Raw genomic sequence first — 57671 nt, forward strand, 5'->3', positions numbered from 1 at the left:
TACCAAGACCTAATTACCCTAGGTGGAAGACCGAACTTAAAAATGTGGTCTACTCCCGTTTTTTCTTGTTTTTGTGCACCCAGGTTTTTGTATCCTTCATTAGTTACTTGAAATTATAGAACTTATCGCGCCCAAACCTCCACCCATATCTTTGAACACCAGTATACTTTTCTGATTCTTTTGCACCAGCAATCAATTTTATTTTTTAACTTTCCCATCACATACTGATCAAGATATTCCTTTAGAGACTTGGCGGTCCCTAGAACATGAAGACCTCCTGTTTCCTTATCAATTATAAACGGACCACTTCCAGCCAGTTGAGCCGAAAAGTTTCCTATCTCTAAGTACTCTTTAGATTGATAGCAAAAGAATCACCCCTCAGAAAACTCTCCCTCATGCGTTAACTGCAGAGGAATATCTGCATTTTTTAAATATGCGTTCGCTCGTTCCAGCGCGCGCTCATAGGTAATCATTAATTAACTCTCAGCAACTGCGAAAAAAAGGGGATAAAAAAGGGAACAGATTTGTTTTTCAGATCATCCATGAGTTAGCGCTGATATCCTCCGCACCAGCGAACACTACCTGGCGATCATGGCCTCGCTGCACAACGTGATGCGGATAGTTTGGTAAAACAATACATCCCATTCTCGGCATTGCTGACTCCTCCTTCCATGGAGGCCTTCAGCGTAGCAGAAGTAAAAAAATAAAATCTGTCCTCTTTTTCATCCATCAGATGGGCAACAAAAATAAATCTGCTCTCTTTTTTCCTATCCCGCCCGCCGAATCAAATATCTTGCTAGCATCTTCTAGTGCTCTGTACCACCACATGCGGTCATATTTTTAGCGATTCAATCGTAGTCTTTCCTTAAAACTGCTTCCCCCTACATCAAGTAACCAGCATTTTTCAACATAAACAACAACTCAGAGTTTAGTGACTCATCACTTATCCCTTCAGCTTTTCCCGGCCCCCGCCAGCGCCATATTAGCTGCAGGGCCAGACTATCCACCTCGATAAACTCCTCATGAAAAATCTCACTAAGACGTATATTACCGATGGTAGGATCAAGTTTTATCAACTTTCTAAAAACCTCGCAAGGCAACTCACCCTCACTAATCCCCTCAAGCATAGCTCCTCCATTAATAAAACAGCCATCTATGGCCGCTTAAAAATAACTGTAGTCGTATCGCTAAACATTTCCTTCTTCGGAGCCTGAACACTTGTAAATCCATACTTCGCAGCAATACGTCCGGTCCATGTATTTGCAGCAGCCTCAGTAGGAGACATACCCTTTGCCAAATTAGCCGTGTATTCCGTGGTATTAACGCTTTTTACGCCCTCAACCCAAGCACCACGAATTGCACTAACTTTTATGCCCTCTTGATCCAGCCGTTGCATAGCACTAATGAACATATCTGTTCCAGAGGGATTAAATCCGTTGCTATTCGCGCGTACATCAAAACCTAAAACACCATACTTATCCACGTTTACGACAAGCCCCGCCACCTCAGGATCTCCGTACTTCAACATAACCAAGCCATCTTTATACGACCTCATCGAAAAATCCGAGGTTACGTCAATCCGCGGTGCTAATGGTACGGGATCTGGTACAACCTTGACCGGTTGATTTAAAAATCCAAAGTCCCCATCTGCTCGTGCTCCAACAGTATCCCAAGGCTCACCTTTTGTAGCGCTCCCAACCCCATCGCCCTTCACTCCCCCTGCCGCTCTCGAACCTACAACGTTCAGAGCCCCCATCACAATATTGCCAGCGGCCGCCCACGCATCTCCTTGATAGGCCTGTACCCCCCCATACGCGATCTGAAGCGCCCCACTTTCGGCAGCGAGCAGACGGATGCTCGCGCCCAGGCTGCCGCTCATCAGGTACAGCGCCGGGGTCCCTACATCGGCAAGCGCTTGGTAATCCTGATTGATACGCAGAGTGCCGAGTGAATCAAGATAAAGCTGCTCGTTTTGGCTTAATGGGCGCCCCATCTGATCGATGATTCCGCCTGGGTACAGCCTATCCAATGAAGCCTGCTTATCCGCACCGTAGCTGGCATAGGCGACGGTATCGCTTTGTTTTAATGGCCCGCTCCGAGTCATCGCGTTGATTTTTGCTTGTGCCGCTTCTGGGCCATAAGCATTTATCAGTGCGTAGGTGTACTCCTGCAGGTAGGCGTTGAGCTGTGCCTTGTCAGCATCGGACATCGTGTCGCTGTGCAGACGATAACGTTCCAGCAATGCGTTGGAAATCTGATCCAACCTATCCAGCTCGACCAGTTTCTTGGCAACCGAGACGCGAGTATCGCCGCTCAACCTCTGCTGCCTTAGTTTGTCCAGTAACGTCTGATCAGCGGGACTCAGGAAGTTGTTCTCTACCGCATTCTTCCCGATCTGAGCAGATGCCACGGCAGACAGAGCATCCTTGCCTGTAACTGCTCCACCAATACCCCCGGCTAATGTGGCTAACGCAGAAATGGTTTGTTTCTGCTCTTGCGTCAGCTCTTCGTCGCTCACTCCGGCATAGAGCTCGTTCCGGATCAGGCGTGCGGTCACCTCGGCAGCAACAGCCCCCGTTGCGCCCGCTAAAGCCGAGTTACCGCCAGCTCTGGCGATCACAGCCCCCAAAACCGCATGGGCCATTAAGTTGGCTGTTGCATCCCCCTCGGTCATGTCCTTGACCGCTTGCGCCAGATAAGGCGCAGCTGCGCCCCCTATAGCACCGCCAATACTTCCACCCACCAGTCCTTGAACGATGGCTGTGACTGCCTGGCTGGCTTTTTGGAAACTACTGCCAACGCCATAATCACTTTGAGCCTGCTTGAAGATTTGATCATCACTTGGGTTAACGACGCCGTTATCGAGCAACTTTTGCCGTGCGGCTTTGAATGTCTCACTATTGGAATTCTTAGCTTCCTCGATCTTCGCCGCAGCAATTGCGTCCCCTACGCCCTTAACCAACTCCACCGAGCTCTTCACCAACTCGATGCGGTCATTCATAGCCTTTTCATCAGGCTTATCGAGCGTCTCATTGGCATTCGCCGTATCGCGGTTCAACCCGACAACATCCTTCGCACCTTCCGGATTGCGAACGATGATCGTGCCTTCGCTCACGGCACTACGCGTGTGGCTCTTATCCGACTCACTGAGGGAGATCCCGTACAGCCCCCCCACCGAAGCTGAAGCGCCGGCGCCGCTATAGCTGCCCGAGATGCTGGCTCCTGCGGATTGGGCGTGGATTTCGCTGACGTTCTTGATATCGGTGGCGATGAGCCGGTCGGTGATCAGCGTGTTCTTGTCGGCCGAAGCATCGCTGGCGATCACACCGCCTTCGAGGGTGGTGGTCTTGCCGACATCGACCGTGTAGCCGCCCGTGCCGGCGAAGAGACCGGTCTGATCCGTAACCGCTTTGTATTCACTGTTCATGTTGCCCGCGGCCACGTTTGCCGAGGCCGCGACAGGTGTGCCGTAGCAGAACGGTGGGATGCAGATGCTGGCGCCGAAACCGCCGCTGCTTTGTTTGCTCTTCTGGTCCTGGGTGTCCTGACGGGAGACGATGTTGAGGTTGCCGTCGACCAGCGCCTTGATTTCGTCGGCATGGACCTGAGCCCCTGCCAACGTTGTGTCGGCACCACTGCGCAGCAACAGCGAACCGGTGTTCACCGTGCTGTTGACCTGGGTGACGGAGCTGCCGTTGCCCATACCTTTTGCGAGCTGGGCGCCCAGGTCCAGGGTGAAGCCGTTTTGCTGGCCGATGTTGAAGCTGGCACCAATGGCGGTTTTGTTGTTGCTGTTGTGGTTGGACCAATTGGCGGTGTTTTGCGCGCTCTCCAGGATGATGTTGTTACTGGCAAGCAATGACGTGTTGCCCGCCTTGATGCTGCTGCCGATAACGTGGAGATCACCCTCGTCTTCCGCCGCATTGCCATTGGCGATGATGGATAAGGTGCTGCCCGCGTTGAGGGTGCTTTGCTTGGCCGTTTGGCTGGCGTAATCGCTGGTGCTTTTGCTATGGGTGCTGGCGAGTTCCGTGCCGATCTTGATCAGCGAACCGTTGCTCGCAGTGCCGCCCTGTTTATCGGCGAAACCGGTTTTCTGAGCATTCGCGTCTTCCGCCATACCGCCGAGGTTGTAGGCCGCCAAGGCTGCCTGGGCGAGTTTCACCGCTTTGAGGCGAGGATCATCCGTATCCTTCGCGGCCTCGACGGAAGAGCGAATGGTGTTGACCGTATCGATGATCGCACCACCGACGACACGACCCACCGCCAGGCTGTTGGCCTTGTCGACGGTGCTTTGCGTCGCCGTTTCCATGCCCGCTGCGATGGTGACATTCGAGCCACGCAGGCTCATGTCTTTGGTGCTGACCAGGTCACTGGCGATGACGTTGAGGTCGCCACCCGCCACGAGGCTGACGTTACCTTTGCTGGAACCTATGGTGCTGCCGGTCAAAGTGGTTTGTGACGCCGTGCCGTTGTGTTTCTGATTACTGATCGACAGGTGCTGGTTGCCGGTGATGTCATCGAGGCCCAGGTTGTTACCCGTTAATACACCCGTCAGGTCGCGATTTTTTTCCTTGTGCATTTGGGTGCGGGAAAAGGTGTTTTCTGCCGCGTCAATGGTCAGGTCACGTCCCGCACGTACCGTGAGGTCGTCGGTACTGACCAAGGCCGAGCCGGTGACGGTGGCATCGCGTTTGGCGACGACAGCGATGGTGTCGCCGGAGATCATGCTGCCGACGGCGGTGGTCTGGGTTTCGGCCAACTGATCCTTGACCTTGCTCGACTTCAAGCCACCCCAGCTACTTTTGCTTTTCTTACGCTCATGGCGGGCGCTGTTGGAGTCGGTAACGGCGAGGATTTGCACGTCGTTGCCCGCCCCCAGACCGACACTGCCTTTTTCGGAAGTGACGTTGCTGCCTTTGATCAGCAGATCGTTGCCGGCGCTCAGCACGTTGTTGCCACCGGACGTCACCGAACTGGCTACGTTGGTAACGGAGCTGGTCTCATCCAGCCGGAACTTCTTCCCGGAAGACGACTTCTTGGTCTTGCTATAGAAGCTGTAATCCGAATCCTCGGCCGATTGCAGCACCAGGTTCGCGCCCGCCACCAGATAGGCTTCATCCCCAGCATTGACCTTGCTGGCAATCAACCCCAAATCCTTCCCGGCACTGAGCATCACATTCCCACCCGCCGTCACGCTGGTGGACACCTGACTCACATGGTCTTCCTGAGCCGTAACCTTCTTGGTCTTCCCATACGAATGCTGCTCATCCGCCGCCGACGCCAACGTCAGATCACCCACCGCGCTCATGCTGATATCGCGCTTGGCATCGATCTGGCTCGCAACCGCCGTCAGATCACGCCCTGCCTTCGCCGTCAGGTCGCGACCGATGTCCAGGCTGGAGCCGTATTGCTTGATGTCTTCATCACGATGCAGACCGCGGGTCCCACTGGCGACGCGTTCGGCCGAGGTGAGGTTGACGTCGCGGGTGGCGCTCAGGGTGGTATCGGCGCCGCTCTTCAGCACCCCGCCGACGTTGTTGATGTCGCGTCCGGCGTTGAGGGTCAGGTTGTTGGCGGCTTCGATGCGGGCGGCGCTGTCGATGAAGTCGGTGCGCTCGCTGCGATAGCCACTGTCGCTTTCGTGGGTGGTGACGGTGCGTTCGTTGATCACGTCGCCGCGGGTAGCGGTAAGGCTGACGTCGCGTCCGGCGATGATGCCGCCGGCCTTGTTGACGAGGTTGTTGTCCGCCAGCAGGTCGACGCGGTTGCCGGCTTCCACCAGGCCGCTGTTGACCAGGTCATTGGTGGCTTTGGCCGACAGGTTGCTGCTGGCGCGCAGAGTGCCAGCGCTGTTCAGGTCCTTGCCGGCGATCAGGGTCACGTCGCTGCCCTGGATCAACGCGCCGTTGGCCGCGAGACGGTTGTTGGCGTTGGCCAGATACAGCACCGGCACCAGGACCTGTTCGCCGTTGACCTCGGCGTTTTCCATCCAGACGATGTCGTGGGTCAGGGCCGCGACTTGTTCGGAGGTGAGGCTCACGCCGATGGACAGGTTGAGTTCCTGTTTGCTGGCGATGGCGTTGTTCATCAGGTACTTGAACATGTCCTCGTTGGAGGTCTGGCCGTCGATGAAGCGTTGGCCGGTGCGGGCGACCACGGCTTGCTGGATCAGCGTCTGCTCATACAAGCCGTCGCCCAGGCGCTTGGCGCTCTGGTCCGGGTCGTAGCCGAGGTTCTGGAGCAGGTAGTCCGAACTCATGAAGCGCTTGAGGTCGGTGAGCACCGGGTTGGTTTCGATCAGGTATTTGTGCGGGTTGGCCGCCACGGTGTTGATGGGCAGGCCCTGGACGCGGTTGAGCGTGAAGTCGGCGCTACGACCGGGCAAGGTGCCTGTCACGGTAGTGCTGGTGTCGAAGGTGCTCGCCTGGCCAGTGGGCGGTGTCTGCTGACTCTGGGCCGGCGTCAGGCTTACGGTGCCCAGGGTCCAGCTTTGTGGACCGCTGCTGGCCGGAGCGCTGCCATCCTGCCCGCTCAGGCGGAACAAGCCATTTTGGCCGGAGGGCAGGCTGAAACCGGGCAAGGCGACCGGATTGACTTGCTGTTGCGCCAGGTTGGGGGGCAGTTGCTGGTTGAGGGTGATGCGGGTCGAGTATTGGCTGCCTGCCGCCGCCGTACTGGTGCGTGGGCCGCTACCAATGTAGCTGTAGCCCGGGCGTACGACGTTGTTGTCGATGTTGTTCTGGGTCGAGATGTTGACCGCACCGCCGGCCTGGATCACGGCCGCGTAGCTTTGGTCGCCGCCGGCGAGTTGGGTGGTCTTGCGAAATTGCCCAAGCTCCGTTTCGGTCATGCCGATGAAACTGGCGATGCCTCCCTCGAGGCCGCCCAGGTTATTGGCGTTGTAACCTGCGCTTTCGAACCAGTACTGGTTGTTGAAGTTGCTCGCCGCGCTATACCAGCCACCTGCATTTCGGGTCCGTTCGGACATGTAAGTCCGCGAGGTTTCGGTTTCACCCGTTTCGACGCCGCTGTTGGTCAGGTTGGCCAGTGACGCGGTCAAGTTGCCGCCGCTGGCAATGGTGCTGCTCTGGTTCAGCAGATCGCCGCCACGCAGGGTCAGGTTGCTGCCAGCGGTGATGCTGGAGGCGGCGCTGGCGGCGGTGACTTCGGTTTTCTCCCGCTGCAGGATTTCCCAGACGTGGTTCTGTTTACCGCTGCAGTCCCCGGCGTTGTAGCCCTCGATGCAGGTGGCTTCGTCGATTCTGGCGGTGTAGATCCCAGCATTGCCGACGGTCAGCAAGGTGCGGATATTCTGGATCGTGCTGGCCGCCAGGCTCATGCTGCCGTCGCTTTGAATCGAGCCGGACCGGTTGAGGATGCTGCTCGCCAGGGCGCCCTGGCCGTTGCGGTCAACGGTAAGGTTGCCCAAGCTGTAAATATTGGCGTCGAGGTTGTTCAGCGTGTCGACCCGCAGGCCCATGTCGGCGCCGCTGAAGATCAACCCTTGATTGTTCACCAGCAACCCCGTCGTGACGGTCAGCCCCTGACCGCTGCCCAACGTCCCGAAATTGTTCACTCCAGCGGCGTTGACCACCAGGTTGGCGGCGGAGGTCAGCCGGCCGGCGTTATCCAGTTGTCCGCTGACGTTGACGGTGGTGTTGCCACCGCCGGCGATGCTGGAGCTGACGCTGTTCAGGCTCACTTGCGCGGCGCCAAGCCCCAGGGTGCCCTGGCTGCTCAGGCGACCAGCGCCCCAGTAGGCACCGCTCAGGCCGATGTTCATGCTGCCGTTACTGGCAAGCAGGCCTTCGTTGAACCAGTTGACGCCGCTGCCGGTAAAGCTGTCGGAGGCCAACAGTTGGCCACTGGCGGTCTGGGTGAAGTTGTTGACGTTGACGTTCAGGCGCCCGGCCTGGATGACACCGCTGTTGCGCCATGTGTCGATGTTGATGGTCAGGCCACCACGGGTAACGAGCGTGCCGCCGGCGCCGATGACGTTCGCGCTGGAAATGTCGAACAGCCCTGTGCCCACGTGTAGCAGGCTGCCACCGGTGTTGAGGAAGCTGGCGGCGCCAAGCGTCAGATCGCTGTTGGCGGTTTCCAAGATGCCGTTGCGGTTGTCGAACAGCCCGCCGATCTGGAAGTTGGTCTTGCCCCCGACCCCCAACGCCCGCAACTGCCCCGTCTGGTTATCCAGGCTCGCCGCCTTGATCGCCAGGGTGCTGTCACTCTCGATGATGCCCAACCGGTTGTTCAACGCCCCGGTCAGATCCAGATCGATCTGGCTACCGGCAATCTGCCCGTCGTTGTCGCCGCTGTTGTCGAAATCGTTGGCGGTGACGCTGATCTTTCCCTTGGCATACAACCCGCCGTTGCGGTTGTCGAAGTTGCGCGTGGTGACGCTGGCGTCGCCGGTCTGCGCCGAGAGGCGCCCGCCGTAGTTGTCGAGGCCGCCCAGGGCGATCAGGTTCAGGCGCTGGGCCTGGGTAATACCGCCCTGACGGTTGTTGTTGAGGTCGTAGCCGTTTTTCAGTACGCCGCTCAGTTGGGTGGTGAGTAACCCCTGCAGGCTGGCGAGCACGCCGCCGCGGTTGTCCAGGTTGCGGGCGACGACCATCAGGTCGCCGGCCTTGGCCTGAAGGCGACCGCTCTGGTTGTCGAGGTCGTTGGCGACGGTCAGGGTCATGGCGCCCTGGCTCTGCACGGTGCCCTTGCCATTGGTGAGGCTGGCAGCGTCGATCTGCACGCCGCCGTTCTGGCTGTAGATCAGGCCATCGGCGTCGTTCTGCACGGTGCCGGTGCTGGTCAGGATGAGTTGGTCATTGGCGGCGACGGTGCCGCGGTTGCGGTTGTCCAGGCCGGCGGTGAGCAGGGTCAGCAGGCCCTGGCTGGCGATCTGGCCGCCCTGGTTGGTGATCTGCGTGGCGCGGTCGACCCGCAGCGGGCCGATGCTGGCGAGTTTGCCGTTGGTGTTGGTCAGGGCGCCGAGCAGGTCGAGGGTCACGGCGGCGTTGCCGATCAGCTGGCCGCCGGTGTTGTCCAGGGTGGTGCCGGTGAAGCTCAGGGCATTCTGGGCGTTGACGGTGCCGCCGGCGTTGCCGAGGGTCATGGCGTTGATGACCAGGGCGTTACCGCTGTCGATCAGGCCGCCCTGGGCGTTGTTGAGCACACCGCCCGTGACGGTCAGGGTCTGGTCGCCGCCGCTGGAGAGGATGCCGCCGCTGTTGTCCAGGCTGGCGGCGCTGACGGTCAGTTGTTTCTTGCCGACCAGTGCGCCGGCATTGCCGTTGAGCAGCGCCCCGCTGAGGGTGGCGCTGAGGTCTTCGTCGCGGCTCGACAGGGTGCCGCTGTTGCGGTTGTCCAGGCTTGCAGCGGTCAGGCCCAGGCCCTTGAAGCCGGACAGCAAACCGCCTTGGTTGATGACGTCGCGGGCGCCCACAGTCAGCACGCCGTTGCTGATGAGTTGGCCGGCGCTGTTGTCCAGGTCGCGGGTGTTCAGGTCCAGGCTCTGGCTGCTGGAGATTTCGCCGTTCTGGTTGTTCAGGTCCCGCAGGTGCTTGAGGCTGAGAACACCGGCGGTGGTGATAAGGCCGGCGCTGTTGTTGAGGTCGCCGGTGGCGGCGCCGAAGTCGACGGCGATGGCACTGCCGAGCAACGAGCCTTGCTGGTTGTTCAGGCCGCTGGTGGTGACGGTCAAGGCATCGGTGGCGCTGATCAGCCCGTTGCCCTGGTTGTTCAACTGGCCGCTGAGGGCCAGGTCGAGGTTGGCGCGGCTGGTCAGGGTGCCGCCGTTGTTGTTCAGGTTTGCGGCTTCGACGTCCAGCGCGGCGGCGGCGATCAGACCCTTGAGGTTGGTCAGGGCGTTATCGACGCGCAGGGTCAGGGCCTGGTTGCTCAGCAGTTTGCCGCTGTCGTTGTCCAGGCTTTGCGCGGCCAGGGTGAACGCCTGGGCGCTGGAGATCTCGCCGCCGTCGTTGTTGACGCCCTTGAGGTTCTTGAGCATCAGCAGCGGTGCGTTGATCAGGCCGTTCTGGTTGTTCAACTGGCCTTGGTTGAGGTCCAGGGTCAGGGCCGTGTTGCTGAAGAGTTGACCGCCCTGCTGGTCCAGATCGGTGACGCTGACGGTCAGTGCGCCGTTGCTGGCGATGCGGCCGCCGTTCTGGTTGGTCAGTTTTTGCGTGGTCAGGTCGAGGCTGGTACCGCTGCTCAGGCGGCCGGACTGGCTGTTGTCGAACGCGCCGGTCTCGACCAGCACGCCTTGCTTGCCGCTGATGGTGCCACTATTGCGGTTGTCGAGGCTGGCGCTTTTGACCGTGAGGCCGGCGTCGGTGACGAGCTCGCCGCCCTGGTTGAGCAAGGCATTGTCGAGCTGGAGCCCCAGGGCGCCGGCACTGGAGATGCTGCCTTGTGTGTTGTCGAGGCTGCCGGCCTTCGCGGTCAGGGTACCTTCGCTGCTGATCAGGCCGGCGACGTTGCTCAAGGCGTTGTCGAGGCGAATGTCCAGGCCTTGGTGGGCGACGAGGCTGCCGCCGCTGTTGTCCAGGCTTTGTCCGGTGACGGTGCTGGTGCCGGTGCTGAACAGAAGGCCCTTGGTCTGGTTGATGATTGCTGCGACTTTCAGGCCCAGGTCGGTGCCGGCCAGGACCTTGCCGTTGTCGCTGTTGTTCAGGCGCAGACCGTCGATGTCGATCCCCAGCGAACTGGAAATCTCCCCGCCACGGTTGTCCACGGCGTCGACGTTGAGGGTCAGCGCGCCTGTCGCGCCGACCAGGCCGCCGTTGCGGTTATCCAGGCCCTGGCCGTTGACGGTCAACGGGCCCTGGGCAACCAGCTCGCCGCCCTGGTTGGTCAGTTCGGCGACGTTTGCGCTGAGGTCGCTCTTGCTGGAGATGCGCCCGCCAGTGTTATCGACTTCGCTGGTTTCCAGGTGCACCGGGCCCACCGCAGTGAGCAGGCCAGCCGCGTTATTCAGTTGCGCGCCATCCACCCGCAGCCCGGCCTGACTGCTCAGCAGGCCTTGCTGGCTGTTGTCCAGGGACTCGACAGTCAGTTGCATGTCTTGGGCGGACTGGATCTGGCCGGCGTGGTTGTTCAACTGCCCGACAGTGGCCGTGAGGTGACCATCGCTGCTGACGACGCCCTGGGTGTTGAGCAGGGTGTCGGCGGTGACGGTCAGCGTTTTGCTGCTCAGTACCCGGCCCGTGTTCTGGTTGTCCAGGGTTCCGGCTTCTACAGTCGAGGCCTGTCCGGCGCTCAAGGTCCCGCCCTGGTTGTTCAGGGTCTGCGTGACGTGGGTCGTCAGGTTGCGGCTGGCGATCACGCTCTTGCCGCTGTTGTTGAGATTCTGCGCGGTGAGGCTGACATCGCCTGTGACGTTACGGGTGATGTCGGCATTGACCCCGGCTTCGATGACGCCGTTGTTGGTCAACTGCCCGCCGCTGCTCAAGCTGATCTGGTCGCGGGCGGCAATGCTCTGCTGCACGTCCAGCGCGCCGCTGGTTTGCACGTTGACGCTGGCAGCGTAGACCGCGCCTTGCACGTCGGCGCTGGCGGCCTTGACGTCGACCGCGCCGGTGGCCGAGGTGTCGGCCAGGCTCAAATGGCCGTTGGCGTCGAGCTGGATGTCTCCACCGCTGGCGATCAACTTGCCGTCCAGCTTCACGCCGACACCGGCCTCGGTGCCCACCAACTTGATCGCCCCGGCATACATGCCGCCCAGGGCCGAGGAGTCGATGGCGAGTTGCGGTTTGGTGCTGCCGTCGTCAGCGCGGGCGGTGGCATCGAGGCTGGTGGCATCGACATCGTTGCGGCCGGCGACGATGGTCAGGTTCCTGGCCTGGATCTCGGCGTTGATCTTGGCGCTGCGAGTGATGATTTCGAAGCGGTCGACGTTGGTCGCGTTGAGGCCCGCGCCTTCGACGGTGACGCTGCCCTGGTCGACCTGGTAGCGCGTCAACTGGCCGTTTTCCACCACCGGTTTGCCGGTGGTCAAAGTTGCCTGGGGGGTGTTGATGAAACCGCAGCCGTTGCAGGTAATCCCGTAGGGGTTGGCCACGATGACGTGGGCCGACTGCCCCGCCACTTCGGTGTAGCCGCGCAACTGGCTGGGGCTGCCGCCGTTGACTTCGTTGAGGATGGTGGTGGCGGCCGCGCCGTTGAGGTTCGGGTTGCCGAGGATGATCCCGCCCAGTTGCGTGGACTGGGTCCGCGACGTGGCGTTGTTGAGGATCACGCCATTGCTGCCGACGTTGTAGTCCTTGAACTGGTTATGGGACAGGCCGCTGCCGTTGGGCTTGGCGATGTTGACGATGGGCACGCCGTTGCCCGCCTGGCCGAGGCTGGTGCCCGACCCACTGACGACAATGCCGCCCGCCTGGGCCCACATCGGCTGCCAGAACATGACGTTGGCCAGCAGGAATGCCAGGCCGCGCTTGGGCATGCCGCAGAACCGTTCGCGGTTTTGCAGGACAGCAGAAGGTTGGCGGGCCAGCAAGGCGTATTGGCGGTCGTCCATGATCAGGTCTCGTTGCAACAGAATTAAATGGATAGATCAACGCGGAAATAGATCGGCGCTTCACGCTCGGTCAGCGCATCCGGGCGTTCCAGGGAGTGGGCGAAGGTGACGCTGGTGGTGAGGTGCTGCCCACGGGCGAACAGCTCCAGCGAGTTGCTCGACATGCGCCCGTGCTGATCGCCGTTGTAGCGGGTCCCGCTGATCACGCCCTGGTCATACCCCAGGCTGGTGCCGTATTCGGCGAACACCGGGCGCAGCCATTCCAGGGTCACCGGGCGGCTCCAGCGCAGGTCGTTGCGCCAGTAGCCACCGTTGTCACCGGCCAACGATTGGTCCTTGTAGCCACGAATCGAGGACTCCCCGCCCAAGCTCAGGCGCTGCGGGCTGAACAGCACGTCTTCGCTGTGCTGGCCGGTCATCAAGCTGCTGAAGCTGAAAGACTCGTCCCACAGTTTGAACGGTTGCAGATAGCTGACCGTGGCGGTGTATTTGCGATAGCGGGCGTCAGCCTGGCCGGGTGCCGGGTCGTGGTTGGCCTGGGCATCGAAGGCGCCGATGCCTTGCTGCATGCCCAAGTCCAGGTTGACGAAGGCACTGCCGACTCGACGGCCGTGGTTGATACCGAACTGCGCTTCGCTCAGGCGATTGCTGCTGAGGGCCAGTTTGCTGTCTTCGATGAAGTTGTTGCTGCGCAAGTACGCCAGCCCGGTGTTGAGGGAGGTCTTGCTCAGGGCGTCGCGGTAGATCACTCGCTCGACCCGCAGCTGATGGTTCTGGCTATCGCCGGTCTGCTTGAAGTTGAAACCGTTGGCCGCGATCTGCGAGCGGTACTCGCTCTGGCTGTAGGTGTAGCTGACGTTCCACCAGCCAAACGGCAGGTTGTAATAGAGCATGGCGTTGCGCGAGGTGTGCTGGTGATCGCTCATCGCGTCATGACCGCCGCGCAACATCAGTTGGTCGGCCAGGCCCAGTGGACTGTCCCACTCGAAGCGGGTGCCCCACTGCTGCTCGCCGGTGCTGCGCTGGCCGTCGTTGCTCCGGGACAGCCCGGCGCGCCAGGGCTTTTGCGGAGTATTCTTGACCAGCACTTCACTGCCGCCGACGTTCTGGCCGGGGGTCAGTTCCATCTGCGCCTGGTTCGATGGCAAGCGATTGAGCTGGTCGACCATCTGCTCGATTTCCCGCAGGTTGACCAGATCGCCGGTCTTGCCGGGAAACGCCATGGCCAATTCACGCGCCGACAGCTGGCTGTTTTCGGCGCCTTTCAAGCCTTCGAGCCGGCCCTCGACCACCAGCACTTGCAGGTGACCGCTGGACAGGTCCTGCTGCGGCAAGTAGGCACGGCTGGTGACCAGGCCTTTCTCGATGTAGTGGTCGGTGATGACCTTGAGCAGTTCATTGAGCTGGGGCACGCCCAGGCATTGGCCGATGTAGGGCTTGAGCAGCCGCTCGCGTTCACCGGCCGAAAGGCTGTCGGCGCCCTTGAGTTCGATGGTCTTGATGGGAAAGCAACGGGTATCGACTGGCGCGGCCGGCCGGGTCGGTTTCGCCTCCTGGCCGGGCAGGTCCTTGAGCTCTTCCAGACGACGACGCTGCTCTTCGAGCAAACGGTTCTGGCGCTCGCGGATCAGGTCGGTTTCACCGGGGGTGGGGGCGGCGTGAGCCAGGGTAAGCGGAGACAGGCACAGCAAAACCAGGCACAACCTCGCCCAAAGGGCGGGTGAGGACATGTTCGATCCCTCGATATAAGTGACATCAAAATAGTGGCGCGATACTAGTTAGCCATCATATTGACGTCAATTAAATATTCGAGTTTTTAGGCTACTGGCTGGAACCCTTGATCTGAAATCAGATGCCTCCTATTCAGTGGCCAATAGTCGCGACCGGACAGACAACGTGGCCACTGTCCCCATAAAAAAACCGGACCCAGCGTCTAATACCAGTCAGTTAAGGATCAAACGGCGCAAAACCTGTGGGAGCAAAGCTTGCTCGCGATAACGACAGCCCCGTCAACATTGCTGCTGGCTGACTTACCACAATCGCGAGCAAGCTTTGCTCCCACAGGTTTGTGGCTTAACTGAGTGGCATTAGACCCTGCGTCCGGTTTTTTTCGAAGCGCGCGGTGCCCGCTTCAGCAGGCGGGGTTATCCGTGCTTGCGCGCTTCACCGCTCAAGGTGTTTGTCTGCTACTTGCCTCCTTCTCAATAGCCTCCCTATTCCGGGGACCGAAAGAGTATTTCAGGGCTCGTTCCTTCATCGTGCGCGGGTCCGGCAAGCCTACGGTCTCCGGGTTCGCAAAGCCGGTTTGTTTATTACCGAGCGTAGGATTGATGGCATCGAACAGAAAACTGAAACCTTGTTTCAGCGAACTCTGGGCAATGCCGTGACACCCCATGCAGCCACCCATGGTCAGGCTTTGAGTACTGTGAGCGTAATCCGGCACATTGATGTTCGCGTGGTTGCGCGCATTGGTCAGGGTGTTGTCATTCGGAATCGGGAATACATTGCTTCCACGAAACAGCTGAATCCCCGGCTGGCTACTTTCGACCATGATATTGGCCAGGTAGTAATCCGGATCGGTTTGAGTGCTCGACGGGATGGCTTGCACGCCTTTAAGGCGATAGTGCTTCCAGACCGAATTATCGAACTCACTGCTGCCGTCCATGAGCTGTTTGACCCTGTTGTTCACCGCTTCAACCTCGGAATAAATGGTCGGCGGTTGCACCACTCGGATCGGGCCGGCCTGCCCCTCGGGAATCCCGTTACTGTTGGAGTAGACCGGCGGAATCAGATTTGCCATGGCGACGAGCCCCGCCTTAGGCAAAGGGACCGTATGGGTTTTGTTGCCGTCGGAGAAGGTGGCGGTCGGGGGATTGTCTGCAGGATCGAGACCGGGGTAGGCAATCGTGTTGTAGTTGGCGATGTAATAGAGTCCGCTCGGCGACTTGCCATCGGACAAGGTCAGGGCATCCTCGTGCTCGAACGTTGCGAATATGAAAGTCGGATAGTTGGGCGTCTTGTGGATGATATGCAGGGCGACCAGCGCGTAGTCTTCATTGTGCGCCACCGGCGCATCATCTTTACCCTGATAGGTCACCACCGTCGCCGTATGGTAGCGCGCGCGATTCTGTACCGGAATGTCTGCCAGCTTGCGCCATGCTGCCTTGACCTCCACCGCACCGTCGGGCAGCACGATATGGTCTGGAAGACTGCTCAGGGTTCTCGCGTATTCGTAAACGACAGGGTTGGCCTTGGCCTCGAACAGGATCTGACTGTCGTTCGAAGGGGCATAGTCGCTTCCTGTCTTCGCCGCATTCGGCGGGTTGACCGGGAAAAATATCGCGTTCTGCCCTATCTGGGTCGCCTCGTCCAGATTGTTGTAATGGGCATAGGTAGCGCCTGCCGCCAAGGGTGCTCCGGTGGGGAACTGGATGTAGCTGTATTGAGGCTCGGAACCAAACGGGCGCATAGGACCGCCTGCGGAGTTTTTTTGCTCTTTTGCCCCCGGAAACAGCTCGGTACGGTGAGCAAAGGTTTGCCACAACAAGGGGTTGGGAGATTGTGAAGCCTTGCCCGAATCGGCAAAGCTGCTGTCGGGATTGCCGACGCCACGGTTAGCCGGCAACGGGGTCTTGGCCGTATTGTTCAGGGCGAAAAAGCTCCGCCAGGCGAAGGTTGCATAGTCGGTATGGCTGAGCCCCGTCGCCAGGTCCGCAGGCAGCTGCGGGTTGTCCGTCGTCAGATCGCCTGTGGTAATGGCATAGGAAACACCCAGTCCCGGCGCGCCCGTCAAATCCCCGAACGTTTTGGAAAAATAGGGACTCCAGTTGACCCCGTCGGTTGAAGCGAACGTATTAGTGCCACTGCTGATGAAAATTCGGTTGCCAATCATTGTTGCGCGGCTCAACAGAAGCTCATTGGCTATACCCGACAGCGTTTGCTCATCACCCCAATGAGCACTGCGGTCGTAGGCACGCACGGCCAAATGGCCAATATCATAAGAGTAGTAGAGCAACAGTTCACCGTTATAAACCACCGGCACTATGCTCAGGATCCTGTAAGCATTCTCCTTGAACCCGAGATTTGGCTGGCTCCACTGAAGACCGTCGTCCGAGGTTACGTAGTAAACAGTGCTATCGTCCTCTTCGCAGTAGAAAACAAACAATTGTCCGTTGTACACCACAGGACTGTTATAGGCCGCATCACTGGAGGCCGTGACAGGACTGACGCTGGACCAGCTCATGCCATCTTCGGAACTGATGCTGTTTATTTGAGCCTGGCCGGTAAAGGTCAGTATCAGCTTTTGCTTGAACACCGTTACTGAAACATTACCCAGGATGTTGGCGACGGGGATGGGCTGTGGAGGAGACCAATTATTTCCCTCCACCGAAGTGGAAAAATAGATATGAGCGGTATCATTATCGCTGACCCAGAACATATACAGCTTGCCTTTGAACGATTGCACTGCGGGTGTAAACAACCCAACCGAAGTGGCTGGCACACTGCTGGTTACAGACGGTTTTCCATTGATGGCATCAGGACTATCGAATACATCCACTTCAATCCCCACACCTCGTTGCGGAGTAGCAATGATCACGCTTTCCGCATAAGTCGATGAGACCGCGAACACGCTGCACAGGCACAACATCAGTCGGCTGAATACCGCTCTAAGGGTCATAGCTTTCATTCCTTTGAATAATCCTGGTCAAGAAGCGGCCCAGCATTGCAGGCGCAACGCCATCGGTCGTTTTTCCATGGTAGTCGACTGTTTAATATCGGCCAGGGCCATTCCGAAAAGAAGTCACCAGGACGGCGGTCAATGAACTTTCCACCCGACATCGGCCTCAACCCATTACCTGCCCAACAAGGAATACGAGGCCCACATCATGAAAACCCTCCTGACATTCACCCTCGCCGCCACGCTCACCTGCGCCCTGCCCGCTTGGGCCACTTGCAGCCCGGAAGAAGCCACCGCCAAACGCGAACAGCTCGCTCAGGAAGTGAGCAAGCTCACCCAGCAGAACCCGGCCAAGGCCAAGGAAATGAATGATGAGCTGCAGGCCATGGATCTGGAGACCGCCAGCAAGGAGGTGCCGGACAAGTGCCAGTTGATTGATAAGCGCCTGGAGGAATTGAAGGATGCGGGGAAGAAGGCAGGTTGATTGCTTGGCGAATACGCATAAAAAAACCGGACCCAAGGTTCTAATGCCGATCAGTTAAGCCACAAACCTGTGGGAGCAAAGCTTGCTCGCGATTGCGGTAAGTCAGTCAGCAACAACGTTGACTGATCTGTCGCTATCGCGAGCAAGCTTTGCTCCCACAGGGGTTGTGCCATTTGATCCTTAACTGACTGGCATTAACCCAAGGTCCGGTTCTTTTATACAGCCTTACGGCCGATTCACTCAGTCGCAGGCACCTGCGGCTTGCGACGCTTGAGCGGGGCCATGCCGTCCTTGCTGACCAGCGCCGGGGCGTCGGCCTTCGGACGGTTGGCGGTCTTGCGCTTGGTCGGGGCCTTGGCGGCGGTTTTCTTCTTGTCGCCCTTGGCGTCGACCTTTTTCTTCTTCGCGCCAACGGCCTTGCCCGAGGCCTTGACCTTTTTCGGTCCGCCGTAGGTGCCTTTGACTTCCTTGATGGTGCGGCGCTCGAAGCTCTGCTTGAGGTAGCGCTCGATACTCGACATCAGGTTCCAGTCGCCATGGCAGATCAGCGAGATCGCCAGGCCGTCATTGCCGGCGCGCCCGGTACGGCCAATGCGGTGCACGTACTCGTCACCACTACGGGGCATGTCGAAGTTGATGACCAGGTCCAGGCCTTCCACGTCCAGGCCGCGCGCGGCGACGTCGGTGGCCACGAGGATCTTCACACCGCCCTGCTTGAGGCGATCGATCGCCAGCTTGCGGTCCTTCTGGTCCTTCTCGCCGTGCAGCACGAACGCCTTGTATTCCTGTGCCACCAGGCGGCCGTAGATGCGGTCGGCCATGGCCCGGGTGTTGGTGAACACGATGGCTTTTTCGTAGGTTTCGTTGGCCAGCAACCAGTTCACAATCTGTTCTTTGTGGACGTTGTGGTCAGCCGTGATGATCTGCTGACGAGTCGTGGAGTTCAGTTGGCTGACCGCGTTGAGCTGCAAGTGCTCCGGGTTGTTCAGCACCTTGGCAACCATCTCCCGCAGGCCCGAGCCGCCGGTGGTGGCGGAGAACAGCATGGTCTGCTGGCGGTTGGCGCACTCGTCTACCAGGCGCTGCACATCTTCGGCAAAGCCCATGTCGAGCATGCGGTCGGCTTCGTCCAACACCAGCACTTCGACTTCCTTCAGATCGAGGTTGCCGGCGTTCAGTTGTTCGATCATCCGCCCCGGCGTACCGATCAGGATGTCCGGCACCTTGCGCAGCATGGCAGCCTGGACCTTGAAGTCTTCGCCACCAGTGATCAGGCCGGACTTGATGAAGGTGAACTGCGAGAAGCGCTCCACTTCCTTCAAGGTCTGCTGGGCCAGTTCGCGGGTCGGCAACAGGATAAGAGTCTTGATGCTGACACGGACCTTGGCCGGGCCGATCAGGCGGTTGAGGATCGGCAACACGAACGCGGCGGTCTTGCCGCTGCCGGTCTGCGCCGTCACCCGCAGGTCACGCCCCTGGAGCGCGAGCGGAATGGCCGCTGCCTGCACTGGCGTTGGCTCGACAAATTTAAGCTCGGCCACGGCTTTGAGCAGGCGTTCGTGCAGGGCGAATTCGGAAAACACGGGTGCTACCTCGAAGAAATGCAAAAAAACAGCTGCATAGGGTAACGGTTTCAGGCGCGAAGGCCGAGTTTCTTTATGCAAACGGCGACAATCAGTGGCTTTTTTCACGCCCGAGCCGCCATCAACGGTCACTTCGACAGGCTTAAATGCTCTAATCCCCCGTCGCATTTCAATAGAAGACCCGTTTCGCCCATGGACATCAAACAGCTCTGGCTCAATATCCAAGACCTCTGGGGCGCCCTCGACCAGCACCCGCTCCTGCATTCCGGCCTCGCCCTGGTGTTGCTGCTGACCATTGCCCTGGTGCTCGGACGCGTGGCGCGGTACCTGATTCTGCACGGCGCCAAGTTGCTCGGTCGCCAGCCGGCCCTGCATTGGGTCAGCGACCTGCGCCACAACAAGGTCTTCCATCGCCTGGCGCAGATGACCCCCTCGCTGCTCATACAGTTCGGTCTGCCCCTGGTGCCCGGGCTCAGCAAAACCAGCCTGGTGTTCCTCGGCAATGTCGCGACGGCCTTCACCGTCCTGTTCATGATGCTGACTCTCAGCGCCCTGCTCAATGCCCTGCTGGATCTCTACGCCCGCACCGAACATGCTCGGACCCGCTCGATCAAAGGCTATGTGCAACTGACGAAAATGGTGCTGTATGTGTTTGGCGCGATCATCATCGTCGCCACCCTGATCGATCGTTCGCCGTTGTTGCTGTTATCGGGCCTGGGTGCGATGTCGGCGGTGATCCTGTTGGTGTACAAGGACACCCTGCTGTCGTTCGTCGCCAGCGTGCAACTGACCAGCAACGACATGTTGCGAGTCGGCGACTGGATCGAAATGCCCCAGGTCGGCGCCGACGGTGATGTGGTGGACATCACCCTGCACACAGTCAAGGTGCAGAATTTCGACAAGACCATCGTCTCGATCCCGACCTGGCGGCTGATGTCCGAATCGTTCAAGAACTGGCGCGGCATGCAGCAATCCGGTGGACGACGGATCAAGCGCAGCCTGTTCATCGACGCCAGCGGCGTGCGTTTCCTGCACGATGAGGAAGAACAGCGCCTGACCCAGGTGCACCTGCTGACCGATTACATCAGCCGCAAACAGGCCGAGCTCAAGGCCTGGAACGAAGCCCAGGGCAATGTTGCGGCAATGTCGGCCAACCGTCGCCGGATGACCAACCTGGGCACCTTTCGGGCCTATGCCCTGGCTTACTTGAAGAGCCACCCCGAAATCCAGCCGAACATGACCTGCATGGTCCGCCAGATGCAGACCACGGCCCAGGGCATCCCGCTGGAAATCTACTGCTTTACCCGCACCACCGCATGGGCCGACTACGAACGCATCCAAGGGGATATTTTCGACTATCTGCTGGCGGTGATGCCGGAGTTCGGCTTGAACCTGTACCAACAGCCCAGCGGCATGGATTTGCGTTCGGGGTTGCTGCCGGCGGTGCTGGGGGCGAGTCATGTGCCGGAGGGGCAGAAGCAGGTGATCTGAATTCACCACCGATCCTTGTGGGAGCCTAGCTTGCTCGCGATGGCGGTGGGTCAGTCACATCTCTTTTGAATGTGCCGCCGTCATCGCGAGCAAGCTCGGCTCCCACAGGTCATGTGTCATAGCCAAAAGTCATGGACACCATAAACCCATGTGGGAGCGAGCCTGCTCGCGATTGGCAATCCCCGGCGACATTGATGTCGTCTGACTGATTGCTATCGCGAGCAGGCTCGCTCCCACAGGGGTTGTAGCTGTTGTCTAGTTACTTGACCTGACGCTGCGCAGCCTTGTGCACCATGGTGTAGGCGTAGTCCACGCCCATGCCATAAGCGCCGCTGTGTTCCAGCACCAGCTCCATCACCGCCTCGTAAGTCTCTTTGTGTGCCCAGTCACGCTGGTATTCCAGCAGCACTTGTTGCCAGGTCACCGGCACCGCACCGGCCTGAATCATCCGCTGTACCGACATGTCGTGCGCCTCTTTGCTGGTGCCGCCCGAGGCGTCGGTGACGATGTAGACCTCGTAGCCTTCAGCCAGTGCTTCCAGTGCCGGGAAGGTCAGGCAGACCTCGGTCCACAGCGCGGCGATGATCAGTTTCTTGCGGCCGGTGGCTTTCACCGCGTCGACCAGCGCCTTGTCTTCCCAGGAGTTCATCGAAGTACGCTCGATAGGCTTCTGATCCGGGTGGACTGCCAACAACTCAGGCCAGATGTAGCCGCTGAAGCTTTCGGTTTCGACCGAGGTGTAGATCGTCGGTACGTTGAAGATCTTCGCTGCCTTGGCCAGGCCGACGGTGTTGTTCTTCAAGGTCTGACGGTCGATCGACTGTACACCGAAGGCCATTTGTGGCTGGTGGTCGATCAGGATCAGGGCGGAGTTGGTTGGATTCAGCAGTTCGCGGATAGACATGGTGTGTTCCTTTTTAATGTCGAGATTTCAATCGGTTAGGGTTTGTCGACGTTCGCTTCAGCGGTGATGTCGTCGGCATGGGTGTACTTTAGGGGCTGGCCATAAAAGGGACAATTACCTAAAATCTAGAATCATTGATTCTAAAAAAGGAACAATCATGGATCGTATCGAATGCATGCGCGCGTTCGTCGTCACTGTGGGCGAGAACGGCTTCGCGGCAGCCGCCCGGGCCATGGACGTGCCGAGGTCGAAGGTCAGCAAGCAGATTCAAGCGCTGGAAGAATCCATCGGCGTGCAATTGCTGCAACGCACCACGCGCAGCCTGCATCTCACCGAAGCAGGCGCTGAGTATTTCGATGCGGCCCGAGAGGTTCTGGCTGCACTGGATGAGGCCGAACAGCGGGCACGGGACGGGATCGGTGAATTACGCGGGGTGTTGCGGGTCAACGCGCCGATGTCGTTCGGCCTGCGACGGCTGGGCAAGCTGATTCCGCTGTTCCATGAGCGGCATCCGAACATCGAACTGCAAGTGGTACTCAGCGACCAGCAGGTCGATCCGGTGCGCGGCGGTTTCGACGTGACCATTCGCATCGCCAGCATGCCCGACTCCACCATGATCGCCCGGCAACTGGCGCCTGCGCCGCGCATCATGGTCGCCGCCCCGTCCTATCTCGAGCGTGCGGGTGTCCCGCAAACGCCTCAGGACCTGCGCGCCCATCAGTGCCTCAACTACGGCTACCTGCAAAGTGGCGTGAGCCTGCAATTGAGCAATGGCAAGGAGACGCAACGGGTCAATGTCACCGGCCCCCTGCACGTCAACAACGGCGACTTGCTGGCGCAGGCCGCCGAGGCCGGCATGGGCATTGCGCTGTTGCCCGATTTCATTGTGGAAGACGCTCTGGCGGCCGGGCGGCTGGTGCCGGTGCTGTGCGAATGGCAAGCGCCGGCGATCAGCATCAACGCGGTGTATTCGTCAGCCCGGCGCCTGCCGCAGAAAACCCGGGCCTTCATCGACTTCCTGGTCGAACAACTGGCGACTAGACAAGCTGCGGTTTGCGCAGGCTCAACCGACTGATCCACACCGCAGCCAGAATGACACCGCCGCCCAGGAACAACCGGCCCAATGCCTCGTGCTGGTTCCAGATCAGCAGATTCAACAACAGCCCTACAGGCACGTGCAGATTGTTCATCACCGCCAGGGTTCCGCCCTGGACCAGGCAGGCGCCCTTGTTCCACCAGTACAGCCCCAGTGCCGTGGAGACTAGGCCGAGGAACAGCAGTACGCCCCATTGCAGTGGTGCTTCGGGCCAGAAATCCGCCTTGCCGAACAGCAGGAAAGCCGGCAACGCCACCGCCAGCGCACCGAGGTAGAAGTAGCCGAAACGCCGGTAGTGCGGCAGGGCGCTCGGGTGACGGGCCACCAGGTGCTTGTACAGCACCTGCCCGGCCGCATAGGTGAAGTTGGCCAGTTGCAGCAGAAGAAAGCCCATGAAGAAATCCGGATTGATCCGGTCATAGCGAATCACCGCCGCGCCGGCCACGGCCACCAGCGCAGCCACCAGTGCCCAGGGATTGAAACGGCGGTTCAGCGCGTCTTCGATCAAGGTCACATGCAGCGGCGTGAGGATGGTGAAAAGCAGCACCTCGGGCACCGTCAGCACCCGGAAGCTCAGGTACAGGCAAACGTAGGTCACGCCGAACTGCAAGGCACCGATCAACAGCATCCCGCGCATGAACGACGCTTCAACCTGGCGCCAGCGGGTCAAGGGAATGAATACCAGCCCGGCCAGCAGCACTCGGACCAGCACCGCGAAATAACTGTCCACGTGCCCGGCCAGGTATTCACCGATCAGGCTGAAGGAAAAAGCCTGGATCAACGTCACAAAAAGTAGATAGCCCATACGCCAATGCCTGCCAGTTAAGAAAAAATAGAAGCTATACACAGCTCTTGTGGCGAGGGGATTCATCCCCTCGTCACAGAGTTCTGCGACACTGACTGTTCAGGTGATGGCGTTTATCCCCAGGTCCACTTCAAGAGGAAACTTCATCTTCCGGCGTACGGACCTGGCGTTGCTGGCGATCGTTGGCTGCACGCTGAAGCACCCTAGTCAAGGCCTGGAAATTCGCCGGTTTGGCAAGAATGTCGTCGGCACCGGCCGCCTTGAAACGTTCGACCTCATGGGTAAAGACACTCGCGGTAAAGGCAACCATGTAACAAGCACTGCCCTGGGGCAGCGTACGGATCTTGCGGATCGCTTCCACCCCATCCATACCAGGCATGTTGATGTCCATGAGAATGACCTCGGGCCTCGAAATCGCACAACGCCTGACCGCCTCCAGGCCATCGGGTGCAAGATCCGGGGCATACCCTAGCGCTTCCAGCATCCCCATGGCCACTTTCTGGTTCACCGGATGGTTCTCCACCAGCAGGATATCGAGCGGGTAACGCTTGGCAAAAGATGAGTCGAAACCCACAGCCACCTGGTCCTCGCCCAAGGGGATTTCCGAGCCTCGGAATGGCTCCAGGGGGAGCGAGAAGGAGAACGTAGAACCGATACCCGCTTGGCTGGTAAAAGATAAAGTCCCCTGCTGGGCTTCGACCAGTTTCTTGCAGATTGAAAGACCGAGGCCACTCCCACTGAAACGTTGACTGGCCTGTCCTTTCAGCTGAACGAAGGGCTCGAACAGACTGTCTTGCCGCTCTTCGGGGATGCCTATGCCGGTATCGTGTATGGAAACGTCGAGTCGGGCACCAGCGTCGTGTTGGCTCGTCGTGACCATGAGCGATACTTTTCCGGTTTCGGTGAACTTGACCGCGTTGCCCAGCAGATTGACCAGTATCTGGCGCAGGCAATCGAGATCGGTTTTAACCCAACGGGGTACGCTTGCGGAAACCTGAGTCTCAATGACGATCGGCTTGTCCTTGATGTTTTGCTGGATGATTTCAACGCTGGATGAAACCAGCGTTCGCACTTCAAATACACGAGGCTTCAACTCAAGTCTGCCCGCTTCGATTTTTGCAAGATCGAGAACGTTGTCGATCAGCGACAACAAGCTTCGTCCACTGGTATGAATCGTCTTCAGAAGGTTGTTCTGCTCGACGGTCAGGGGCGAACGTGCCAGCAGTTCGGTTGCGCCGATGACCCCGTACATGGGGGTACGGATTTCATGACTCATGGTGGCTAAAAATCTGGTTTTTGAACGGTCTGCTTCCTCGGCGGCATTTTTTGCCTCGTTCAATATCCGTTCGTTCGTTTGCAACTGCTGGAGATGACCGCGAGTGCGGAAGAGACTGAATGCGAGAAAAACCAGAATGGCAAGAATGATATGGTGCAGCGAATCCTGATTGAGTTGGTGGTAGTAGTCCGCCAGCGTCATCTCCGCCCCCGCCACATAAATCGTACCGTCCTTCGACTTCATTGGAACGAAGACGGCGCGAAAGTCCCCCCAATGATCCGAGTAGTCGATCCAGGTAGGCTCGCTGCGCTCAAAGCTGTCGAGTAGCGCCTGGCTGGCATCGGGATAAGGATCGAAGAATCGCACGAAGTTCTTCTCCTCGATTTCCTTCTTCGATGCGCTGGAACTGATCAGATACGCCTTTCCATCACGCTTGATCACGCTGTAGACAAAGGCAGTGCCCATTGACTCGTTGAAACTGGAAAGCCGCTGAATGGCGTCCCAGTCCTGCGCCGGCGATTTGGACTGTTTGTCGATCAGGTTGTCATGATAGCCGTCACCGAGGATGGCCGAAGCACCCAGCGCGGCATGCAGCAGCTTGCTGTTGATGTTGTCAGTCAGGATTCCCTGAGTCTCAACATAGAGGTAATAGATGTAGCCACTGACCCCTACGATGTAGACCAACAGCAATGCCCATGTTTTCCGCCTGAGTTTAAACATCTTCACAGCCTCCATACTGTGCGCCCAGCATAGAGTGAAGAGCGGTCAAAAACCATTTTCCAAAAAAAAGCCCGATCTCGCCAATGCGTTCAATCGGGCTATGGCACTCAGGAGCAATAAGTGCAAAGGGAGGTTTGATGCGCGAAACGGTTTGAAGGGAATCGCCAAGCCACTAGACCACTCAACGATTACCCGAGGATTAACAAGTCAGGCGACCTGGGACAGTTTGGCGTTGGCCTGATTCAAGCCCTTCTCCTGGAAGTCACCGCCCAGGTTCATGCCTTCGGCATGGATGAAGGTCACGTCGTGGATCCCGATGAAACCCATGACCTGGCGCAGGTAGGGTTCCTGGTGATCGGAGCTGCCACCGGCGTGGATGCCGCCGCGGGCGGTCAGCACGAAAGCACGTTTGCCAGTCAGCAGGCCTTGAGGTCCGGTGGGGGTGTACTTGAAGGTCACACCGGCACGCAGCACGTGGTCGAGCCAGGCTTTCAAGGTACTGGGGATGGCGAAGTTGTACATCGGCGCGGCCATCACCAGTACATCGGCGGCCAACAGCTCATCGGTCAGTTGGTTGGAGCGCTCCAGCGAGGCGTTCTCGATGTCGTTGCGCTGCTCGGCGGGCTTCATCCAGCCGCCCAACAGGTTGGCGTCCAGATGAGGCACGGCATTGACGGCGAGGTCGCGGACATTGATTTCATCGGCCGGGTGAGCGGCTTTCCACTGCTTGATGAAGGTCTGGGTCAGCTGACGGGAAACCGAGTCTTGCTGGCGGGCACTGCTTTCAATGATCAGAACGCGGGACATGGGATGTAGGCTCCATCTGAATGAGTTGTCAGTCGATGGAGCAGAGAGTAATAGGGACTATATCGATGAAAAAGCGCAAATATTTGCTGCAAAGCATCGATAAATTCGTTTATAAGCTGAACCAGCGTCCCAGTTTCGGATTACTTTGGCTTACAGGTCAGTTCGATGCGCAGCTTGATGATGTTGCGGTTGAACTTGGCGGTGGCGTTCTTGAACTTGCCGGCGGCCACCTCGATCTTGCGGGTACGAGGGGCTTCCGGACCGTTGCGAAACACCACGGTGCAGGCCGCGTCGGTGCTGCCGTAGTTGTTGACCTGGATGGAGCCGATGTCGGCGTCAGTGTCGTAGGCGGTGTAGTCGATGCTCAGGCCGTCGAGGTGTTTTTCCACATCGATCGGGTACGCGAACGCAGTCAGCGGCAACATGGCCAGCACTGCACAACAGATTTTCTTCATTCGGTTGTCTCCACCAAGGGACCGCCAGCTTAGGACAAGAGGAGCTCAATATGAAAGCGCCCCGCGTGACCCTTGATCAATGGCGAACGTTGCAGGCCGTGGTGGACCACGGCGGTTTCGCCCAGGCCGCCGACGTGCTGCACCGCTCCCAATCGTCGGTGAGCTATACCGTGGCCCGCATGCAGGATCAGCTCGGCGTGCCCTTGCTGCGTATCGATGGACGCAAAGCGGTGCTGACCGAAGCCGGTGGCGTGCTGTTGCGGCGCTCCCGGCAACTGGTGAAACAGGCCAGCCAACTGGAAGACCTGGCCCATCACATGGAACAAGGCTGGGAAGCGGAAGTACGGCTGGTGGTCGACGCCGCCTACCCCAGTGCCCGCCTCGTCCGAGCCCTGGCGGCGTTCATGCCGCAGAGCCGCGGCTGCCGGGTGCGCCTGCGTGAAGAAGTGCTGTCGGGCGTGGAAGAGGTGCTGCTCGAAGGCGTCGCCGACCTGGCCATCGTTGGCTTCAGCATCCCCGGCTACCTCGGGGCGGAGCTGAGCGACGTGGAGTTCGTCGCGGTGGCCCATCCCGAACACGCGTTGCATCGACTCAATCGTGAGCTGACGTTCCAGGACCTGGAAAGCCAGTTGCAAGTGGTGATCCGTGATTCCGGTCGCCAGCAACCCCGGGACGTCGGCTGGCTCGGTGCCGAGCAACGCTGGACCGTCGGCAGCCTTGCCACCGCCGCGACCTTCGTCAGCAGCGGCCTGGGCTTTGCCTGGCTGCCCCGGCACATGATCGAGCGGGAACTGCGGGAAGGCACGCTCAAGCGGCTACCCTTGGACCAGGGGGGCAGCCGCAACCCGAGTTTCTACCTGTATTCGAACAAGGAAAAACCCCTGGGCCCGGCCACGCAGATCCTCATCGAACTGCTGCGCACCTTCGATACCGCGCCGCTGGATGCGCCGTTCGCCGCCCCTGAACAAGCCTGACAAAGAGTTCGCCATGGCCTATTTCGCACACGAAGACTGCAATCTGCACTACGAGGAATACGGCCACGGCGCCCCCCTGCTGCTGGTCCATGGGCTGGGCTCCAGCACCCTGGATTGGGAAAAACAGATCCCGGTGTTATCCGCCCATTACCGCCTGATCGTGGTGGATGTGCGCGGCCATGGACGCTCCGATAAACCCCGCGGTCCCTACAGCATTGAAGGTTTCAGCGCCGACCTGATTGCCCTGATCGAACACCTGCGCCTGGGCCCGGTGCACCTGGTGGGCTGGTCCATGGGTGGCATGATCGCCTTTCAGTTGGCCGTGGATGAGCCCGGGCGGGTCAAGAGCCTGTGCATCGTCAACAGCGCGCCGCAAGTTAAGGTCCGCACCCTGGACGACTGCTGGCAGTGGTTCAAGCGCTGGAGCCTGATGCGTATCCTCAGCCTGGAGACCATCGGCAAGGCTCTGGGGGCCAAGCTGTTTCCCAAACCCGATCAGGCGGATTTACGCTTTGAAATGGCCCGGCGCTGGGCAAAAAACGACAAACATGCTTATCTCGCCAGCTTCGATGCCGTCGTGGGCTGGGGTGTCCAGGAACGACTTTCGCAGGTGGCCTGTCCAACCCTCGTCATCTGCGCCGACCATGACTACACCCCGGTGGCACTGAAAGAAGCCTATGTAAAACTGCTGCCCGATGCACGGCTGGTGGTCTTCACCGATTCAAGGCACGCTACTCCGCTGGACCAACCCGAACGCTTCAACCAAACCCTGCTCGACTTTTTGATCGCAATCGATTCCACCACCCAGGATCAATGAACCCATGCTGAAAAAGATCGCCCTCGCCGCCGGCTCCATCCTGTTTGCCGCCAACCTGATGGCCGCACCCGCACCACACGTGTTGCTGGACACCACCAACGGCCAGATCGAAATCGAACTGGACCCGGTCAAGGCGCCCATCAGTACCAAGAACTTCCTCGAGTACGTGGACAGCGGCTTCTACAACAACACGATTTTCCACCGTGTGATCCCGGGCTTCATGGCCCAGGGCGGTGGCTTCACCCAGCAGATGCAACAAAAAGACACCAAGGCGCCGATCAAGAACGAAGCCAGCAATGGCCTGCATAACGTTCGCGGCACCTTGTCGATGGCCCGCACTTCCGATCCGAACTCGGCCACCAGCCAGTTCTTCATCAACGTGGCGGACAACGCGTTCCTCGACCCAGGCCGTGACGCCGGTTATGCCGTGTTCGCCAAAGTGGTCAAGGGCATGGACGTCGTGGACATCATCGTCAACTCCCAGACCACCACCAAGCAAGGCATGCAAAACGTGCCGATCGACCCTGTGATCATCAAGTCGGCCAAGCGCATCGACTGACTGAAGGTACAGGGCAAGCCTGAGCGGCGACGGCGATCCCGCGCCGCTCACAGCAAACAAGGAGCGCCCTGCCCGGGCTGTTTACCATGGTTTATCGCCGTTTCGAAAAGCTGATCGACATCTTCCGCGACGCCCCCAGTTCTGCCCCGCCGAACCGCGTCCTGCCCTTCTATACGTATTACCTGAGACAAGTCTGGCCGAGCTTCGCCGTCCTGCTGGTGGTGGGCCTGATCGGCGCACTGATCGAAGTGGCGCTGTTCAGTTACCTGAGTCGCATCATCGACCTGGCCCAAGGCACGCCCAACGTCGACTTCTTCAAGATCCATGGTCTGGAACTGGCGTGGATGGCAGTGGTGGCGCTGGTCCTGCGACCCATTTTCGTGGCCTTGCATGACCTGCTGGTGCACCAGACCCTGAGCCCCGGCATGACCAGCCTGATCCGCTGGCAGAACCACAGCTATGTGCTCAAGCAGAGCCTGAATTTTTTCCAGAACGACTTCGCCGGACGCATTGCCCAGCGCATCATGCAGACCGGCAACTCCCTGCGTGACTCAGCGGTGCAGGCCGTGGACGCATTGTGGCACGTGCTGATCTATGCCATCAGCTCGCTGGTGCTGTTCGCCGAAGCCGACTGGCGCCTGATGATTCCCCTGCTGCTGTGGATCGCCGCCTACATCGGCTCGCTCTATTACTTCGTGCCACGAGTCAAAGAGCGCTCGGTGGTGTCGTCCGATGCCCGCTCCAAGCTCATGGGCCGGATCGTCGACGGCTACACCAACATCACCACGCTGAAGCTGTTCGCCCACACTAATTTCGAACAGCAATACGCTCGCGAAGCCATCCAGGAGCAGACCGAAAAAGCCCAGTTGGCCGGCCGCGTGGTGACCAGCATGGACGTGGTTATTACCAGCATGAACGGGCTGCTGATCGTCGGTACCACCGGTCTGGCGCTGTGGCTGTGGACCCAGTCACTGATCAGCGTCGGCGCCATTGCCCTGGCGACCGGGTTGGTGATCCGTATCGTCAACATGTCCGGCTGGATCATGTGGGTAGTCAACGGCATCTTCGAAAACATCGGCATGGTCCAGGACGGCCTGCAGACCATTGCCCAACCGGTCAGCGTCACCGACCGCGAACACGCCAGGCCATTGGTCGTAGGCCGGGGCGAAGTGCGTTTCGAGCATGTGGATTTCCACTACGGCAAGCAGAGCGGTGTGATCGGCGACTTGAACCTGGTGATCAAGCCCGGGGAAAAGATTGGTCTCATCGGCCCGTCCGGCGCGGGGAAATCCACCCTGGTCAACCTGCTGCTGCGTCTTTATGACGTCGAGGCCGGGCGGATCCTCATCGACGGCCAGGACATCGCCGAGGTGAGCCAGGAGAGCCTGCGCGAACGGATCGGCATGATCACCCAGGACACCTCGCTGCTGCACCGCTCGATTCGCGACAACCTGCTTTACGGCAAGCCCGACGCCACCGACGCACAGCTCTGGGAAGCCGTGCGCAAGGCTCGTGCCGATGAGTTCATCCCGCTGCTGTCGGACGCCCAGGGCCGCACCGGCTTCGACGCCCATGTGGGGGAACGCGGCGTGAAACTCTCCGGCGGCCAGCGCCAGCGCATCGCCATTGCCCGGGTGCTGCTCAAGGATGCACCGATCCTGATCATGGACGAAGCGACGTCAGCACTCGACTCGGAAGTGGAAGCGGCGATCCAGGAAAGCCTCGAGACGCTGATGCAAGGCAAGACCGTGATCGCCATCGCCCACCGCCTCTCGACCATTGCCCGGATGGATCGGCTGGTGGTGCTGGAAAACGGCCGCATCGCCGAAACCGGCAGCCACGCCGAACTGCTGGCCCATGGCGGGTTGTACGCGCGGTTGTGGCAGCATCAGACGGGAGGGTTTGTGGGGATCGACTGAAACCTGACTCAACCACCTGTGGCAAGGGGGATTTATCTGTGGCGAGGGGATTCATCCCCGCTGGGCTGCGCAGCAGCCCTAAAGCCTGACACCTCGGTGTATCAGGCAGATTGAGTTGGATCTCTCTTGGGGCTGCTTCGCAGCCCAGCGGGGATGAATCCCCTCGCCACTGGGGTCCATTTCAGCCAGTGGACTCAGCACTGCCGATACGGCAACGCCCCCCTCGCCTCCTCGGCATACGCCAATACTCCCGCCTGCTCCCGAATAAGGAAATCCGCCACCGCCGCTTTCAACCCCGGATGGCGCAAGTAATGCCAGGAGCGGGTAATCACCGGCTCGAAACCGCGAATCAGTTTGTGCTCGCCCTGGGCACCGGCATCGAATCGCCGCAAACCTTGGGCAATCGCGTAGTCCATGCCTTGGTAGAAACAGGTTTCAAAGTGCAGGCGGTCGAATTCTGCCAGGCAGCCCCAGTAGCGCCCATAGAAACTGTCACCCCCTACCAGACTGAACGCCATCGCCACAGACCGTGATCCTTGCCTGGCCAGCACCACGCGAATGGCCTCGGGCATGCGTTCGGCCAGCAGGCTGAAAAATCCCCGGGTCAGGTACGGAGCCTGTCGGCGCACGGCGTAGGTATTGGCGTAGCAGGCGTAGACAAAATCCCACTGCGCCTCGTCCAGTTGATGCCCCTCGAACCACTCGAAGTCAATGCCCTGCCCCGCCACCTGTTCGCGCTCCTTGCGCATCTGCTTGCGCTTTCGGGAGCTGAGTGCGTCGAGAAAATCCTGAAAGTCCCGATAGTCGCGATTATGCCAGTGGTACTGGCAGCCGACCCGCTGCATCCAGTCCTCTTGCGCGGCCAGCGCCTTATCGGTGAAGGGATCGGTAAAGTTGATGTGCGCACTGCTTAGCCCTTCGATTTCCAGGTAGCCCGGCAAACTCTTGAGCAACTCAAAACCGTCCTCGACCGTCGCCGCCAGTAGACGCGGTCCGCTGACAGGGCTGAAAGGCACAGCAGTCAGCAGTTTCGGGTAATAGTCGATGCCGGCACGCTCGCAAGCGTCCGCCCAGCCATGATCGAACACGTACTCGCCGTAGGAATGCCACTTTCGATAGCTGGGCAATGCGGCGATCAACCGGTCACCGTCCGTGTGCAACAAATGCTCGGGCTGCCATCCGGAATGCGGGCCGACACTGCCGCTGTCCTCCAGCGCGCTGAGGAAGGCGTGGCGCAGAAACGGCTGGCTCTGCGGTACCAGGGCATCCCAGGTGCGTGGCGATATTTCAGACAGTCTGTGCAGGCGCTGCAACGGCATCGATTCTTCTCCACTTCGCGATTCAGAGCCTCGCAAGTATCGCTTATCACCGCGAGTTCCACATCTCGCGACGACGACAAGACCTGCCGGAACACGTTCAGAAAAGCCACTGAATCGTCACCGGCGCGCCATCACATTGCCACCACCTTGTCATAAACCATCGCGATACTGGCGCCAGTTTTTAGAGCGCCGGGTTCTAACCCGGTCACGGTTTCCGTCCTTCAACGGTCGGTTGTGTCCCGGATGATCCCGTCATCCCCTCTCATCCTTCGGAGATTGATATGCGTCTTGCTTCCACGAAAACTGCGGCGGCCCTGTGCGGGGGTCTGCTGCTGGCCATGAGTGTACCGGCCAGCGCCGCAGTCGACGCCAAACTGCTCGACATGCTCAAGGCCAACGGTTCGATTACCACCGCGCAGTACACCGAACTGCAAGCCGAACTGGCCCGGGATCAAAAAGAACAACAGATCGCTCGCCAGGCTCAGCAGGAAACCAACGAACAGATCGCCGCGACCGCGAAGAAAGCCAACGAGCTGAGCTCCTTCGACCAGAAACTGGCGTGGGCGGCCAAGACCCAGTTCAAAGGTGACGTGCGCTTCCGTCATGAAACCGTGAAAAACGACGGCGTCTCGAACACCGGTGACCAGGATCGCCAACGTATCCGCGTTCGTCTGGGTGCCTACAGCGAAATCAACCCGCAAGTGGACACCGGCATCCGCATCGCCACCGGCAGCGACAACGATTCGCGCTCCACCAACCAAAGTCTGGACAACAACTTCACCAAGAAGGACCTGTGGCTGGACCAGGGTTACGTCGACTACCACCCGGACGCCATCAAGAACCTGCACCTCGTGGGCGGCAAAATGCCCCAGCAATGGGTGAGCATGGGCGACATCATCTGGGATAGCGACATCAGCCCCGAAGGTCTGTCGGCTTCCTACAAGTACCCGCTGGGCGCCAACACCGAATTGTTCGGCAGCGCCGGCCACTACACCCTCAAGGACAACGTGGACGGCGAAGGCAAGCAGTTCCGTCACGATCTGCGACTCTACGCAGGCCAGTTGGGCGCTCGCTTCGCGATCACTGACAATCTGAAAATGACCCTGGGTGGCAGTATCTACGCCTACGATAACGACAACGACATCAACAACACCTGCTCGGCCAACAACTGCCGCCTGGCCATCAACGGCAACAGTGCGAACGAACAATTCAAGCTGTATGAAGGCTTTGGCCAGCTCGACATCGGCGGCCTGCCAATGCCACTGTCGCTGTACGGTCAGGTGGTCAACAACAAGGACGCCAGCAACGATCAGGACATGGGCTGGCTGGTGGGTGCCAAGACCAAAGTCTTCGGCTTCGGCCTGGACTACAACTATCGCGACGTACAGCGTAACGCCGTGGTCGGTGCCTTCACCGACTCCGACTTCGCCAACGGCTTCACCGGTTCGCGTGGCAGCAAGCTGAAAGCGAGCTACGAACTGGACAAGAACTTCTCGCTCGGCGCGACGTACTTCATGGCCGATTCCGACTACACCAACGCCACGCTGAAGGACTCGAAGATCAACACCCTGCAGCTGGATGCTGAAGCGAAGTTCTGATCACCGCTCTACAGCTCGGGCAAGGAAGCTCGACGCGCATCTTTCAACCTGACGTTGCTGCATCGGCCCCATCATCCGTCCGATTCAGCAACGCCAGGCTTTTTTCGTTCAGCCGCCCCCCTGTGGGAGCGAGCCTGCTCGCGATAGCGGTCTGTCAGTTGACGGGGATGACGGCTGGCACGGCCTCATCGCGAGCAGGCTCGCCCCCACAGGGTGTTGTGGTGACTCAAGATTCAGCGTGAATGCCGGCGGCGCTCGGCGGCGAGTTTTTCGGCGAGGTGATCCAGGTCGGGGACGGGCGGCTCGGGGAGTTTTCTGAGGGTGGCCTGCATCAGCTTCATCTGGCGAATGAAGCGTCGGCAGTTGGGACAGAACATCAGGTGATGACGGACCATCAAGCGTTCGCGAAAGCTCAGTTGGCCGTCGAGATAATCGCTGGAACGCGCCACTTGTTCCTTGCAGGTCAGCATTCGCCGGTCTCCTCGAAATGTTCCACGGTCGCGAAGACCTTTAGCCGGGCGCGATGCAACAGCACGCGTACGTTAGAGAGCGAGATGTCCAGAAGATTACAAATTTCTTCCAGCTCCAGCCCCTGGCGTTCGCGCAAGGTCAACACGCTGCCTTGCAGTTCCGACAGGCTGAGCAGCGTGTGCTCAAGGCAATCGCGCAATTCGCTCTCTGTCAGCAGCGCTTCCGGCGTGTCCTGGTGCCAGGCGAACGGCGCCAGCAGCCAGTGGCCATCGGCGGCGAAACGATCATCGCCCAATGTGCCATGGGGCGATGGCAGGTCGTCGAGCAACACCTCGCGACGGTTCTGCTTGTAGCGCCCCTTCGCAGCGTTGGCAGTAATGGTCAGCAACCAGGTCTTGAGACTGGAACGGCCCTGGAAACCACTGAGGTTGCGCACCACCGACAGCCAGGCGTCCTGCACCACTTCGTCGGCATGGCGGCTACCAACGATGGCATAAGCGACCGCACGCATCGGGCTCTGGTAGGTGCTGACCAGTTCCTTGTAGGCGCGCTGCTCCCCCGCCAGCAAGCGTTGGAGTAGTTGAGTGTCGTTGGTGGTAGTCATTCAAGCTCTCATATGCCTGACACTATTGTGGCGAGGGGAATTATCCCCTCGCCACAATAAATCCGCTAACAACTGGATCAATGTTTGCGCAGGATCACGCTACCAATCGAATACCCCGCCCCAAACGAACTGAGTACCGCAACCGAGCCACTGGGCAAGTCATCCTGGTTCAGGTGGAACGCAATCACCGAACCCGCCGAGCTGGTATTGGCATAGCGGTCGAGGATCACCGGGGCTTCCTCTTCAGTGGCTTCGCGCCCCAGCAGCTTGCGCACGATCAGGTGATTCATGCTCAGATTAGCCTGGTGCAGCCAGAAGCGCTTCACTTGCTCGACGTTCAACTGGTTTTCTTCCAGATGAGCGCCGATCAGCTCGGCCACCATCGGGCACACATCGCGGAACACCTTTCGGCCTTCCTGGACGAACAGCTTGTCGCGGGTGCCGATGCCCTCTTCCGCGGCGCGGTTGAGGAAGCCGAAGTTGTTGCGGATGTTATTGGAGAACTTGGTGAGCAGCTTGGTGCTGACCACATCGAACTGGTGCGGCGAGGTCGCCAGGTCCGCTCGCTCGATGATCACAGCGGTGGCCGCGTCGCCGAAGATGAAGTGGCTGTCGCGGTCGCGGAAGTTCAGGTGACCGGTGCACACTTCGGGGTTGACCATCAGGATCGCCCGAGCCTGGCCCAGTTGCACGCTGTTGGCCGCGGCCTGGATGCCGAACGTCGCCGAGGAGCAGGCCACGTTCATGTCGAAACCGAACCCTTCGATGCCCAGGGCTTCCTGGACTTCGATGGCGATGGCCGGGTATGCGCGCTGCAAGTTGGAGCAGGCGACGATCACTCCATCGATGTCGGCGACGGTACGGCCGGCACGCTCCAGCGCCTGCTTCGCGGCGCCGATGGCCATTTCGCAGAGCACCGACCATTGCTCATTGGAGCGCTCGGGCAGGCGTGGGGTCATGCGCTGCGGGTCGAGGATACCGTCCTTGTCCATGACAAAGCGGCTCTTGATGCCGGAAGCTTTCTCGATAAACGCCGCGCTGGATTCGGTCAACGCCTCGATTTCACCGCGCTCGATGGCTTCGGCGTTGTCGGCATTGAACTGCGCGACATAGGCGTTGAAGGATTGCACCAGCTCTTCATTGGAAATGCTGTTGGCCGGGGTATACAGGCCGGTGCCACTGATGACGACGTTATGCATGGTCGTGTCTCTGATTTGTTCAGGCAGAAAGTATTGGTACCGACGTACCAATACGCAAAGGGTCTTTTCCCATCCTGGGGAAGCAGACCTGGCATCGCTTTATTCCGATCCGCCCGGGGAATTGAAGCTCAAAACCACGGGACCGGCATTTATAGGCGCGAAGTTTGCCATAAACGCTGGCGTTTGGCCCATTCTCCCTCAATCAAGACACAAAACCCTTGTGGAAGATGCAAGGCCCTGTGGGAGCGAGCCTGCTCGCGATAGCGATCTGTCAGTTGATAGGGATGTCGACTGACACTGCCTCATCGCGAGCAGGCTCGCTCCCACAAGGGATCAATGGTGCTGCCTCAGGGCTCCACCTGCCCCCACTGCTTGCCCAGGCGCTTGTCTGAAATAGGTACCTTGGTCCCCAACTGCTGGGCGAACAGTGACACCCGGTATTCCTCCAGCCACCAGCGGTAAAGCTCCAGTTGCGCGTCGCGCTTGCCTTCCTGGGCGTGTTTGCCGGCGCGGGTCTGGTACTGGGTCCAGAGATTCGACAGCTCGCCGCTCCAGACCCGGTCTTTCTGCACTTGACTGCCCAGCTTCTCGAAACGCTGCTCGATGGCCTTGAGGTAGCGCGGCAGTTCCTTGAGCCATTGATGCGGGGTTTCGCGCACGAAGCCCGGGTACACCAGATGGCTGAGCTGCTGCTTGATATCGTTCAGTGCCACAGCCTGGGCAAGGTCGATCTTGCCCTTGAAACGCTTTTGCAGGCCGTGCCACAGTTTGAGGATATCCAGGGTCAGCTTCGCCAGGCGTTCGGCGTGTTCGGTCCAGCCGCCGCGCTTGCGCTCGGCCAGGGACGCCAGCGCCGCGCCGTCGCGAGGCAGGTTCGCTTCACCTTCCAGCACGCAACGGTCGAGACTGGCCAGCAGGATGTCCTCCACCAGATTGTCGATACGTCCCAGCTCGCGGTAGAGCAAACCGAGCTCCGTCAGCCCCGGCAACTTGCCCCGCAGGAACTTGGCCGACTCTGCCAATTGCTGCATCAACAACCGTTGCAAGGCGCGGCGATGCTGGAATTCGGCTTCAGCCGGAGTCGGGAAACGCCCTTCCTTGACCACGCCGCCCTCCTCCACCAGCGCCGGATACACCGTCATCGACAGCCCGGCGATCTTCTGCTGGGTCTTTTCCGCCACCGGCGCGAAGACCTTGGCTTCCACCGGCACCTGGCTTTTTGCGCTTTGTGGCACGGCCAAGGCAGCCTGGCTGGCTTCGGCAAAGCGCGCTGTCAGCTCGGCCAGGTCGCGCCCCTCGCCGAGAAACTTGCCCTGGCCGTCGACGATTTCCAGGTTCATGCGCAGGTGGCTTTCCACTTGCTGCGCCGCTTCAGTCCAGGCCTCGTCGCTGACCCGCGCACCGGTCATGCGCAACAGCTCACGGCCCAGGGATTGCGGCAATGAGCCTTCAGCGAAGGTGATGCGTTGCAGCGCAGCCTTGACGAAGTCCGGCACCGGCACGAAGTTCTTGCGCAGGGCCTTGGGCAGGTTGCGCACCAGAGCAATGCACTTGGCCTCGATCATGCCGAGCACCAGCCACTCCAGGCGCTCAGGCGGCAGCATCGGCAACAGCGGTGCCGGCACCCGCAATGTCACACCGTCACGGGGATGGTTGGGCTCGAAATGGTAACTGAGCGGCAACGTCAGGTCGCCGACGCGCAAGGTGTCGGGGAAGTGCGCAGCGGTCACTTCGCTGGCCTCGCGAGCCAACACGTCCTCTTCGCGCATGATCAACAACTGCGGGTCTTTCTGGCTGTTGATCCTGTACCAACTGTCGAACGTCGCGGTCTGGTGGATCTCGGCCGGCAACCGTGCGTCATAGAAAGCGAACAGCGTTTCCTCGTCCGCCAGGATGTCGCGGCGACGGGCCTTGGCTTCCAGTTCGTCGAGTTGCTCCAACAAGCGGGTATTGGCGGCCAGGCACTTGGCCTTGGATTGGATTTCGCCGCGCACCAGGGCCTCGCGGATAAACAGCTCGCGCGACACCACTGGGTCCACCGGTCCGTAATGCACCGGCCGACGACCGACCACGATCAGGCCGAACAGGGTGATCTGCTCATACGCCACGACCTGTCCGCGCCTCTTCTCCCAATGGGGTTCGAAGTGGTTCTTCTTGATCAAGTGTCCGGCCAGCGGTTCGATCCAGTCCGGTTCGATTTTGGCGACCATGCGCGCATACAACTTGGTGGTTTCCACCAGTTCGGCGGTCATCAGCCACTGCGGACGCTTCTTGCCCAGCCCCGACGAGGGATGGACCCAGAACCGCCGTTGACGGGCGCCAAGGTAGTCGCCGTCTTCGGTCTTCTGGCCGATCTGGCTCAGCAGGCCCGAGAGCACCGCTTTGTGCAGTTTCGGATAATCGGCCGGGTCCTTGTTGAGGCTCAACTGCATGTCGCGGCAGATCAGGCTCAACTGGCGATGGGCGTCGCGCCATTCGCGCAGGCGCAAGTAATTGAGGAAGTTCTTGCGGCACCAGTTGCGCAACGGGCTGGCCGTCAAGGCCTGGCGTTGTTCTTCAAAACCGCGCCACAGATTAACCAGCCCGGCAAAGTCCGAGTCCGGATCCTTCCATTGAGCGTGGGCCTGGTCGGCGGCCTGTTGACGTTCGGGCGGACGCTCTCGCGGATCCTGGATCGACATGGCGCTGGCGACAATCAGCACTTCCTGCAGGCTGCCCAGCTTCGCCGCTTCCAGCAACATGCGCCCCATGCGCGGGTCCACCGGCAAGCGCGCCAACTGACGGCCCAACGGGGTCAGTTGGCTGTTGCGGTCCACTGCCGACAATTCTTGCAGCAGGTTGAAACCGTCGCTGATGGCCTTGCCATCCGGCGGCTCGATGAACGGGAAATCAGTGATCTCGCCCAGGCGCAGATGGAGCATCTGCAGGATCACCGCCGCCAGGTTGGTGCGCAGGATCTCGGGGTCGGTAAATTCCGGCCGTCCGAGGAAATCTTCTTCGCTGTACAGCCGTACGCAAATCCCCGGCTCGACCCGCCCGCAACGCCCCTTGCGCTGGTTGGCGCTGGCCTGGGAAATGGCTTCGATGGGCAGGCGCTGGACCTTGGCGCGATAGCTGTAGCGGCTGATCCGCGCGGTGCCGCTATCGATCACGTAGCGGATGCCCGGCACGGTGAGCGAGGTTTCGGCGACGTTGGTCGCCAGCACCACACGACGGCCCGGGTGGGACTGGAAGATCCGCTGTTGTTCGGCCGGGGACAAGCGCGCATACAACGGCAAGATCTCGGTGTGCTTGAGCTGGGCCTTGCGCAGCATTTCCGCCGCGTCACGAATCTCCCGCTCCCCCGGCAAGAACACCAGCACATCGCCAGGGCTGCGGCGCTCGCTGCGCTCATGGGCGGCGATTTCATCGAGGGTGGCGAGAATCGCCTGGTCGACGGTCAGGTCGTCCTCGACGCGGTTGCCCTCTTCGTCCTGCTCCAGGGTCAGCGGGCGGTACCAGGTTTCCACCGGGAAGGTGCGGCCCGAGACTTCCACGATCGGCGCGTCGTCGAAGTGCTTGGAGAAGCGCTCCAGGTCGATGGTCGCCGAGGTGATGATGACCTTAAGGTCCGGGCGGCGCGGCAGCAGGGTCTTGAGATACCCCAGCAGGAAGTCGATGTTCAGGCTGCGCTCGTGGGCTTCGTCGACGATGATCGTGTCGTAGCGCTCGAGGTAGCGGTCGTTCTGAGTCTCGGCCAGCAGGATGCCGTCGGTCATCAACTTGATCAGGGTGTTGGCGTCGCTCTGGTCCTCGAACCTCACCTGGTAGCCCACCAGCGCGCCCAATGGCGTGGCCAGTTCTTCGGCAACCCGGCTCGCCACGCTGCGGGCGGCGATCCGGCGCGGTTGGGTGTGGCCGATCAAGCCATACTGGCCGCGCCCGATTTCCAGGCAGATCTTCGGCAATTGCGTGGTTTTGCCCGAACCGGTTTCGCCGGCGATGATCAGCACCTGGTGCTTGAGCAGCGCATCCTTGATTTCGTCACGCTTGGCGGCAATCGGCAGATTGTCGTCGTAGCGAATCAGCGGCAGGCTTGCCTTGCGCGCCAGCACCTGGTCGCACGACGCCTGCATGCGCGCCACCCACTGGGCCAGCTTGGCCTCATCGGGTTTCTTGCGCAGCTCGAGCAACTGCCGCCGCAACCGGTGACGGTCGGCGAGCATGGCGTGGTCGAGGTTCTTCAGCAGCTTGTCGATAGCGGGGGCTTGGTCAGTCATCGGGTACGCAAGGGTCGTCGGTTTTATGCAGGGGGCGATTGTCGCAGATTTGCGCACAGGTGGGAGCAAGGCTTGCCCGCGATGACGGAGGTCAGCTTGCATCAATGTCAATTTTCGGACCGTTGTCGCGAGCAAGCTTTGCTCCCACAGGGGTGTTGCCCAACCTCCAAAGGTTATTCGTTATCCAGGTCCTTGCGCCGATACGGGAACACATCAATCACCTTCCCCGCTCGAATGGCCTCTTGCAGGCCTTTCCAGTAATCGGCGTTGTACAGCTCGCCGTGCATCTGGTCGAACAACTTGCGCTGCCCGGCGTCGGCGAACAGGAAGGGTGGGAACTCTTCGGGAAAGACGTCCAGCGGACCGATGGAGTACCACGGTTCGGAGGCCATTTCGTCTTCCGGGGTGCGCGGCTGGGGGATGTGTCGGAAGTTGGCTTCGGTGAGGAAGCAGATCTCGTCGTAGTCGTAGAACACCACCCGGCCATGGCGGGTCACGCCGAAGTTCTTGAGCAACATGTCGCCAGGGAAGATATTTGCCGCCGCCAATTGCTTGATGGCCAGGCCATAGTCCTCCAGCGCCTCGCGCACCTGGGCCTCGCTGGCGTTTTCCAGATAGAGGTTCAGCGGTGTCATGCGCCGCTCGGTCCAGCAGTGACGAATCAGCACCGTATTGCCTTCTACTGACACCGTGGAGGGCGCCACGTCCAGCAGCTCCTGGAGGCAAGTCGGTTCGAATTTTTCCAAGGGAAAACGGAAATCGGCGAACTCCTGGGTATCGGCCATTCGCCCGACCCGGTCGACACTCTTCACCAACCGGTACTTCTCGATCACCGTGGCGCGGTCGACGTTTTTCGATGGCGAGAAACGGTCCTTGATGATCTTGAACACCGTATTGAATCCCGGCAACGTGAACACGCTCATGACCATGCCACGCACTCCTGGCGCCATGATGAACTGGTCATCGGTGGTCGCCAGGTGATTGATCAGGGCCCGGTAGAATTCGGACTTGCCGTGCTTGTAGAAACCGATGGAGGTGTACAGTTCGGCGACGTGTTTGCCAGGCAGGATACGCTTGAGGAAGCCGATGAATTCCGCCGGCACCGGCACGTCTACCATGAAGTATGAGCGGGTAAACGAGAAGATGATCGAGACTTGGGCCTCGTCGGTGATCAGCGCGTCGATCTGGATGCCCCGGCCCTCGCGGTGCAGCAGCGGAATCACCAGAGGCCATTGGTCATCGCGGGTGAAGATCCGGCCAACCAGGTAAGCGCCTTTGTTGCGATAGAGCACTGACGAAAACAGCTCCACGGTCAGTTCCGGGTCCTTGCAGACCCAATCCGGCAGGTTTTCCCGCAGTTGGGCCTCGAGGCGCTGCAGGTCACCCGCCAGGTCGGCGTAGTCCTCGCTGAAACGGAAGTCGGCGAAGATGCCCGCGAGCATCCGGTCCAGTTGTCCCTGGGGCTTGTAGGTGCGGGTCTGCGCGGAGCGGGCCCGGCGCAGACTCGGCCGGGTGGTGTGGATGAACATGGTGCCGTCGCTGATCAGGTCATGGCTGAAGAGGCCACAGAAAATCGAGTTGTACCAGGTCTCGGACAGCTCATCGTCGAAACGCAGGTCGATCAGACTGATATAGGCACTTTTCACCAGTGGCCAGCAGCCGACATCCATCAGCGCCTCGGCGTCGAAGGCCGTACGCAGCCGGGCCACGGTTTCGAAGACCTTTTCTTCATACAGATTGATCCGCGCCGCCGACGCCGCTTGGGCCTCCTGCCATCGGGCCTGCTCGAACCGGGCACGGGCACCGTCGGTAATCTGCCGGAAATGCTCACGATAATCGTCGAAGCCGTCGAGAATCGAGCGGGCGATATCGCTGGCGGGCCATGGCTGCGGCATAGGTAGAACCTCGGCGGGACGTCTTGTCATGAGCGGCTGAGCTTAGAGGCCAATCACGCGGCAACGCAACCATTGCCATCAGTCCACAGGAGGGCGACACTTGCGAGCCAACCATGGAAGGAATCCTTCGTGAACCCCGTCGATCTCCTGCGTCTGCTGTCATTGGCCGCCATCTGGGGGGCGAGCTTCCTGTTCATGCGCATTATCGCGCCCGTCATCGGCACGATCCCCACGGCCTTTTTTCGCGTCTCCATCGCCTTCGTCGGGTTGGTGGTGATCCTGGCCCTGATGCGGGTCGACTGGAATTTCCGTGGCAAGCTGAAAGTCGCGATGGGGCTGGGCCTGATCAACTCGGGCATTCCCGCGACGTTCTATTCCTTGGCGGCCCAGACCCTTCCAGCCGGTTACTCGGCGATTTTCAACGCCACGACGCCGTTGATGGGGGTGTTGATCGGCGGGCTGTTCTTCAGCGAGCAGCTCACGGTGGCCAAGGTCAGCGGCGTGTTCCTGGGACTGCTCGGCGTCGGCATCCTGACCCGCGCCGGCCCGGTGGCCTTCGACCTGCAACTGCTGATGGGCGCCCTCGCCTGCCTGATGGCCACCACCTGTTACGGCTTCGCCGGATTCCTCACCCGGCGCTGGCTCGATCATCAAGGCGGGTTGGACAGCCGTCTCTCCGCCCTGGGGAGCATGTTCGGCGCCACAGTGTTCCTGCTGCCGCTGTTCGGTTACAGCGTCATCAGCCAACCCCCGGCCAGCTGGGGTGGCTGGAGCGTCTGGCTGTCACTGCTGGGGTTGGGGCTGGTGTGCACCGCGCTGGCGTACATCCTTTATTTCCGGTTGCTCAGCGCCATCGGGCCGGTCAAATCCATGACCGTTACCTTCCTGATCCCGCCCTTCGGCGTGCTGTGGGGGGCGTTGTTGCTGGATGAGCCGTTGGGGATGGCGCATCTGTATGGCGGGGTGCTGATTGCGGCAGCGTTGTGGCTGGTGTTGAAACCGGCGGCGCAGAAGCCGGTCGAGGTGTCCGCGCGATAGCACATCGGCGCATTTGAGCATGTCATCGCGGGCAAGCCTTGCTCCCACAGGTTATGCGACGTCCTGTGGGGGCATGGCTTGCCCGCGATGGCGGTACTGCAGTCACTGAACCGCTAATGGCTAGCGGCGCTTACGAAACACAAACACCAGCCCGATGATGATCAGCACCATCCCCAGCAAGCTCAACAGCGCCAGCCGGTTGCCGAATACCAGGTAATCCATGACTGCCGTCACTGCCGGCACCAGGTAGAACAGGCTGGTGACATTCACCAGATTACCCCGTGCAATCAGCCGGTACAGCAGCAAGGTCGCCAGCACCGAGACCACCAACCCCATCCACAACACCGGCATGATGAAGCCCCCGTTGCTCTCGAAATGGAATGGCTGGAACGGTACGAACACCGCGCACAGCAAAAGCCCGGCCAGGTACTGCACCGGCAGCGTGCCGAGGGGATTATCGGTAATGCGTTTCTGCATGATCGAGCCGGCGGTCATGGACACCAGTGCCAGCAAGCCGCACAGCATTCCGGTCAAGGAGATCCCGGCCAACCCGATGCCCTGGTACACCACCATGACCAACCCGACCAACCCGAGCGCCAGGCCGAACAGACGCGACCAGGAGCGCTGACGTTCAACGAGTACCACCGTGAGGATCGGTTGTACGCCCATCAGGGTGGCCATTACGCCAGGGGTCACGTTCATTTGCAGGGCCAGCAGATAAAAAATCTGATAGGCACCCAGCAGCACCAATCCAGTAGTGGCGGCAAAGATCATCGGCTTGCCGACCTTGGGCAGCTTGAACCTGAACACCGGGATCAACAGCACCAATGCGCACAGCGCAATGGCAAACCGGATCAGCAGGAAAGCAAAAGGTGAAGCGTGGGCCAGGCCCAGTTTGGAAAAGATTGCCCCGCTGCTCCACAGCAGGACGAACAGGCTCGTGGAAGCCGCCGCCAACAAGGCGTTTTTGGATAGGGAAAACATGGATACCACCTGTAGTCAGGCAAAAGCCAACTCAGCCGAAGCTGAAGTCCAGTAGTTTTTTCAGGCAGGCACAGGGGATGGCAACCGTTGCCGATCAGCCCTGAACGCCAACACCCGGCGGTGATACGACGGCGTATACCGGTGGGCTACTGACAGGAGGGGGGTATTGACCGATCTGCACAGGCTGCTGATTCCCGCACGGCACGACGCCAGCGTTGAACGCTGGAACCACAACCGCGATGACAGGGGATACAGGCATGAGCCGATCTCTTTGGAGAGGTGGGTTCGAAAACCCGACGAGCGCTGACTATAACCAGCGCCCGACGCATTGCGCAACGGTTAACCGAACAACCAATAGCCAAGGGCCGTGAGCACCAGCACCGCCAGCACCGGTCGCATCACCCGGTACACCTTGGGGTACTTGCGTTTCCATTGCTTGACCCGGCCGCTGATACCATCGCTGAACGACTTGCTCCAGGCGTAGGCCTGGTTGATGCCGCCAACGCGTTCGTCATCCAGATTCTGTGGAGCGGTGGCGCGGCCGAGGATGCCACTGACAGCGCGATTTAGACGGGTCATCAAGCGGTTGCTCAAGGGGCGCTCGATATCGCAGAACAGGATCACCCGAGTCTGTGCTGTTTCATTCTTGACCCAGTGCACGTAGGTTTCATCGAACATCACATCTTCGCCGTCGCGCCACGCATAGATCTGGCCATCGACGAAGATCCGGCAATCGTCGGAGTTGGGTGTGGAGAGCCCCAGGTGATAGCGCAACGAGCCGGCGAACGGATCGCGGTGCGGGTTCAAATGGCTGTCGCCGGGCAGCAGTGCGAACATCGCGCCGCGGACATTGGGAATCCGGTTGACCAGCTCGACGGTCCTGGGACACAGCAGTTCGGCCGATGGCAGCGGTTTGTCGTACCACTTGAGGTAAAAGCGCTTCCAGCCTTTCTTGAAGAACGAGCCGAAGCCGGCGTCGTTGTTCTTTTCGGCAGCCCGGATGTAACCCTCGTCGAACAGGTGCATCGCCTCGTCACGGATGACCTGCCAGTTGTCCTTGAGCACATCCAGTTCGGGAAACTTGCTGCGGTCCAGGTACGGCCTGGAAGGTACGCCGGAGAACAGGTACATCAATGTGTTATAGGGGGCGAACAGCGCCGAATGGTTGACGAACTGGCGCAATACCGGCAAACGGGCCTTGCCGCGCAGGTGCACGTAAAGGGTACTGCCCAGAAACAGCAGCAGTACCGACGCCTTGGCGACAAACGAAACGGTCATTCATAACTCCTTGTCAAAAAACAACGGGGGCAACGTCAACTGCCCGACATGGCGGGGAGCGATGCTAAATGCTCTTGCCCCGGGTAAAAATCGTCTGACGCAATATTCACTATTGTGCAGGACGCAATAAACCTGACAGGCGTCACCTGAACCCTGCCTGACGCCAGTCAAAACACCTTCAGTCCTGTTGAAGGCTTCGCCACTGAGTTACTGCTGGCTTTCCTGTTCGGTAAACAGATCACTGAACAGCATGCTCGACAAGTACCGCTCGCCCGAATCCGGCAGGATCACCACGATCGTCTTGCCCTGCATCTCCGGTTTTTCCGCCAGGCGTGCGGCCACGGCCATCGCAGCGCCACAAGAGATGCCACAGAGAATGCCTTCTTCCTGCATCAAGCGCAGAGCCATGGCCTTGGACTCATCGTCCGTCACCCGTTCAACCTGATCGACCATCGACAGATCCAGGTTCTTCGGGACAAATCCGGCGCCAATCCCCTGGATCTTGTGGGGGCTGGGCTTGATTTCCTGGCCCGCCAGCGCCTGGGTGATCACCGGCGAACTCTCCGGCTCCACCGCCACCGAGAGGATCGGCTTGCCGCAGGTGTTCTTGATATAGCGGGAAATCCCGGTAATGGTTCCGCCAGTGCCCACGCCTGCCACCAGCACGTCCACCGCGCCGTCGGTGTCGTTCCAGATTTCCGGGCCGGTGGTTTTTTCGTGGATTGCCGGGTTCGCCGGGTTATCGAACTGCTGCGGCATGAAGTAACTGGACGGGTCGCTGGCAGCAATCTCGGCAGCTTTGTCGATAGCCCCCTTCATGCCCTTGGCCGGTTCGGTCAGCACCAGTTCGGCGCCGAGAGCCTTGAGCACCTTGCGCCGTTCGATGCTCATCGAGGCCGGCATGGTCAGCATCAACTTGTAGCCACGAGCGGCGGCGACGAACGCCAGGCCAATTCCGGTATTGCCCGAGGTCGGCTCGACGATGGTCATGCCCGGCTTGAGCCTGCCGGTGCTTTCAGCGTCCCAGATCATGTTCGCGCCGATCCGGCATTTGACCGAATACCCCGGGTTGCGCCCTTCGATCTTGGCCAGGATGGTCACGCCGCGCGGAGCAATGCGATTGATCTGCACCAGTGGCGTATTGCCGATGGAATGGGCGTTGTCAGCGTAGATACGGCTCATGACTAGGTCCTTAGTGATGCGTGAATTCAAGCGCCTAAAGGTATGCCTGTTGCCCAAGGGCGTCCAGTTGCACCGAACGTTCGCAGTGCTGTGACGGTCAATGCTTTTAATATTGCCGGAGACTGAATGACATGAAGCGTCGATACAGCTGGCCACTATGGACCCTCGCGGCCATCGTTGCGGTGCTGGTGGCCCTGCATTTCACGTTGCCCTACCTCGTGCGCAATTACCTGAACGACAAACTGGCCGACATGGGCGATTACCGGGGCCAGGTCGTTGACGTGGACCTGGCGCTATGGCGCGGGGCCTACCGGATCAACGGTCTGAAAATCATCAAGGTCGACGGCAAGGTCCCGGTACCGTTCGTCGACGCCCCTCTGGTTGATCTGTCCGTCAGTTGGCACTCGCTGTGGTATGACCACGCAGTGGTGGCCGAGGCAGAGTTCGCCCGGCCCGAAGTGAACTTTGTCGATGGCGGTGGCAACCGACAGGACTCCCAGACCGGCCAAGGCACCAACTGGCGCGAGCAACTGAGCAAACTGCTGCCCATTACGTTCAACGAGGTGCGGATCAGGGACGGCAAAGTGACCTTTCGCAACTTCAACTCCAAGCCACCAGTCAACCTGCGGGCAACCGACGTCAACGCCAGCTTCTATAACCTGACCAATGTGGTCGACACCGAAGGCAAGCGCGACGCTCGTTTCGAGGGCAAGGCCCTGGTGGCCGAACACGCGCCGCTGGAGGTGCAAGCCACTTTCGATCCGTTGAGCAAGTTCGAGGATTTCGACTTCCGCCTGAGGGCCAGGAACGTCGAACTCAAGCGCCTGAACGATTTCGCCGCGGCCTATGGCAAGTTCGACTTCAACGCCGGTCATGGTGACCTGGTGATCGAGGCTGAGGCGAACAACGCCAAACTCAGCGGCTACATCAAACCGCTGCTGCGGGATGTGGATGTATTCAATTGGCAGCAGGACGTGGAAAACGAGAAAAAGAACATTTTCCGCTCGATCTGGGAAGCATTGGTCGGCGCAGGCGAAACCGCCCTGAAGAACCAGCGCAAGAACCAGTTCGCTACCCGGGTTGAACTCAGCGGCAATGTCCATCAACAGGACATCAGCGCCTTCGAAGCCTTCCTGCAGATCCTGCGCAACGGTTTCGTCGAGGCCTTCAACGCGCGCTACGAGCAGCCGCCGCCGTCGAAGGATTAGCACGTGGCGAGGGAGCAAGCGCCCTCGCCACAACCGCCCTCCTTTATCCGGCCACCCGCCGAGACCGGGTCAACATGTGACGCCCCATTCAGAGACTGAATACAGCGTCTGCGTTCACAGTCGGCGGGACGTCGCGCTATAGTCGAGCACGACATTTTATTTCGCGCCCCCCGCCTCGCCGGGCCAGCGACACGTTCGAGGAAATTGCAGATGAAGTTCGAAGGCACCAGCGCCTACGTGGCCACCGATGACCTGAAGCTGGCCGTGAACGCCGCCATCACTCTGGAGCGGCCGTTGCTGGTCAAGGGCGAGCCGGGCACCGGCAAGACCATGCTGGCCGAACAACTGGCGCAGTCCTTCGGCGCGCGTCTGATCACTTGGCACATCAAGTCCACTACCAAGGCCCACCAGGGCCTGTACGAGTACGACGCGGTCAGCCGCCTTCGGGACTCGCAACTGGGGGTGGACAAGGTCCATGACGTGCGCAACTACTTGAAGAAGGGCAAGCTCTGGGAGGCTTTCGAATCCGAAGAGCGGGTCATTCTGCTGATCGACGAAATCGACAAGGCCGACATCGAGTTCCCCAACGACCTGCTGCAGGAACTCGACAAAATGGAGTTCTACGTCTACGAGACCGATGAAACCATCAAGGCCAAGCAGCGCCCGATCATCATTATTACCTCCAACAACGAGAAGGAGCTGCCGGACGCATTCCTGCGCCGCTGCTTCTTCCACTACATTGCCTTCCCGGACCGCGTCACCCTGCAGAAAATCGTCGATGTGCACTACCCGGACATCAAGAAGGACCTGGTCAGCGAAGCGCTGGACGTGTTCTTCGACGTGCGCAAAGTACCGGGCCTGAAGAAGAAACCCTCTACTTCCGAGCTGGTGGATTGGCTCAAGCTGCTGATGGCCGACAACATCGGCGAGGCGGTACTGCGCGAGCGCGACCCGACCAAGGCCATTCCGCCGCTGGCCGGTGCCCTGGTCAAGAACGAACAGGACGTGCAGCTGCTTGAGCGCCTGGCGTTCATGAGCCGTCGCGGCACGCGTTGAGCCCTCTTCGTCAACAAGCGCGAGGGCCACTGCCATGCTGCTGAACCTGTTCAATGAGATGCGCGCCGCCAAGGTGCCGGTGTCGGTGCGCGAACTGCTGGACCTGATCAACGCGCTGAAACAGCGGGTGATCTTCGCCGACATGGACGAATTCTATTACTTGTCCCGAGCGATCCTGGTGAAGGACGAGCGCCATTTCGACAAGTTCGACCGAGCGTTCGCCGCTTACTTCAACGGCCTGGAAAAACTCGACGACCATCTCCAGGCGCTGATCCCCGAAGATTGGTTGCGCAAGGAGTTCGAGCGTTCGCTGACCGATGAGGAGCGGGCGCAGATCCAGTCCCTGGGAGGCCTCGACAAGCTGATCGAGGAATTCAAGAAGCGCCTGGAAGAACAGAAGGAACGCCATGCCGGCGGCAACAAGTGGATCGGCACCGGCGGCACCAGCCCGTTCGGCTCCGGTGGTTTCAACCCTGAAGGCATCCGCGTCGGCGACGCCGGCAACCGCCAGGGCAAGGCCGTGAAGGTCTGGGACCAGCGCGAGTACAAGAATCTCGACGACCAGGTCGAACTGGGCACCCGCAACATCAAGATCGCCCTGCGCCGCCTGCGCAAGTTTGCCCGCCAGGGGGCGGCCGAAGAGCTGGACATCGATGGCACCATCGACCACACCGCCCGGGACGCCGGCCTGTTGAACATCCAGATGCGCCCCGAACGGCGCAACACCGTCAAGCTGTTGCTGCTGTTCGACATCGGCGGCTCGATGGATGCCCATGTGAAAATCTGCGAAGAACTGTTCTCGGCCTGCAAGACCGAATTCAAGCACCTGGAGTACTTTTATTTCCACAACTTCGTGTACGAGTCGGTGTGGAAAAACAACCTGCGCCGCACCTCGGAACGCACTTCGACCCAAGACTTGCTACACAAGTATGGCGCAGACTACAAAGTGATCTTCATCGGCGACGCCGCCATGGCCCCCTATGAAATCACCCAGGCCGGCGGCAGCGTCGAACACTGGAACGAGGAAGCGGGCTATGTGTGGATGCAGCGTTTCATGGAGAAGTACAAGAAACTCATCTGGATCAACCCTTACCCCAAGGACACCTGGGGTTACACCGCCTCGACCAACATCGTGCGGGAATTGGTGGAGGACCGAATGTATTCGCTGACCCTGCGGGGGTTGGAGGAAGGGATGCGGTTTCTTTCCAAGTAAGGACTGTTGTCGAGCATTCGGGCCTCATCGCGAGCAGGCTCGCTCCCACCCTGGATCTCCGTCACACATGAGATCCCTGTGGGAGCGAGCCTGCTCGCGATGCTTCTAGCGGTCTAAAAAGCCCCGCAAGCACTCCACCTGCTGCCGATGCGCAACCTCCTGCACCACCGGCCGCAACCGCACCTGGGTCCCTGGCAGGCATTGCGCCAACCGCGCCAGGGACAATGGCGTCAAGGCACCCAGGCGCGGGTAGCCGCCAATGGTCTGCCGGTCGTTGAGCAGTACGATCGGCTGGCCGTCCGGCGGTACCTGTACGGCCCCCAGGGGAATGCCCTCGGAAATCATCGCAGGCCCCTGGTACTCCAGCTCAGCGCCCAGCAGGCGGATGCCCATGCGGTCGGCGCGGCTGTCCAGCGTCCAAGGCGTGTTGAACGCGTCGAACAGGCTCCGTCCGCTGAACGCGCCATTCTGCGCCCCCAGGATCAGCTCCAGCGGCTGAGCCTGCTGGAAATCCGGAATCAGCCTGCCCGGCATCGGCCGAGGCGTGACCGGGCCTGAATAGCTCAAGTGCTGGCCACGGCCCAGCGCCCGCCCCAGCCCATCCAGGCCGCCGAGCTCTTCACGCACCACCGTCGCCCGGCTGCCCAGCACCGCCGGCGCATCGAACCCACCGGGGGCTGCGAGGTACGCCCGGGCACCCAGCACAGGTTGGGTCAACGCCAGGGGCTGGCCTTTGCGCAAACTGAAATAGCGCCACGATGCCACGGCCTGGCCGTCCAGCCGCGCCCCGAGATCGGCCCCGGCCAGCGCCAGTACGCAATCCTCTTCAGCCACTACCGTGAAGCCGCCGAGGGTGATCTCCACCGTCGTCGCGTCCAGAGCATTACCCAACATCCAGTTGGCCCAGGCCATCGACAGCCAATCCGCCGCGCCGCCCTGGGTCACGCCCAAATGTCTGACGCCGAAACGGCCGCCGTCCTGCAACAGGCACAGCGGTGTGCTGGCCTCGATCAACAAACGGCTCATGCCAGGGCCTCCTGCGGTGTGTCGTCGCCGTCCAGTGCGATGAATTCGGCGTGGTCAACTGCGACAAAGCGCACCGTGTCGCCGGGCTGCATCAAGCTGTAGCCGTCACGCTCGCGATCGAACAGTTTGGCCGGAGTACGGCCGATCAGGTTCCAGCCGCCGGGCGACACCAGCGGATACGCCGCGGTCTGGCGCTCGGCAATGCCTACGCTACCTGCTGCCACTCGCTTGCGCGGCGTGTCGAGGCGCGGCGCGGCCAGCATTTCGTTCACCAGCCCCATGAAGGCGAATCCCGGTGCAAAGCCCAGGGCGAACACCTGGTATTCGTGCTCGCTGTGACGACGGATCACCTGCTCCACCGTCAATCCGCTGCGACTCGACAACAGACTCAGCTCAGGCCCCACGCTGGCGTCGTACCACACCGGCAGCACATGGCTCTGGCCGACCGAGCGGGCGTCGGGGGAGAGATTGTTCAGCGCTTCGTTGACCAGGTCCCGAGCCTGCGCCGGGTTCAACGCCAACATGTCGTAATGCACCATCAGCGTGGTGTAGGACGGCACCAAGTCGATCAGGTATTCGGCGAACACCTCGCGCAGACGCTCGCTGGCAGCGAGCATCCACGGCATGTTGGTCTCGGCGATCTCATCGAACAGTCGCACCATCAGGCAGTCCACCGCGACCACTTCCACCCGTGGTCTCATGATGCACGCTGCCGGTCCAGCGCTTCGCAGATGCGTTGCACCGCCGCCACGGAGCTGGCGTTGTCACCGTGCACGCACAAGGTATTGGCGTGCAGGAGCAACGCGCTGCCATCGCTGGCGACCAGCGAGTCGCCACGAGCGATGGCCAGGGCCTGCCCGATGATGGTTTCGGCATCGTGATGCACCGCGTCCGGCAAGTGTCGCGAAACCAGGTGACCGGCGCGGTCATAGGCACGGTCGGCGAAGGCTTCGAACCACAACGTCAGACCATATTCGTCACCCAGGGCCTGGGCGGCGCTGTTATCCCGGGTCGCCATCAGCATCAGCGGCAACTGCGGGTCATAGGCCGCGACGGCCTGGATGACGGCGCGCAGTTGCGCCGGGTTGGCCATCATGTCGTTGTACATCGCGCCATGGGGTTTGACGTAGCTGACCCGCCCGCCCTGGGCCCGGCAGATACCGTCGAGAGCACCGATCTGGTAATGCAGCAGGTCCTTCAGCTCCTGGGCGGTATAGGCCATGGAGCGGCGGCCGAAACCCGCCAGATCCTGATAGGCCGGATGGGCGCCGATTTGCACGCCGTGGTTCAGGGCCAGGCTGACAGTCTTGCGCATGATGCTTGGGTCACCGGCATGAAAACCGCAGGCGATGTTGGCGCAATCGATGAAGGGCATCACCTCGGCGTCCAGACCCATGGTCCAGTTGCCGAAGCTTTCGCCGATGTCGCAGTTCAGTAGCAGGCGGTTCACAGTGAACGCTCCTGTAGGTTGTTTCTTTTCTGGCCGTGGGGCCTGCGCCCCACAGATTATCAGTTACTCGGCATCCAACTGTTTGCCCTGGGTTTCCGGCAGGCTGAGGGCCGCCAGGATCACCACGCCGTAGGACACGGCCGCGAATGCACCGATGCCGACACTCAATGACACCTTCTGGCTTAGCAGGCCGATCAGCAGCGGGAACAGCGCCGCCAGTGCGCGGCCGATGTTGTAGCAGAAACCCTGGCCCGAACCGCGGATACGGGTCGGAAACAGTTCGGTAAGGAACGAGCCCATGCCGCTGAACATCCCCGACGCGAAGAACCCCAGGGGAAAGCCCAGCCAGAGCATCACGTTGTTGCTCACAGGCATCTGGGTGTACAGCAACACGATGACGAACGAACCGATGGCGAACAGGACAAAGTTCTTCTTGCGGCCAAGGATGTCGGTCAGATAGGCGCTGATGACGTAACCCACATAGGAACCAACGATCACCATCGCCAGGTAGCCACCGGTACTCAGCACACTCAAGCCACGTTCATTCTTCAGGAAGGTCGGCAACCATGAGGTGATGGCGTAGTAGCCACCCAGCGCACCGGTGGTCAGCAACGAAGCGCGAATCGTGGTGAAAAGAATGCCTGGGGCGAAAATCTCGTAGAACTTCGCGGGATTGCTCGGTTCCTCGCGAGCCTTGGTCTGGTTATAGATTTCCGGTTCCTTGACCATGCGCCGGACGAAAATCACGAATATCGCCGGGACCAGGCCGAGCATGAACAGGGCACGCCAGGCGTCTTCCGGTGCCAGCACCGAAAACAGCAGCGCGTACAGGATTGCCGTCATGCCCCAGCCGAGAGCCCAACCCGCCTGCACCATGCCAACCGCCTTGCCGCGGTCCTTGGCGCGGATCACCTCGCCCATCAGCACCGCACCGGCGGTCCATTCACCCCCGAAGCCGAAGCCCATCAGGGTACGGGAAATCAGCAGTTGATCGTAACTCTGGGCCAGGCCGCACAGGAAGGTGAAGAACGCAAACCACAGCACTGTCAATTGCAGGGTGCGGACCCGACCGATGCGGTCCGAGAGAATACCCGCTACCCAGCCGCCAAGGGCAGAGGCGATCAGGGTGCTGGTCTGGAGCAGCCCCGCCTGTCCGGTGGTGATGCCCCACATTGCGATCAGGGTCGGTACTACGAAACTGAGCATCTGCGTATCCATGCCGTCCAGGGCATAACCGATCTTGCAGCTCCAGAAGGTGCGGCGCTCCTGCTGATTGATGTTGCGATACCAGTCGAACGGGCCGGAACGGGCCTGGGTTTGGGGGACGCCGAGTGTGTCAGGGGCACTCATGGTGGTTCTCCACGGTTTTATTGTTATAAGCCTCAACGATGGGAACGTTGAGACCGGTTGCCCCGATTCTTGGGCCCACGGCGCGGCGCGTCCAACGAATAAAATTGCGGACGGGTCATAAGAAAAAGTTGATTGGATGGGAAAACGGGGGGCGTGGTTGATCACCCTTGTGGCGAGGGTGCTTGCTCCCTTGCCACAGAAAAGCTCTATCGGGGCTGTGTCAAAGCCCGCGCAAATTCCGCTCTTCAATCGGCCGGCTCTGGCGCAGGCGCTTGCCGCCCAGCACCACCCAGTCGATCAGGCGGAACAGGCATTCCAGACCGAACGACAGCAGCATGGCGCCGCTGATCCCCCAGATCATCGCTTCAGGGGTCAGCAGGACCTGGTAGCTGTAGCCGTTCCAGGTTTCCTTGCGGATGTCTGGATCGGCGGCCAGCGCCACTTGCAGCAAACGGATATACCACGGGCCTTGCATCGCCTGGTATTGCTTGTCCAATGCCTGCTGGCGCACAAGCAGCGTATTCAGGCTGTCGGCATCGCTGCGAAAGATCGGGTCCTCACTGGCACGGTAATGAGCCACCAGGGCCTGCATGTCACCCTTGAAAAACTGGTTGGCCGTGCCCTGAAACCCTTGCAAGCCGTTCTGGGCTTCGATCAGGTGCGCTTCGACCCGCTTGGCGTAATCGCTGATGAAACCCGGCACCTGGACTCCGACCAGCAGGCCCACTGCAAACAACACCAGCCTTAGATAACTGAGCAACATAACGTGACGTCCTTATTCGGTGCGGCCATGGCTGACGCATTCGCCGCGTCGCCACAGGCTCCATTGGCCCGGTTCATAGCGGGTCCAGGTTTCGTTTTCGGTCAAGGGTTCGGTGGCGATCACCGTAACCACGTCATTGGGCGTGGTTTCAGCCTGGAAATCCACAATCACATCCACGTCCTTGAGCCGCGCCGGGCCGAACGGCGCGCGACGGGTGATCTGGGCCAGTTTGGTCGAGCAATAGCAGAACAGCCAGTCGCCGTCGCTGAGCAGGCAATTGAACACGCCCTTGCTGCGGTACTCGGAACAGGCCTGGATCAGCGAGGACAGCAGTTGTTCCACCTCCACCGGTTCCGGAAAAGCCTGGCGCACGCGGTTGAGCAAATCACAGAACGCCGCTTCGCTGTCGGTATCGCCCACCGGGCGGTAGAAACCCACTCCCGGCCGGAAACCGGCTAGCTGGCCGTTATGGGCAAAACACCAATTCCGCCCCCACAACTCGCGCACGAACGGGTGGGTATTGGAAAGGCAGACCTTGCCGACGTTGGCCTGGCGGATATGCCCGATCACTACTTCGCTCTTGATCGGATAGCGCTGCACCAGGTTCGCCACTTCCGACTCGCTGCTGGCCGCCGGATCCTGGAACAGGCGCAGGCCACGGCCTTCATAGAACGCGATGCCCCATCCATCCCGGTGCGGCCCGGTCTTGCCGCCGCGCTGCATCAGCCCGGTGAAGCTGAACACGATATCGGTCGGCACATTGGCGCTCATGCCCAGTAACTCACACATGCTCGGACTCTCGCTTGAAGGGGCGGGCCGGGTTACAGACGCGGCTCGATACGCGAACGCTGGGGGTTGCTCGGCACTGGCGGGCGACCGTAACGGTCATCGCCGGCCACGCCGAACGGCGGCTCGTCGTCCTGCGCATCAGCCGCAGCGGCCGCCGCTTTCGCGGCGGCGGCCCTTTCCTTGCGAGCGTTGGAAGCACGCTCGATGGGGAAGCGGATCAATGCGAAGATCAAGTAGACGCCGAAGGCAATCATGCCGTACATGAGCAGGTCGGACGCCGCCCGCCAGACGTTGTTGCCAACCTTGAACAGAATGTCCAGGGCAGCAATGGCCAGGGCCGGGGCGAATTTGTCCTTCACCGGGTCGACAATGGTGGGGCAGAACAGCAACACCGCCATCAGCAACCGCAGCGGCTCGCGCAACCAGCGCCACATCCAGCGGGTGATGCGCATCCATACCAGCAGGCAGCCCAGTGCGGCGAAGGCATAGAGGCCCCAGGCAATCAGATAGTCGTTCTCGGTCATGGTGTCCATGGCAAGGCAGGCAAGTCGGGTAGGAACAGACCATTACTGGCCTGTGCCCCCCTAAGAACCGTACGTGCGCCTTTCAACGCATACGGCTCAAGTCTTTAGAAAGCCCCTTGCGGAGCCGGCTTGTTCACTGTCAATCCACGGCTATGGAGCTGCTGATGACATACTGGGTGCAATAGTACCCGGTTATCCAAGGTGTCTCCACCGCCCTGGGAGCGATGGATAATATGGTGGTCATGCCAACCACTGACCTTGGTGATCGGTTGTTTGCACAACGGGCAAAGACCACGTTGGCCTTGGAAGAGCCTGACGATCTGCTTCCGGTACTTCAGCTTCTTGAGCATCCGTTCCATCCGTAATTTTTCGCCCATTTCTTCCATGGAAGGATCGAAGGGATTGAACACCCCACTCACCTTCCTATGCCGCTCAATCGGTGTACTCGCTAACAGATACATAGGAGCTAGCGTTTTTGTCCCATCCTTCTTCAACACCGAGGTGGCGAATATCCAATTTCTCCCTTCATAAGCCCGAAAATAATTTCTTCTGACCCAATCCAACGATTTGTTGGGATGTCGCCGTTTCGCCCAATGCCATAGGGCAGAGAAAATCGTACTGTCCATCCGGCTGTACGCCTTCTTGGCAACCACTGGCTGGTGATACTGCGCCCAGCCTCTGAGCAACGGATTTAGCAGTCGGATCAGATCCGCCTGTGTCGCCGTTTTGTGGGTGCTGATGACCTCCTTGACCTTGCTATAGAACGCTTTCACGTTTTTCTTGCTCGGCTTGATCAGGAGCTTCCCATCGTACTTGCGGAAATTCCATCCAAGAAAGTCAAAGCCTTGATCAATGTGGACGACATGGGTTTTTTCAGGCGACAGCTGCAGCCCTCTTACAGCGAGGAACCGCTCAACCCAAGGTTTAATCTCGTTTTCCAGCACCTCTTTCGAGCCTCCTGTAATCACAAAATCGTCCGCATAACGCACCACATTGATCTTCAGCTTTTTGGCCTTTGTCACGCCCAGATGTTGCTTGAGCTGTGCCTCCAGTCCGTCCAGCACCATGTTTGCCAAGGTGGGCGAAATAATCCCGCCCTGTGGTGTACCGGCTTCCGTTGCCTGTAGCTGGCCGTTATGAATCACACCAGCTTTCAACCATTTCTGAAGCACCGCCTTGTCCATTGGAACGTTGGCAATGAGCCAGTCGTGGTTGATGTTGTCAAAGCAGCCCTTGATGTCCGCTTCCAAAACCCATTGGGCCGAGACCTTTTTGGATAGGCACACGAACAGCTGTCCCATCGCATCCGCCGTGCAACGTTCGATCCTAAAGCCGTAGCTATTTGGATCACCGGTGGTTTCTGCGATAGGCGCCAGGGCA

Annotated in this window: 39 protein-coding genes and 2 pseudogenes (1 of these 41 cut by a window edge); 12 read left to right on the forward strand and 29 right to left on the reverse strand. The window is 60.0% G+C overall.

Features of this window, described 5'->3' with window-relative positions; translation table 11 throughout:
* Positions 1 to 122: 122 nt before the first annotated feature.
* From AD665_RS27880 to AD665_RS17155, 6 genes and pseudogenes are all read right to left on the reverse strand, one after another.
* A pseudogene (locus AD665_RS27880) lies at positions 123 to 356 on the reverse strand (hypothetical protein); the annotation flags it as partial.
* A 202-nt stretch (positions 357 to 558) separates the two neighbouring features.
* A pseudogene (locus AD665_RS27885) lies at positions 559 to 654 on the reverse strand (transposase); the annotation flags it as partial.
* A 227-nt stretch (positions 655 to 881) separates the two neighbouring features.
* Complete coding sequence (locus tag AD665_RS17140; RefSeq protein WP_024779086.1) at positions 882 to 1127, reverse strand: hypothetical protein; 246 nt, start codon at positions 1125 to 1127, stop codon at positions 882 to 884.
* A gap of 26 nt (positions 1128 to 1153) precedes the next feature.
* The gene (locus AD665_RS17145; RefSeq protein ID WP_053192926.1) at positions 1154 to 12517 is read right to left on the reverse strand and encodes a two-partner secretion domain-containing protein; all 11364 of its coding nucleotides are present in this window, start codon (positions 12515 to 12517) and stop codon (positions 1154 to 1156) included.
* 23 nt (positions 12518 to 12540) lie between these two features.
* A complete protein-coding gene (locus AD665_RS17150) occupies positions 12541 to 14247 on the reverse strand; it encodes a ShlB/FhaC/HecB family hemolysin secretion/activation protein (protein WP_053192928.1) in 1707 nt (568 codons plus the stop codon).
* A gap of 440 nt (positions 14248 to 14687) precedes the next feature.
* Positions 14688 to 17204, reverse strand: a complete 2517-nt coding sequence (locus AD665_RS17155; protein ID WP_231994997.1) for a glycoside hydrolase — start codon at positions 17202 to 17204, stop codon at positions 14688 to 14690.
* 199 nt (positions 17205 to 17403) lie between these two features.
* On the opposite strand from AD665_RS17155, the gene AD665_RS17160 reads away from it, so the two are divergent.
* Complete coding sequence (locus AD665_RS17160) at positions 17404 to 17679, forward strand: hypothetical protein (protein ID WP_053192932.1); 276 nt, start codon at positions 17404 to 17406, stop codon at positions 17677 to 17679.
* A 236-nt stretch (positions 17680 to 17915) separates the two neighbouring features.
* On the opposite strand, the gene AD665_RS17165 is transcribed toward AD665_RS17160, so the two are convergent.
* Positions 17916 to 19262: a DEAD/DEAH box helicase gene (locus AD665_RS17165; RefSeq protein ID WP_053192934.1), complete on the reverse strand. Its 1347-nt coding sequence runs from the start codon at positions 19260 to 19262 to the stop codon at positions 17916 to 17918.
* A gap of 192 nt (positions 19263 to 19454) precedes the next feature.
* On the opposite strand from AD665_RS17165, the gene AD665_RS17170 reads away from it, so the two are divergent.
* Positions 19455 to 20753, forward strand: coding sequence for a mechanosensitive ion channel family protein (locus tag AD665_RS17170; protein WP_024781018.1), 1299 nt, complete (start codon positions 19455 to 19457; stop codon positions 20751 to 20753).
* A 259-nt stretch (positions 20754 to 21012) separates the two neighbouring features.
* Here AD665_RS17170 and AD665_RS17175 read toward each other — a convergent pair whose 3' ends face one another.
* Positions 21013 to 21657, reverse strand: a complete 645-nt coding sequence (locus AD665_RS17175; protein ID WP_024780444.1) for a hydrolase — start codon at positions 21655 to 21657, stop codon at positions 21013 to 21015.
* A gap of 157 nt (positions 21658 to 21814) precedes the next feature.
* Here AD665_RS17175 and AD665_RS17180 point away from each other — a divergent pair, with 157 nt between their 5' ends.
* The gene (locus AD665_RS17180; RefSeq protein ID WP_053192936.1) at positions 21815 to 22732 is read left to right on the forward strand and encodes a LysR family transcriptional regulator; all 918 of its coding nucleotides are present in this window, start codon (positions 21815 to 21817) and stop codon (positions 22730 to 22732) included.
* Here the strand turns inward: AD665_RS17180 and AD665_RS17185 are convergent.
* The 4 genes from AD665_RS17185 to AD665_RS17200 form a co-directional block, all read right to left on the reverse strand.
* Positions 22695 to 23558, reverse strand: coding sequence for a carboxylate/amino acid/amine transporter (locus AD665_RS17185; RefSeq protein ID WP_024780442.1), 864 nt, complete (start codon positions 23556 to 23558; stop codon positions 22695 to 22697). The two genes, AD665_RS17180 and AD665_RS17185, sit on opposite strands and share 38 nt — an antisense overlap.
* A gap of 130 nt (positions 23559 to 23688) precedes the next feature.
* The gene (locus tag AD665_RS17190; protein ID WP_024780441.1) at positions 23689 to 25554 is read right to left on the reverse strand and encodes an ATP-binding protein; all 1866 of its coding nucleotides are present in this window, start codon (positions 25552 to 25554) and stop codon (positions 23689 to 23691) included.
* A gap of 207 nt (positions 25555 to 25761) precedes the next feature.
* Positions 25762 to 26361, reverse strand: coding sequence for an FMN-dependent NADH-azoreductase (locus tag AD665_RS17195; protein WP_024780440.1), 600 nt, complete (start codon positions 26359 to 26361; stop codon positions 25762 to 25764).
* Between the two features lie 140 nt (positions 26362 to 26501).
* Positions 26502 to 26816 carry a hypothetical protein gene (locus AD665_RS17200; RefSeq protein ID WP_053192938.1) on the reverse strand — a complete coding sequence of 105 codons (315 nt, stop codon included), beginning with the start codon at positions 26814 to 26816 and terminating at the stop codon, positions 26502 to 26504.
* Positions 26817 to 26866: 50 nt separating this feature from the next.
* On the opposite strand from AD665_RS17200, the gene AD665_RS17205 reads away from it, so the two are divergent.
* From AD665_RS17205 to AD665_RS17220, 4 genes are all read left to right on the forward strand, one after another.
* Positions 26867 to 27790: a PA3225 family LysR-type transcriptional regulator gene (locus AD665_RS17205; protein WP_053192940.1), complete on the forward strand. Its 924-nt coding sequence runs from the start codon at positions 26867 to 26869 to the stop codon at positions 27788 to 27790.
* Between the two features lie 13 nt (positions 27791 to 27803).
* On the forward strand, positions 27804 to 28607 hold the full coding sequence (locus AD665_RS17210) for an alpha/beta fold hydrolase (RefSeq protein WP_024780437.1): 804 nt from the start codon (positions 27804 to 27806) through the stop codon (positions 28605 to 28607).
* A gap of 4 nt (positions 28608 to 28611) precedes the next feature.
* Positions 28612 to 29166 carry a peptidylprolyl isomerase gene (locus AD665_RS17215; protein ID WP_053192941.1) on the forward strand — a complete coding sequence of 185 codons (555 nt, stop codon included), beginning with the start codon at positions 28612 to 28614 and terminating at the stop codon, positions 29164 to 29166.
* A gap of 86 nt (positions 29167 to 29252) precedes the next feature.
* The gene (locus AD665_RS17220; protein ID WP_024780435.1) at positions 29253 to 31085 is read left to right on the forward strand and encodes an ABC transporter ATP-binding protein; all 1833 of its coding nucleotides are present in this window, start codon (positions 29253 to 29255) and stop codon (positions 31083 to 31085) included.
* Between the two features lie 194 nt (positions 31086 to 31279).
* Here the strand turns inward: AD665_RS17220 and AD665_RS17225 are convergent, their stop codons facing one another.
* Positions 31280 to 32404, reverse strand: a complete 1125-nt coding sequence (locus tag AD665_RS17225) for a GNAT family N-acetyltransferase (protein ID WP_053192943.1) — start codon at positions 32402 to 32404, stop codon at positions 31280 to 31282.
* A gap of 281 nt (positions 32405 to 32685) precedes the next feature.
* Between AD665_RS17225 and AD665_RS17230 the strand changes: the two genes are divergently transcribed.
* A complete protein-coding gene (locus AD665_RS17230; RefSeq protein WP_024780433.1) occupies positions 32686 to 34002 on the forward strand; it encodes a putative porin in 1317 nt (438 codons plus the stop codon).
* A 233-nt stretch (positions 34003 to 34235) separates the two neighbouring features.
* Here AD665_RS17230 and AD665_RS17235 read toward each other — a convergent pair whose 3' ends face one another.
* The 5 genes from AD665_RS17235 to aceK all read right to left on the reverse strand — a co-directional run bounded on the left by AD665_RS17235 (position 34236) and on the right by aceK (position 42430).
* Positions 34236 to 34472: an anti-sigma factor family protein gene (locus AD665_RS17235; RefSeq protein WP_024780432.1), complete on the reverse strand. Its 237-nt coding sequence runs from the start codon at positions 34470 to 34472 to the stop codon at positions 34236 to 34238.
* A complete protein-coding gene (locus tag AD665_RS17240; protein ID WP_024780431.1) occupies positions 34466 to 35077 on the reverse strand; it encodes an RNA polymerase sigma factor in 612 nt (203 codons plus the stop codon). Before AD665_RS17240 ends, AD665_RS17235 begins: the two co-directional genes overlap by 7 nt.
* Before the next feature lie 77 nt (positions 35078 to 35154).
* Positions 35155 to 36276 (reverse strand): beta-ketoacyl-ACP synthase III, encoded by a 1122-nt coding sequence (locus AD665_RS17245; protein ID WP_024780430.1) that lies wholly within the window; start codon positions 36274 to 36276, stop codon positions 35155 to 35157.
* A gap of 347 nt (positions 36277 to 36623) precedes the next feature.
* A complete protein-coding gene (hrpA, locus tag AD665_RS17250; protein WP_053192945.1) occupies positions 36624 to 40535 on the reverse strand; it encodes an ATP-dependent RNA helicase HrpA in 3912 nt (1303 codons plus the stop codon).
* Between the two features lie 173 nt (positions 40536 to 40708).
* Complete coding sequence (gene aceK / locus AD665_RS17255) at positions 40709 to 42430, reverse strand: bifunctional isocitrate dehydrogenase kinase/phosphatase (RefSeq protein WP_053192947.1); 1722 nt, start codon at positions 42428 to 42430, stop codon at positions 40709 to 40711.
* A 129-nt stretch (positions 42431 to 42559) separates the two neighbouring features.
* On the opposite strand from aceK, the gene AD665_RS17260 reads away from it, so the two are divergent.
* Positions 42560 to 43468, forward strand: a complete 909-nt coding sequence (locus tag AD665_RS17260; RefSeq protein ID WP_053192949.1) for a DMT family transporter — start codon at positions 42560 to 42562, stop codon at positions 43466 to 43468.
* Positions 43469 to 43588: 120 nt separating this feature from the next.
* Here AD665_RS17260 and AD665_RS17265 read toward each other — a convergent pair whose 3' ends face one another.
* The 3 genes from AD665_RS17265 to cysK form a co-directional block, all read right to left on the reverse strand.
* Positions 43589 to 44452 (reverse strand): DMT family transporter, encoded by an 864-nt coding sequence (locus AD665_RS17265; RefSeq protein ID WP_053192953.1) that lies wholly within the window; start codon positions 44450 to 44452, stop codon positions 43589 to 43591.
* Between the two features lie 339 nt (positions 44453 to 44791).
* Positions 44792 to 45730, reverse strand: a complete 939-nt coding sequence (locus tag AD665_RS17270; protein WP_024780425.1) for an aspartyl/asparaginyl beta-hydroxylase domain-containing protein — start codon at positions 45728 to 45730, stop codon at positions 44792 to 44794.
* A 207-nt stretch (positions 45731 to 45937) separates the two neighbouring features.
* Positions 45938 to 46912, reverse strand: coding sequence for a cysteine synthase A (gene cysK, locus AD665_RS17275; protein ID WP_024780424.1), 975 nt, complete (start codon positions 46910 to 46912; stop codon positions 45938 to 45940).
* A gap of 131 nt (positions 46913 to 47043) precedes the next feature.
* Here cysK and AD665_RS17280 point away from each other — a divergent pair, with 131 nt between their 5' ends.
* From AD665_RS17280 to AD665_RS17290, 3 genes are all read left to right on the forward strand, one after another.
* Positions 47044 to 48120 (forward strand): DUF748 domain-containing protein, encoded by a 1077-nt coding sequence (locus AD665_RS17280; RefSeq protein WP_053192955.1) that lies wholly within the window; start codon positions 47044 to 47046, stop codon positions 48118 to 48120.
* Positions 48121 to 48330: 210 nt separating this feature from the next.
* Entirely contained in the window at positions 48331 to 49176 is an 846-nt protein-coding gene (locus AD665_RS17285; RefSeq protein ID WP_024780422.1) for an AAA family ATPase, read from the forward strand.
* 34 nt (positions 49177 to 49210) lie between these two features.
* Complete coding sequence (locus tag AD665_RS17290) at positions 49211 to 50389, forward strand: vWA domain-containing protein (protein ID WP_053192957.1); 1179 nt, start codon at positions 49211 to 49213, stop codon at positions 50387 to 50389.
* A 105-nt stretch (positions 50390 to 50494) separates the two neighbouring features.
* Here the strand turns inward: AD665_RS17290 and AD665_RS17295 are convergent, their stop codons facing one another.
* From AD665_RS17295 to ltrA, 8 genes are all read right to left on the reverse strand, one after another.
* Positions 50495 to 51415, reverse strand: a complete 921-nt coding sequence (locus AD665_RS17295; RefSeq protein WP_053192958.1) for a 5-oxoprolinase subunit C family protein — start codon at positions 51413 to 51415, stop codon at positions 50495 to 50497.
* Positions 51412 to 52116: a 5-oxoprolinase subunit PxpB gene (pxpB, locus tag AD665_RS17300; RefSeq protein ID WP_053192959.1), complete on the reverse strand. Its 705-nt coding sequence runs from the start codon at positions 52114 to 52116 to the stop codon at positions 51412 to 51414. The genes AD665_RS17295 and pxpB overlap by 4 nt, the downstream gene beginning before the upstream one ends.
* On the reverse strand, positions 52113 to 52865 hold the full coding sequence (locus tag AD665_RS17305; protein ID WP_024780418.1) for a 5-oxoprolinase subunit PxpA: 753 nt from the start codon (positions 52863 to 52865) through the stop codon (positions 52113 to 52115). Before AD665_RS17305 ends, pxpB begins: the two co-directional genes overlap by 4 nt.
* Before the next feature lie 63 nt (positions 52866 to 52928).
* The gene (locus AD665_RS17310; RefSeq protein WP_053192960.1) at positions 52929 to 54215 is read right to left on the reverse strand and encodes an MFS transporter; all 1287 of its coding nucleotides are present in this window, start codon (positions 54213 to 54215) and stop codon (positions 52929 to 52931) included.
* Positions 54216 to 54435: 220 nt separating this feature from the next.
* Positions 54436 to 54978: a DUF2937 family protein gene (locus AD665_RS17315; protein WP_024780416.1), complete on the reverse strand. Its 543-nt coding sequence runs from the start codon at positions 54976 to 54978 to the stop codon at positions 54436 to 54438.
* A gap of 12 nt (positions 54979 to 54990) precedes the next feature.
* A complete protein-coding gene (locus AD665_RS17320; protein WP_024780415.1) occupies positions 54991 to 55767 on the reverse strand; it encodes a class II glutamine amidotransferase in 777 nt (258 codons plus the stop codon).
* A gap of 32 nt (positions 55768 to 55799) precedes the next feature.
* Positions 55800 to 56300 (reverse strand): hypothetical protein, encoded by a 501-nt coding sequence (locus tag AD665_RS17325; RefSeq protein ID WP_024780414.1) that lies wholly within the window; start codon positions 56298 to 56300, stop codon positions 55800 to 55802.
* A 95-nt stretch (positions 56301 to 56395) separates the two neighbouring features.
* Positions 56396 to 57671, reverse strand: partial view of a group II intron reverse transcriptase/maturase gene (gene ltrA / locus AD665_RS17330; protein WP_053192961.1) — the 3' portion only. The gene runs 422 nt beyond the window's last position; only the last 1276 of its 1698 coding nucleotides appear in the window; the start codon falls outside the window, past its right edge; the stop codon is at positions 56396 to 56398.

Origin of the sequence: Pseudomonas corrugata, from assembly GCF_001269905.1 — a bacterium.
Taxonomy (GTDB): domain Bacteria; phylum Pseudomonadota; class Gammaproteobacteria; order Pseudomonadales; family Pseudomonadaceae; genus Aquipseudomonas; species Aquipseudomonas corrugata.

What these genes read in the sequence shown, in the direction of transcription:
- pxpB (WP_053192959.1), bottom strand. Translation starts at nt 52,116, where the DNA reads ATGAGACCACGGGTGGAAGTGGTCGCGGTGGACTGCCTGATGGTGCGA.
- AD665_RS17320 (WP_024780415.1), bottom strand. Translation starts at nt 55,767, where the DNA reads ATGTGTGAGTTACTGGGCATGAGCGCCAATGTGCCGACCGATATCGTG.
- AD665_RS17290 (WP_053192957.1), top strand. Translation starts at nt 49,211, where the DNA reads ATGCTGCTGAACCTGTTCAATGAGATGCGCGCCGCCAAGGTGCCGGTG.
- cysK (WP_024780424.1), bottom strand. Translation starts at nt 46,912, where the DNA reads ATGAGCCGTATCTACGCTGACAACGCCCATTCCATCGGCAATACGCCA.
- AD665_RS17170 (WP_024781018.1), top strand. Translation starts at nt 19,455, where the DNA reads ATGGACATCAAACAGCTCTGGCTCAATATCCAAGACCTCTGGGGCGCC.
- AD665_RS17315 (WP_024780416.1), bottom strand. Translation starts at nt 54,978, where the DNA reads ATGTTGCTCAGTTATCTAAGGCTGGTGTTGTTTGCAGTGGGCCTGCTG.
- AD665_RS17180 (WP_053192936.1), top strand. Translation starts at nt 21,815, where the DNA reads ATGGATCGTATCGAATGCATGCGCGCGTTCGTCGTCACTGTGGGCGAG.
- AD665_RS17200 (WP_053192938.1), bottom strand. Translation starts at nt 26,816, where the DNA reads ATGAAGAAAATCTGTTGTGCAGTGCTGGCCATGTTGCCGCTGACTGCG.
- AD665_RS17140 (WP_024779086.1), bottom strand. Translation starts at nt 1,127, where the DNA reads ATGCTTGAGGGGATTAGTGAGGGTGAGTTGCCTTGCGAGGTTTTTAGA.
- AD665_RS17310 (WP_053192960.1), bottom strand. Translation starts at nt 54,215, where the DNA reads ATGAGTGCCCCTGACACACTCGGCGTCCCCCAAACCCAGGCCCGTTCC.
- AD665_RS17240 (WP_024780431.1), bottom strand. Translation starts at nt 35,077, where the DNA reads ATGACTACCACCAACGACACTCAACTACTCCAACGCTTGCTGGCGGGG.
- AD665_RS17245 (WP_024780430.1), bottom strand. Translation starts at nt 36,276, where the DNA reads ATGCATAACGTCGTCATCAGTGGCACCGGCCTGTATACCCCGGCCAAC.
- AD665_RS17190 (WP_024780441.1), bottom strand. Translation starts at nt 25,554, where the DNA reads ATGTTTAAACTCAGGCGGAAAACATGGGCATTGCTGTTGGTCTACATC.
- AD665_RS17220 (WP_024780435.1), top strand. Translation starts at nt 29,253, where the DNA reads ATGGTTTATCGCCGTTTCGAAAAGCTGATCGACATCTTCCGCGACGCC.
- AD665_RS17145 (WP_053192926.1), bottom strand. Translation starts at nt 12,517, where the DNA reads ATGGACGACCGCCAATACGCCTTGCTGGCCCGCCAACCTTCTGCTGTC.
- AD665_RS17285 (WP_024780422.1), top strand. Translation starts at nt 48,331, where the DNA reads ATGAAGTTCGAAGGCACCAGCGCCTACGTGGCCACCGATGACCTGAAG.
- AD665_RS17210 (WP_024780437.1), top strand. Translation starts at nt 27,804, where the DNA reads ATGGCCTATTTCGCACACGAAGACTGCAATCTGCACTACGAGGAATAC.
- AD665_RS17325 (WP_024780414.1), bottom strand. Translation starts at nt 56,300, where the DNA reads ATGGACACCATGACCGAGAACGACTATCTGATTGCCTGGGGCCTCTAT.
- AD665_RS17175 (WP_024780444.1), bottom strand. Translation starts at nt 21,657, where the DNA reads ATGTCTATCCGCGAACTGCTGAATCCAACCAACTCCGCCCTGATCCTG.
- AD665_RS17235 (WP_024780432.1), bottom strand. Translation starts at nt 34,472, where the DNA reads ATGCTGACCTGCAAGGAACAAGTGGCGCGTTCCAGCGATTATCTCGAC.
- AD665_RS17225 (WP_053192943.1), bottom strand. Translation starts at nt 32,404, where the DNA reads ATGCCGTTGCAGCGCCTGCACAGACTGTCTGAAATATCGCCACGCACC.
- AD665_RS17155 (WP_231994997.1), bottom strand. Translation starts at nt 17,204, where the DNA reads ATGAAAGCTATGACCCTTAGAGCGGTATTCAGCCGACTGATGTTGTGC.
- hrpA (WP_053192945.1), bottom strand. Translation starts at nt 40,535, where the DNA reads ATGACTGACCAAGCCCCCGCTATCGACAAGCTGCTGAAGAACCTCGAC.
- AD665_RS17270 (WP_024780425.1), bottom strand. Translation starts at nt 45,730, where the DNA reads ATGACCGTTTCGTTTGTCGCCAAGGCGTCGGTACTGCTGCTGTTTCTG.
- AD665_RS17295 (WP_053192958.1), bottom strand. Translation starts at nt 51,415, where the DNA reads ATGAGCCGTTTGTTGATCGAGGCCAGCACACCGCTGTGCCTGTTGCAG.
- AD665_RS17185 (WP_024780442.1), bottom strand. Translation starts at nt 23,558, where the DNA reads ATGGGCTATCTACTTTTTGTGACGTTGATCCAGGCTTTTTCCTTCAGC.
- AD665_RS17265 (WP_053192953.1), bottom strand. Translation starts at nt 44,452, where the DNA reads ATGTTTTCCCTATCCAAAAACGCCTTGTTGGCGGCGGCTTCCACGAGC.
- AD665_RS17150 (WP_053192928.1), bottom strand. Translation starts at nt 14,247, where the DNA reads ATGTCCTCACCCGCCCTTTGGGCGAGGTTGTGCCTGGTTTTGCTGTGC.
- AD665_RS17215 (WP_053192941.1), top strand. Translation starts at nt 28,612, where the DNA reads ATGCTGAAAAAGATCGCCCTCGCCGCCGGCTCCATCCTGTTTGCCGCC.
- AD665_RS17195 (WP_024780440.1), bottom strand. Translation starts at nt 26,361, where the DNA reads ATGTCCCGCGTTCTGATCATTGAAAGCAGTGCCCGCCAGCAAGACTCG.
- AD665_RS17230 (WP_024780433.1), top strand. Translation starts at nt 32,686, where the DNA reads ATGCGTCTTGCTTCCACGAAAACTGCGGCGGCCCTGTGCGGGGGTCTG.
- AD665_RS17160 (WP_053192932.1), top strand. Translation starts at nt 17,404, where the DNA reads ATGAAAACCCTCCTGACATTCACCCTCGCCGCCACGCTCACCTGCGCC.
- AD665_RS17280 (WP_053192955.1), top strand. Translation starts at nt 47,044, where the DNA reads ATGAAGCGTCGATACAGCTGGCCACTATGGACCCTCGCGGCCATCGTT.
- AD665_RS17205 (WP_053192940.1), top strand. Translation starts at nt 26,867, where the DNA reads ATGAAAGCGCCCCGCGTGACCCTTGATCAATGGCGAACGTTGCAGGCC.
- aceK (WP_053192947.1), bottom strand. Translation starts at nt 42,430, where the DNA reads ATGCCGCAGCCATGGCCCGCCAGCGATATCGCCCGCTCGATTCTCGAC.